This is a genomic window from Acrocarpospora corrugata, from assembly GCF_009687845.1.
In the GTDB taxonomy this organism is placed as follows: domain Bacteria; phylum Actinomycetota; class Actinomycetes; order Streptosporangiales; family Streptosporangiaceae; genus Acrocarpospora; species Acrocarpospora corrugata.
Genome location: NZ_BLAD01000035.1, coordinates 57,672 through 100,094, shown reverse-complemented (window position 1 = coordinate 100,094; position 42,423 = coordinate 57,672). Strand labels below are relative to the sequence as shown.

Here is a 42,423-nt window from a genome sequence, read left to right as displayed (position 1 = left end):
GGAAACCCGGGGGCGCCGACACGCCGGGCGAGGGCTGCGCGAGCCCGCCGGGCGGCAGGACCAGTTCCGCGTTCTCGGTCGGCCGGTCGCTGCCGGTCAGCGCGAGCCCGCCGGTCGGGCCGCTCCAGAAGCCGAGATGCTCGACCTGCGCGTAGCTCATCTTGAGCTCGCCGCCGACCGCGCGGATGTAGCTGCGCCCGTCGGCGACCTTGCTGTCGGCCGTCCTGGTGTGGGGGTCCCAGCTGGTCAGCCGGACCGGGTTCTGCGCGGAGCCGTTGATCCGGATGCTCGCGCCGAAACCGACGATCGACACGAAGGTGCCGGGCTCGCTGCGCATCCGGATCACCAGCGGGCCGGTCGCGTTCTGCAGGACCAGCTTGGCCCCCGGCCCGAGGAACACGTTGATGCCGAGCAGGTAGGAGTCGTCGTCCTGCTTCTGGAACTGATCAAGCCCCAGCTTCTCCAGGTCCGCCACCCGGTACGGCTCCCGCCGCTGCGGCAGCACCAGCGTCTGCCCGTTGGCCGAACTGGAGATGTGCGGCACCCGGGCCGCCGCCGCCAGCGGCCCGCCCCGGGCCACCGCCGAGGACAGGGTCGCCCGGGTCTGCATGATCCGCAGATCCTCCTGGTCGGCCAGGGTCGATTGCTGCTGCGCGTCCGCCGCGGACACCTCGTTGACCGCCGGCGCCGGCGCCGGCGCGTCGATCCAGGACAGGTAGAACCAGCTGCCGGCCGCGGACATCAGCACCACCAGGACGATCAGAATCCGGCGGCTCATCCCCGGCCCCCCGCCGTGGGCGTGGTTCCGGCGTGCATCGGCACCGACGACTGCCGATGCCACTGGCCGTTCCCGTTGTGGGCCGGGCGGCCGTTCTGCTGCGCCCCGGCGTGCCGGAGCAGCATGAGCGGCTTCTCCACCAGCGCCTGCTGGTGCTCGTACGGGTTCCCGAGCGTGCCGCGCTTACGCTGCCGCTCCATCACCCCGCGGGACCGGATCGCCGACACGATGACCAGCAGGAAGACACCGGCCCAGATCACGTTCATCGGCTTGACGTAGCGTTTGGCCTGGACCCAGAAGGACGAGGTGTCCACCCACTTGTCCTCGTCGTTGTTGTGCTTGTTGACCTTGCCGGCGGCGCGGGCCACGCTGATCGCGCTGGTTCCCGAGCCGACGATGGTGTTGCGGGTGATCTCGGAGGCCCGCGCGTCGCCGATCACGGTGATCCCGTGGGCCTTCGGCTCGGTCCTGGTCGTGATCTTGTTGCCGACCACGGTGGCGTCGGAGTCGCGCATGTAGATGCCGGTGGGCGTGCCCTTGATGGTGTTGCCGGCCACGTGCGCGCCGGTGGTCCCGTCCCGCAGCGCGATCGCCTGGCGGCGCTGGTTGGACAGCTGGTTGCCGGAGATCTGCACCCCGCTGGCGCCCTCGCGGACCACGATGCCCATGTCGCCGCCGATGATCTGGCTGGTCTGCACGGCCAGGCGGCTGCCGCCGAGCACCTCGATGCCGTACCGGCCGTTGTCGCGGGCGACGCTGTTGTTGACCGAGCTGTCGCCGTAGACGGCCAGCGACTCGCCGCTCGCGGACGGGCCGACGGCGAGCGCCCGGCCGTTGAGGGTGAAGCCGTTGCGGCCGTTGCCCTGGGCGATGCAGTCGGTGACGCGCACCTTCTCGGTGGCCCGGGACAGCACGAAACCGTCGCCGCCGCTGCCCCGCACCCGGGTCGACTCGATCGTGGCGTTCTTCGCGAACCGGTGCATGAACACGCCGTGCACCAGGCTGTCGACGATCTCGTTGTCGATGATCTGCGTCTGGTTGGAGCCGGAGACGAACAGCCCGTACGCGTCGCCGGTGATCACGCTGTGCTTGATCGAGCCGGACACCAGCTCGTCCCCGAGCAGGTGGGAGGCGGTGCCGGGGCCGACCGGGATGGTCTCCACGTCGCCGAAGTTGCCGCCGCTCTTCTCTCCGCCGGGGTTCGCGAGCCGCTCCGCCTTGTCCTGGTGGCGCTGATCCTTGGTCCTGTGCCGGTACGCGCTGGCCGGCCGCTCGGTGCCGGTGAGCGCGATGCCGCCGGTGCGCCCGCTCCAGAAGCCCAGGTTGGAGACCTGCGCGTACTCCATCTCGAACTGGCCGCCGACCGCGCGGATGTAGGCGCGGCCATCGGCCGTGGAACGGTCCGGCCGCCCGGTTCTGACGTCCCAGCTGCTGATCTTGACCAGCTTCCCCGGGCTGCCCTTGATCTCGATGCCGCCGCCGAACGCGATGATCGAGCTGAACGAGCCCGGCAGGCTGCCCATCCGCAGCGTCAGCGGCCCGCGCAGCTGCAGCCGCGCCCCGTCGGCCACGAAGACGTGGATGCCGAGCAGGTAGGAGCCGTCCTTCAGCTGGCGTACGTACCGGCCTTTCTCGATCGCCGCCAGATCCTTGAGCGTGTACGGCGCATTGGTGTCGCGCCCGGGCAGCACCAGGGTCCGGCCGTGCGCCGACACGAAGACTTGGGGCTGCTTGCGCTGGGCCGCCTCGACGCCGCCGGTCTGGAGCAGGGCGGTGAGCGCGGCGCGGGTCTGGACCAGCCGCTGGTCCTCCATGTCCACCAGGGTCGACTGAGCCTCGGCCTCCGCGGCGGACACCGGAGCCGGGCCAGGTTCTTCCCAGGAGGTGGGTGGGGAGGCTGCCGCGGGAGCCACGCCCAGCCCGAACGCCAGCGTCAGCGACGCGGCAGCCAATGGGACGAACCTTGCCATCTCAGGCCATCCCCTTGAGCGTGGAGGCGCTCTGGCCAGCCCCGCCGACCTGGTCGGAGGTACGGGTCAGCCAGCCCTGCTTGTTCATGGTCACGAACGCCCACAGCTTGATCGGCAGGGCGATCATGATGACCACCAGGCAGAGCAGCGGCAGCAGCAGGATCTCCGCCGGGTGGCGGCGCAGGTGCGACCAGCCGCGGATGCCCCGGCCGAGCAGCAGCCAGCCGACGACCAGGCTGATGCCGAGGGTCGTGAGCTCCAGCCTGCTGAAGAACATGTACGCGAGCGTGACGCCCATGGTCACCGGGGTGAGCAGAATCTGCAGCACGGTCACCTTGGTGACCAGCGGCGTCTTCCACAGCCACCCCTTCCACAGCGCGGTCAGGTAACACCGGTAGGAGTTGCGGCTCCACCGGACGCGCTGCTTGACGAAGGCGCGGAAGGAGTCGGGGAACATCGAGATGGCCCGGGCCGAGGACTGGTGCACGGTTTTGTAGCCGGAGGCCAGCACCAGCCAGGTGAGCCTGCCGTCGTCGCCGGCGATGCACCGGCGGCCCAGGAAGAACTCGTTCTCCAGGTTGTGCACCACCGGGATGATGGCCGCGCGCCGGTAGGCGGCGGTCCGCCCCGACAGGCATGCCACCCCGCCCCGGCTGCCCATGGCCGGCACGTAGTCGTAGTAGCGCAGGTTGACCAGCCAGTCCGCGATCCGGCGCCAGATACTGCTGGTCCGCTGGTACACGTTCTGCTGGGTGCCCACCCCGCCGACCGAGGGGTCCTCGAACGGCATCTGGACAGCGGCCAGCAGGCCCGGCTGCCACCAGGTGTCGGAGTCGGCGAAGACCACGACCTCGCCGCGGGCCGCCCGGATGCCGACGCCGAGCGCGGAACGCTTGCCGGAGTGCTCGTAGACCAGGACCTTGAGCCTGGGGTCGACGACCTCGTGCAGCTTGGCGTGGCACTCGGTGTCGCCCACGTCGACCACGATGATCACTTCGTACGGGTCCTGCGCCAGCCAGCTGGCCAGGCAGCGGACCAGGATCTCGGCGTCCTCCCGGTAGGAGGGGACGACGACGGAGACGGTCGTGCGGTAGCTGTTGACGACCGGTTTGGCGAGCCGGGACAGCACGACGCGGTAGAGCCACAGGCCCCAGACGAGCAGGCCCGCCAGACCCAGCGGGATCAGGTCCCGCCAGGTCCCGTTGGCACTGGCGGCAACGACCCATTCATAGGCAGCATCAAGCCAATTCGAATCTGACGCCACGGATCCTCCTGGGCGGTTTGCCCCCATATGCCCAGATACGACTGGGCAAGCTAGCCCTTCACAGACAGAGAGAATTTACGGGGCATCGCGCCACAAAACGGCCGGAACGTGGCAATTGTTATAAGGCTGAAGAAGTTTGCACGCGGGGCAGGCGGGACTGATGAGGCGTCACAGAGATCATCGCGGCAGGGGTGGGGTCCGTTACATGACTTTTACGGAAATATTAGCCCACAGGTCTAATAAGAAACCTTTTTTATGACAAAACGAACTAAGTTCTGTTAAGCGCGTTGTGAAGGGTTCGCTGGCGCTTCTCTACGACGTAGCGTGAAATTTTACGACTCTAAGTATCCCCACCACCCACCCCAAGCGCCAGCGTTAAATGATCTCAACACTCGACCAGTGCCACAATGATCGAAATGCCAACCACCCCGCGATCCCACGCGACCACCGCCCTGCACGGCCTCGCCCTGGGCGACGCGCTCGGCTCCCAGTTCTTCGTCCCCGCCAACCGCCGCGCCCTCACCGAGCGCCTGCTGCCGCCCGGCCCCTGGCAGTGGACCGACGACACCGAGATGGCCTGCTCCGTGCACCGCGTCCTCACCTCGCACGGCGCCATCGACCAGGACGGACTCGCCACGAGCTTCGCCGTGCGCCACGACTTCGACCGGGGCTACGGCCCCGCCACCAACCGCATGCTGCGCCTGGTCCGCGAAGGCGGCGACTGGCGGGCCCTGGCCGCCGGGCTGTTCGACGGCAACGGCTCCTGGGGCAACGGCGCCGCGATGCGGGTCGCGCCGCTGGGCGCGTGGTTCGCCGACGATCCGGCGCTGGCCGTACCCCAGGCGAGGGCGTCCGCCGAGGTCACCCACACCCATCCGGAAGCCGTGGCGGGCGCGATCGCGGTTGCCGTGGCCGCCGCCGTCGCCGCCGGGCAGCCCGGTCTGCGGCCTGGGCACTTCCTCGACCAGGTCATCGCGCTCACCCCGGCCGGCCTGGTCCACGCCGGGCTCGTCCAGGCCCGGCGGCTGCTGACCATCTCCGATCCGGTTCTGGCCGCCCGGGCGCTCGGCAATGGGCGCGCCGTCTCCGCCCAGGACACCGTGCCCTTCGCCCTGTGGGCCGCCGCCCGGCATCTCGACGACTACGAGCAGGCCTTCTGGGCCACCGCGACCGCGGGTGGCGACATCGACACCACCTGCGCCATCGTCGGCGGCGTCATCGCCACCCGGGCCGCCCCGCCGCCCAGCTGGGTAGAGCGCTGCGAGCCGCTCCCCGCCTGGGCGGACGTGCCGCCGGAGGCTCTTCTACGATCAAGGTCATGACGAACGTCGCTATTCGCCACAGCGCCCGGGTCCTGCTGGTGGACGCCGCCGAGCGGCTGCTGCTGTTCCGGTTTCCGGCGCCGGTCAGCTGGAGGATTCCGTACTTCTGGGTGACGCCCGGAGGGGGTGTGGACGAGGGGGAGAGCCTGGCGGTGGCGGCGATTCGGGAGCTTCGTGAGGAGATCGGGCTGGAGTTGGAGCCGGACCGGCTCGGGCCGCTGGTCGCTGTCACGTCCGGGCCGGCCGAGCTGGGCGAGCGGCTGGTGGAGGCGACGGATTCGTTCTTCTTCGTGCAGGTCGACGGGCATGTGATCGACACGTCCGGCCAGGAGGAGATGGAGCGCGGCCAGATCTCGGCCTACCACTGGTGGAGTCTTCCCGAGCTCGCCGCGACGAGCGAGCTGATCACGCCGCTGGGCCTTCCCGGGCTGCTTCCGCGCCTGATCGCGGGCGAGGTCCTGGCCGAGCCCGTACGGCTGCCGTGGCGGCGCCCGCCATGCTGATCGTCCAGCGGATCGTGACGCGCTGGACCAAACAGGCGCGTGGCGGGCCGCAGGCGACGCTGCGGAGCGCGGTCCCCGCCGCGTTCGCTCTGCCTCCGCTGCCGGATGCGCCGCTGGCCTGCCATGACGTCCTCGCCGAGGAGCGGACCGGCTACGAACCGGCGGTCGCCGTGGACGGGTTGTCGCTGCCGGCGCAGCTGAACGGCTTGCGTTACGAAGTGGCTGGATCGGATGTCCGGGTGACGCGCACTCCGGTGTGGGCGGCCTACCCGAATGCCCGCCATCCCGGGCAGGTTTTCCTGCTCCAGCCGGGCGTACGGGCGCGTTACCGGGCCAATTTCCGCTTCAGCGGATACGGCATCGAGTGGTACTACGAACAGTGGACGGTCAATATCGCCAACGCGCCGTGGGAGCGTGATCTCTTCGTCGCCGGGACCTTCGAACTCACCGTGGACGAGCGGGTTTCTCTTTACGGCGGGCATTGACAAATCAAGGTTCTCCGCCGGCCCGATCCAGCGGGGGCGACGGCGATTTCCAGGAAGAAACGCCAGTGGAAATCAACGCGTCAACTCCACCTCGCCCGAGGTCGTCCAGCCCTGATCTGCTTGCTCAGCAGGTGAAGCTGTCATCACCCTGCCGGATGACAGCATGTCATCCCCGCGGCGGATGACGCAATCCCGTAGCGGAGGGTGACGAACCGACCACGAAACTATGTCACATACTAGTACTGACAGAGTGTCAATTGATCTACCAAAACACCGCTATATAACGTGACATAGTATGAACCGCCCCCTCAGGTTACTCGTCGCAGCCGCGGCGCTGGTGCCGCTCTCGTTACTCCCCGTGAGCCCCGTTTCCGCCGAGCCCGCCGCCGACCCCGAACTCCCCTGGCGCTACGACCACTGGCCGCAGACCCAGCCGTGGCAGCAGGACCAGCCCTCCCAGGCCGCGCAGCTCCGCACGCTGGGCGGCCAGCAGGGTCACCCCACCCCGATCGACCCGCAGACCTGGAAGAACCCGGACCACATGACGTGGGCCGACTACAAGAAGGTGCCGGGCACGAACTGGGCGGACCCCTCCGTCCCCGGCTCGGTACGGACCTTCAAGGGCGCCCTCGTCCTGCTGGACTACCCCAACCAGCCCTTCGTCGTCACCCAGCCCAAGGGCTCGACCGCCTTCAAGAACCCCACGGCCGAGGCGCACGACGTCCCCCGCGACCAGGTCGCCAAGTTCTACCAGGACTTCCTCAACACCCCGAACGACCTCAACCGGGGTCACACCATCCACGAATACTGGATGGAGGACTCCCAGGGCCGCTACGGCGTGGACCTCACCGGTTTCGGCCCTTACACAATGCCGGGCAAGGACCACGAGTACGCCCTGGAGTACCAGCGCAACTCCTGCCCGGCCGGTGATGTCTGCAACAAGGACCTGCGCCGCGACGGCAACGCCGCCTGGCTGACCGCCGTCGGCCCGGAGACAGCGGCCCAGTACGACTTCATCTTCTACGTCAGCGCCGGCCAGGACGAGTCGTCCACCTGGCAGGAGTTCGGCATGATGAAGTTCCCCACCAAGGAAGACGTCACCGACGAGTGGGGCCCCGACGACCCGGCCCTGCCGAACTGGTCGCCCACCCGCTACGTGGAGTGGACCTCCTGGCAGGCCGGCTCCACCTTCTGGCCCAACGCCCGCTTCGGCGTCGACTCCGTCCAGGCGGAGAGCTCCGGCATGGGCGTGTACGCGCACGAGCTCAGCCACATCATGGGCATCGCCGACAACTACAACAACCCGTACGCGAACCCGGTCCGCCGCGCGTACACCGGCATCTGGGAGATGCTCAGCCGGGGCAGCTTCAACGGCCCCGGCGGCCCGCACAGCCGCTGGCTGATCCCGCCGACCTCCGGCGGCTCGATGGGCGCCCAGCACATGCTCCGCAACAAGATCAAGCTGAACATGGTGGACGAGGCCAACGTGCTGCGCCTGGACCGGGACGCGCTGGACGAGTCCGGCCTGGTGGTGGCCGAGGTCACCGCCCGCGCCGTGCAGCCGGGGGCGACCGGCCTGACCGGGGTCAACATCGCCATGGGCGCGGACCTGAGCCCGGCCTGCACCTTCCAGACCGACCCGCTGTGTGACGGCGGGCGCTACAACAACTACACGGTCGAGGTCGTGGACCGGATGGGCGCCGACTCGTTCACGCCCGACTCCGGTGTGCTGCTGGCCAAGACCAAGAACGCCGACCAGGCCCCGTTCGAGTGGGTCATCGACGCCAACCCGCAGGACATCGGCATGACCGACTACGTCCTGCCGGACGGCACCCAGGTCCCGATCACCATCGGCGACTACCGCCAGCTCTCGGACGCGCTGTTCCACGCGGGCGCGGACTCGGGCAGCGAGTACGAGTTCACGGACGAGGCCAACCGGCTGCACTTCTACGTCCTGGACGTGAAGCGCTCCGGCAAGGGCGTGCTGTCGTACAAGGTCGCGGTCCGCTCGCTGGACGGCTCAGGCCCGCAGAAGCGCGGCGTCCAGGTGCTGCCCGCGCTCGGCATCACCGCCGGCGACAGCGTCGCCACCTGCAAGTTCCCGGTGCTCAACACCGGCAAGAAGGCGGCCCCCGCGGGCACCCACCCCGAGGACGTGTCCGCCTACCTCAACAACGACGTCTACCGGCTGACCACCACGGTGGAAGGCCGCGGCTGGACCGTCTCCATGCCCAACCACCTCACCACCGCCGAGTTCGGCAAGCAGGTCACCGTCCCGGTCCACGTCCTGCGGGCCAAGGGCGGCGCACTGCTCGCCAAGGTCAAGCTGACCGCCACCTCGGAGAGCGACCCCACCAAGAAGTCCACGTCGACCTGCCTCGCCGTAGGCCGCTAACCCAATAGAGGGGTACGGCACCCGCCGTGCCCCTCTTTCGGCCTGCACCCCATCCGGCCCACTCCGCGCCCCTAACACAAGCCCATTTCGCGCGCCCTGGCCCTTGGCTCTCTTGGCGTGCCCCTCAACCCCGGCTCGTTCGGCGGATGACACGCCGGATTTGCCGGTTTGCAGGTCGTGGAGGGCTTCGCCGCGCCGGTTGGGGAGGCCGATGGTCATGAAGCGGTCGACGGCGAGGCCCATGGGGGCCCATTCGGGAAGGTCGCGTTCCTGGGAGCCGTCACGGAGGCGGGAGAAGTAGCTGCTGTCGGGGCGGACGCCGACGCAGATGGTGACGCCGCAGCGGACCATGGTTTCGCCGGGGTTGATCACCGCTTTGCTGATGGCGCCAGTTTCGGTGTTGAGGATCTCCTCGAAGCTGGTCTCGTTGTTGGGGGTGTATTCGCCGGGAAAGCCGACATAGGGCCAGCGCAGGAGGTGGTGCCGGTCGGCGCCGGGGACGGCGGTCACGGTTCCGCCCCCGAGGGGAACCGAGAAGACGCCGCCTTCACTGACAGAGAAGATCAGCTGGTCGCCGGCCACGGTCAGCTCGTCGCCGCGCCCCGGGGCGGGTCGGTCGGTGCGGATCTCGGCGGGTTCTCCGCCGGAGATCGGTACGGACCAGAACCTGCTGGCCATCCTGCCGTCGACGTCCTCGATGGTCTGCCAGACGATCGAGCCGGCGCCCACGGCGTACCCGGACGCGTACACCCCCTTCGGGGTGGCGATGTCCGTGATCTCGCGTGACTGCCGGGCGGTCAGGTCGTAGGCGTAGAGGGCGTTGGCCTTCTCGAAGCTCGACCAGGTCTCCAGCAGGAGGGTGCGGTCGTCGATGAACAGCTTCGGGCGGAGGGTGCCGCCGCCCGCACGTTTGGCGGGGATCTTCCACACTGCGTCGGGCCACACCTTTTCGACGGGCGGGGGAACGGCCGACAGCTTGGCGGTCGCAGTGGGCGTGGCGGTCGCGGGCACGCCGCCGCCGCGAGCGCGTCACGATGAGAGCGGGCAGGCCGCCCGGCGCGAGGGGGGCGCGGCCGGAGGCGCGGCCGAGGGCGCGGCGGAGGTCGGCTTCCAGGTCGTGGTTCATCGGGCGCTCCCGTTCGCCGCCGTACGGCCGGCGATGGTGGTACGGAGTTTGCTCAGGCCGAGCGAGGCGTGGCTGCGGACGGTGCCCCGGGAGATCCGGAGCACGCCGGAGATCTCGGCGTCGGACAGCTGTTCGTAGTACCGCAGCACGAGCACGGCCCGCTGCTTGCGCGGCAGGTCGTAGAGGGCCTGCCAGAGCCCTTCTTCGAGGTCGGACGGCAGCGCGTCCAGATGCGCGCCCTCCGGCGGATCCCAGGCGAGATACTCCCGCCGCCGCAGCCGCCAGGCGCTGATGTGCAGTCTGGCCATGATGACCCGGGTGTAGCGCTCCGGGTCCTGTTTGCGGCGGACCCGGTCCCACGCCCGATGCAGCCTGATCAACGCCTCTTGGGTCAGGTCCGCCGCGTCGTGCGGGTTGCCGCTGAGCACGTAGCCGTAGCGCAGCAGCGCGTCGGCCCGGTCGGCGACGAAGTCCGCGAACCGGGAGTCGTCCTTCAAGTGTTTCAACCATTCACAGTCCGCCACCTCTCAGACGGCGTCGACGGCGAAAGTGTTGAATCCCCGTGAAAGCGGATCGGCGGATCGGGCGATATAGGGTGTCCGCTGCTCGCTGCCGAAGGAACACGCATGACGGGAAGACCATCGTGACCACGGTGTCCTGGGCCGCTCATCGGGCCGGGGACGCCGAGGCGGTGCGGCACTCGCTGGCCGACGCCGAGCGGTTCAGCGTGATCTTCGACACGTATTTCGGGGAGATCCACCGGTATGTCGCCCAGCGGCTGGGCACCGACAGCGCCGAGGACGTGGTCGCGGAGACGTTCCTCACCGCGTTCCGGAAGCGGGCGCGGTATGACCCGGCGCGCGCCAGCGTCCGGGTCTGGCTGTACGGCATCGCCACCAACCTCATCCGCCGCCACCACCGCACGGAGGTGCGCGCGTTGCGCGCGCTCGGCCGCCACGGCCCCGATCCCGATTTTCCAGGACATGAGGACGAGGTGTCCGTGCAGGTCAGCGCGGAGAGCCTGCGCCCGCACATCGCCGCCGCCGTCGCGGAGCTGCACCAGCGGGATCGCGATGTCCTGCTGCTCGTGGCGCTGGCCGAGCTCAGCCACGAGGAGATCGCCACCGCGCTGGGCATCCCGTACGGGACGGTGGGGTCGCGGCTGAATCGCGCCCGCCGGAAGCTGCGGGCGGCGCTGGGCGACACCAACCCGATGCGCGACCCGAGGGAGAACGGCCATGGATGACCTGACCCGGGTCCGCGACCTGTACGGCGAGCCGGGCCCCGATCCCGCCCTGAAGGCCCGGGTTGGGGCGCTGATCGAAGCCGAGGCGCGGCGGCGGCTGCGGGTGATGCCGTGGACGGCCGCGCTGGTGGCGGCTGCCGTCGCGGCGGGGGTGGTCGTGGCGCTGCCGGGCGGGAACCTCGCTTCCGGCTCGGAGGGGCGGTCGATTCTGCTGGCCGCCGCGGTGCGGGCCGAGTCGGGGGACGCGCGGGCGGGGGCGTACTGGCGGGTCAGGAAGCTGGTGCGGGAGCGGCATCCGGAGATGCTGGGCGGGGGCGCGAACCGGTACTGGATGATCGAGCCGCGGGTTTCCGAGCAGTGGGTGTCGCGGGGGGGGAGGGTCTGGTCCGGGACGGTCACGCTGGGGGCGGAACCCGCCACCCGGACCGACGAGGCGGCCTGGCGTCGGGACGGCTCCCCCGGCGAGTGGCCCGGATTGTCCACGGCGCCCGGCCGGAGCACGCTCACGGATGTCCCCGGCGGGGTCGCGTTCAGCATGGCGGGGCAGACGATGACGTTCGCGCAGATCAGGGCTCTCCCGGCCGACCCTGTCGCTCTCCGCGAGAACGTCGCGAAGGCGGTGCGGGCGGCCTCGGGTCCCGATCAGGGCGTCGTGGCGGACGCGCTGAGCGGGCTGCTCTGGAGCAAGCCTTCCCCGCCCGAGGTGCGGGCGGCGGCCTACCGGGCCCTCGCCGACCTGCCGGAAGTCGAATATCTCGGCCGGCGGACGGACGAATCCGGCCGGACGGGGGCGGCGTTCTCGTTCGAACTGGGCGTCCCGGCCGCCCGGCGGACGCTGATCATCGACACGGGCAGTTCCCAGGTGCTCTCCTCCACCACCGACGCGCCGGGCGTGCAGCACGACCAGGTCGAACTGGTGCTGGAAGCCGGTTGGACGGACGAGAGGCCAACGGCCCCGGAGGCGGCCTTGCCCACGGGAACTCCGTGACGGCCCGGCCTACCGCCCTCCCATAACCCAGTGCCTGTCCCGGTCGCCGGGACCGCACTTACCCTCGTTTGGAGCAATCGCTTGTTTCGGCATGCCCGGATGGCCTTGAACAGAATGGTGGAGTCACGTCTTTCGCTGGTCATCGACGGACCGGTCGTCGGTGGGACAGGAGGATCGGTCCCGATCGATGTGAGTGAGGTCATGGCCGGACGTGCGGGTTTCGTCGGGCTTCCTCCCGTTGAGCTGGGGCGGGACATCGATTGGCGGATGGATCCGCATCGGAATCGGTCGTGGGCGATGAATCTGCACGCGTTGCGGTGGATGGGCGGGCTTGTCGTCGCGTACGAGAAATCGGGGGATCGGGCCCTGCTGGAGCGGGCGGCCGAGATCGCCGAGGACTGGGTGCGGAAGAATCCCGGGCGGGGTGCCGGGGTCAGCCCGTGGGCGTGGGCCGAGCATCCGGTCGCGTTGCGCGCTCCCGCGCTGGTGCGGCTGAGCGCGCACGTCCAGGCCGGCTGGCTGTCGGCGAGCCTGGTCCAGCACGCCCGGCTTCTGTCCGATCCTTCGCGTTACCGGCATGGGCACAATCACGGCCTGGATCAGGACATCGCGCTGCTGACGATCGGCTGCCGGTTCCGCCGCGGACGCTGGACGGAGCTGGCCGTCAACCGGATGGGCGCGTCCGCGGCGGCGGCGATCGACGATCAGGGCGCGCTGCACGAGCAGGCCCCCAAATACGGCATCTACGTGCATCGGAGGCTGGGCATCGCCCTGGACGCGATCCGCAAGGGCGGCGCCGCCGTTCCCGAGGGCCTGGCGGAACGCCGCCGATCCCTGGAGGCGTACGTGAGCCACGCCACCCAGCCGGATGGCCGTCTGGTGCCGATCGGCGACAGCCCGGCCGACACGCGCCCGGCGGGCTACCGGAACCAGGAGGAGACGGTCAAAGTATTCGATCGTGGTTACGTGTTCGGCCGTACCCGATGGAATGACCGCGAGTCCGCGTACTACTCGATCAGGTTCGGGCCGGGGCGTAGGCATCACGGCCATGAGGATCATCTGGGCGTGACGTATCACGCCCATGGCCGGGACATCCTGGTTGAGGCGGGTTTTCACTCGTACGAGAAGACCGCCTACCGGGAGTGGACGACCTCGCCGGAGGCGCACAACATCCCCATCGTGGTCGGCGCGAAGTTCCGCGAGGGCACGGCGACGCGGCTGGAGCACGTCGGTGTCGAACCTGCCCGGCAGACGTTCCGGCTGGCCGACGACGCGTACGGCGTGGTGCGGACCCGGTCGGTTCTGGTCAATCACGGTCCCGATCTGATGGCGGTGCTGGACGAGGTGCCCGCAGGGGCGGAGGTGCGCAGTCTGTGGCATTTGGCGCCGTCGCTGCGGGTGGTGTCGAACCGCGACGGGCGGGTGGTGCTGGCGGACGGGAACTGGCGGGCGACCATGATCCAGCTGCCCGCGCGCGAACCGGAGGTGCGCCCGGGGACGGTCTCCCCGGGCTACCTGCGGAAAGCCGACACGACGACAGTGCTGTCCGCGCCGGCCAGAGCGGTGCTGACCGTGATCGTGCCGGGCACGGACGACCCGGAGGTCTCAGTCTCCGACGGGCTGATCACGGTCGGCGGGGTGCGCTTTCACGCGTGGCGGCTGACGACGGCGTAACCGACATACGTGAAGAACTCCAGGAACTCCGCCAAGGGCAGGACGAACGACCCGGTGTCCGCCTCAGCGGGGAGCGTTCCGTCCAGGTTGGGGGAATTCTTGTGGTGCGGGTTGATCAGGGCGATGGTCGACATGTGGGTGTCGAGCGTGGTCAGCGCCTTGACCAGGGCCGCGCTGTTCACCGGCGGGCGGCCGAGCGCGGGGTCGGTCAGGTAGTCGGGAGCGGGCAGGGGCTCGCTGAACACGAGGTGGACTGCGCCGACGGCGTACTCGTGCCGGGCGTAGACGTACGGACGGGGTCGCTGGGTGGTCAGCGGCGGAGCCAGGGAGGTGACGAGTTTGACGACCTTGCCGGCCCAGGGGTCCTTTGGCCGGAGCGGTAGCAGTGTCTTCGTGATCTGCGTGCACGCGTCCTGGAACTCCTGATGGAGGTCCAGGGTCGCGAAGGTGTCTTCTTGCCGGTCGAGAATGGGCTGAAGGAGCTGGCCGATGAGGGTGAAGTGCGGAGAAAGAGGGCCGGTGTGCTGCTTGCCGAGACCGAGCAGTTTCGTGCCGACCGCGCGCCAGCCGACCGACGCGGTGGGGAGCGCCAGGCAGGGTGACAGTCCGGCCGCCTGGTCGTGGACCATGAGCAGCAGGTTGAGCAGTTCGGCGCTGGGCGGGTCGAGTTCTCTGGGCGGTTTGGCGATCGCCTCGCACAGGTAGCTCACCCGGACCGAGCGGTTGCGGCGGTAGCGGTGGCCGTACAGGCAGGAGAAGATCATCTCGCCGGACTGGCTGCCGTCGCGGATCTTGGCGTAGCCGTCGTCCGGCTGGGCGTCGCCGGCGGGGACGGTGTTCGCGTACTGGCCGAACCGGCCGACCAGGGCGGCGAACGCGCGCTCGACGACCGGCACCCAGAGAGCGGTCTCCAGTTCGAAGGCCCGCTCCAGGTAGGCGTCGCCGCCGAGCGTCCTGCGCCGCCGGACGACGGGATCGCCGCAGCGTACGCGGGGGCGCGCGCCCAGCAGGACGTTCTGGTCGTTGTGCGGGAAGATCTCGGTCAGCTCGACCGGCTGCGGGACGCGGAAGTCGCGGTTCCGGTGGCTGATCGTGCGGGTGAAGGTGACCACGTATTTGCCGTCCGCCCATTTGACCAGCCGCTTGATCTGGGCGGGATCGTGGCAGGCGATGGCGGCGAGCAGGGCCAGGAAGAAACAGTCGCCCAGTTCGCCCTGGCAGACGTCGTCGGCGCTCGGGCCGTTCGCCAGCCACAGCCGGTTCCTGGCGGTGACCATCACCACGGTCGGCAGCTTCTCGTCGGGAACGTCGACCGGCTGGTCGAGCATGATGTCCGATGAGTGGACGACCAGGTGCCTGGGTATCTGGAGCTCCGGTAACTGGGCCATGAGACCTTTTACGGTCGCGAAGATATTCGGCGTCCCGAGCACGATCGGTTTGCAGACCGCCTTCGTCCCGGCGTTCAGGCCGGAGCCCACGATCAGCGTGAAGGACTCGATGGCGTACCGGTAGTTGAAGGAGAGCTCGGTGTGGTCCGGGTCCCGGTCCTCCGCGTCTGGTACGAATCCGTCCACATACGTCTGGACCAGGTCGGTGAAGACGGACTTGATCGGGGCGGGAAGCTCGGCGAACGCGATCTTCCTTGCCGCTTTCGGGCGTTCGGCCCACAGTCGCAGAAGCGTCGGCCAATGGCCCGAACTACTCTCCGAGGCGAAGTACAGCACGGCGGCCTCGGCCACCCTGTAGGTGGCGCCGACCGACCACAGGCAGGTCTTCAGCTGGTCGCGGTGAGCCTGGATGCCCTGGATGAGGTGCTCTTTTCCGGCGTAGTCGTCGGTGACGTGGGTGAGGGCCAGGGTGGCCGTTTCGTACTGACCGGCGAACGCCGCCAGGCTCGTGACGTTCTGGATCTCCGCCGTGGAGCCGGCGGCGACCAGGCCGGCCACTTTGGCCACGTCCTCGTCGGCGACCACATCCGCCGCGTTCACCGTGCCTGTCGTGTTCCCGATCCTGATTCGGACCGTTCCATTCTTGACGTTGGGTACGCCGTCGGCGAAGGTGAATGAGGTACCAGCGGGGATCCTTCGTGGGGTTTTGTCCCCATCGGGGTGGAATTCGGCTTCGTTGATGAACTTTCCGTCCACAAGCCACTCCAGCGAGTATCCAACCGGGTCGCCAAAGTCTTTCATTCCTCCAATGAATGGTCAATGCCATATATCCCAATATTTCCCGATGGTTGAGATTAATTCGGGCGCAACAAATAAGCCAAAATGACCCAGGCGGACAATTCGCAATTGTATTACATTTATCCGATTTCACCCGGAAACGCGGAATAGGTGAGGCGGATGCATGTGGGGCGGCTGGGGTCTTGAAGTCGGCCACGTCCCCGGATGAGGCTCACTCGATGATCGGGTGGCAGTGGAATCACCCGGCGTCGCATTGATGGAAGCCGTTCGATCGTGGCGGCCCTATGGTGAAGGGAGAGGATTCCGGTAGGGGGTTATGGCATGAGCCATGTTCACGATGCGTCCTGCGCCGTGGCGCACGGAGAGGCCGCTCCCAGCGAGCAGCCCCGAACACTCGTCGCGGTCTTCGCCTCCCCCATGGCCGGATTTCTCCTGAAATACGCAACCGACTTGGGCTACCGCACGATCTTGCTTGAGCCCGGCCCAAACCGCCTGCCCGACCTCCCCGACACAAAACGCGTCACCGAACCAACCGCCGACTTCGACGACTCCACCGACGTCGTGATCACCGACCACCACCGCGACGGCATCGGCCCCATCCTGCGCGACATCCTCGCCCACCCCGTCCGCTGGATCGGCATCATCGGCAGCCCCCGCCACCAGGGCCCCCACATCCAGGCCCTCACCGACCTCTCCGTACCCCCAGCAGAAATCGCCCGAGTACACCGCCCCATCGGCCTCGACATCGGCTCCCGCACCCCACCCGAAATCGCCATCGCCACCTTGGCCGGCCTGATCGCCGACCGCAACAACCGCCCAGGCGGATTCACCTTCGCCAGATGATCTCCAGTGGGAGACAGCCGCCGCATTGATTCCGGCCCGGTCGGCGATGCTGTCGACGTCGACCAGATACTCCGTGATCCCCACCATTTCCAGGGGCGCACTTGAGTTGGTGGGATATCCGTTCGCGTCCGGACGACGAGGACGACAGACTGGCGAGGATGGAGATCGGGGAGCCATGGCCGCGGACGGCCGCCGAGGCGGAAGCTGTCCAGGAACGGCTGCGTTCGCTGGTCGAGCTGACCGAAACCGGGCCGGTCGGCGTGAAGTTCACGGCGGGGCTGGATGTGGGGTACGCCCCGGACAGTGATGAAGTGACCGGTGCCATCGTCGTTCTCGATTCCGCTCTGCGAATCGTTGACCAAGCGATATCCCGAGAAAAGGCGAAATTTCCGTATATTCCGGGGTTGTTTGCGTTCCGGGAGTTGCCGTCTCTGCTTGCGGCGTTGGATCGGCTGACGGTCGCTCCCGATCTTCTGATCTGTGATGGGTATGGCCTGGCTCATCCGCGTCGTTTTGGTCTCGCCTGCCATCTGGGCGTGCTGACGGGGCTGCCCACGATCGGGGTGGCCAAGACCGCTTTCGTCGGTAGCCACGAGGAGCCCGACGCTGGCCGGGGCAGTTGGGCTCCGATCATCCTCGACCATGAGGTGGTCGGTCGGGCCCTTCGTACCCGTGACAACGTTAAGCCGGTCTTCGTTTCCCAGGGGCACCGCGTCAGCCTCGACAACGCCTGCGCTCACGTCCTCCGCACGACGCCGTCCTTTCGGCTGCCTGAACCGATTCGTCTGGCCGACCGTCTGTCCCGCAGTGATTAGAGAGTGGCTCAGCTGAGGCTGGAGGCGGTGATCTTGGGTTTTCCGGCGCCGCGGTAGAAGATGCCGGGGTATCCCTGCGTTTCGAAGCCCGCGCTCGGGTTGTTGCGCAGGCGGGACTTGTCGATGCGGAGGGTGCCGGTCAGGTCGTTGCTGACGAAGAAGACGGCTCCGCCGCCTTCGCGGGCGGTGTTGTTCTGGATGATCGAGCCGGAGAGCTGGACCGTGAAGCGGTTCCCGTCGGTGTAGATCGCGCCGCCGCTTCCGCCGCCGGGCGTGCCGCCGCGGGAGGGATTCGCGCCCCGGCCGATCGCCTTGTTGTACGACATGACGCTGTTGAGGATCACCCAGGAGACCCCGATGCTGCTAACGGCTCCCCCGTTGGAGCACACCCCGCCCTGACCCTTAGCCCCGCCGAAGGTGCTGCGCACCACGTAAACCGGCAGGTTCCGGTACTGGCTCAGCACCCGGAGGGCGGCTCCGCCCAGGTCAGGGCCGGTCGAGTCACACCGGTTCCGGACGAATGTGGAGTTGACCACCTTTACCCGGCCGCCGCGGACGAACACCGCACCACCGCCGCCACCCTCCAGGCGCTCCCCCGTCGAGTTGCCGTCGGCGAACGTCAGGTTCTGGAGCACGAGTTGCGGCTGGGCCTGGTCGTCGCAGTGCGACGTCGTCCACACCAGCGATTTGTCGCAGGTGTTCATAAAGAGGATCCGCCGCTTCCCCATCCCGCTCAGCGTCACCTTGCCGCCGCCGTCGAGGACGACCCGGGCGCTGGTGTTGCGCACCTTGGCGGTCGCGGTCATCCGGATCACCACCCGCCCCGGCCCGCAGTTGAACGTGATCACCCCGCCCTTGGCCACCGCCGCCACCACGGCCCTGGACGTGCAGCTGGCAGGCGTCCCGTTCCCGACCACCCGATCCGGCCGCGAGGTGTTCACCGCCCGCGCCTCCGCCGGCACGTACGCCCGTCCCCCGGGGTTTCCGGGCGCGGCCGCAGCCGGACCGCTCGGGACGAGCACGGCACCGAGAATGCCAGCGACAACAAGGACAACCATCCGCATTTGACGCACCGCCGGATGCTATCGCGGGCGGAATGTCTGGATTGGAGCTTTCCCGGAATCCGCCGGACGGCTTCGCCTACGTGACGGAGCCGCCGCTGCGCCAGTAGACGCTGTTCTCGCGGGTGAGGAATTCGCCTTCCACCAGGTAGCGGCGGAGGGCGGCGAAGTCGTCGTGGAAGCGGAGCAGGATCTCGTTCACCTCGGTTTCCGGGTAGCGGACGCCTGGTTCGAAGGAGCCCGCGATGTGGTCGAGGATGACGCGGCGTTTGGATTGTTTGGCGGGGATGGTGAGGAGCCGCCCGTGGGTGAGGAAACGGTGGAGAACGTTGGAAGGGGATTCCTTGGTGGTCATCCAGGCAGCCTAGTGAGGCGGGACCGGTGGGCTCATCTGGATTTCCGGCAGTGGGAATCAGGCGGTTGACATTGGGTTTAGGGCCGTCACGATGGGGGTTCGACACATCGGACGGAGGGCCATGGGCTCCTTGCGCGCGTTGGTTTCCGGGGTTGTGGCAGGTGTCGTCGTCGCGGGCATGGCGATCAGTCCGGCCGAGGCGCGGGCGGTGCCCACGCTGGTGGCGATTCGGGCGGCGCATCATCCGGGGCTCGATCGGCTCGTGTTCGAGTTCAGGGGCGGGCTGCCGGCGCAGCGGAGCGCGGAATACGTGACGCGGCTGGTGGCCGACGGGTCGGGGCTGCCGGTGCCGGTGGTGGGGAACGCGCGGCTGCTGGTGCGGTTCGGCGGGGCGACGGGGCATGGGAGCGCGGGGGGCATCACGTACGGGCCGGCGCGGCGGGCTTTCGCGCTGCCGGGGCTGATCCAGGTCGTCAACACCGGGGATTTCGAGGCGGTGCTGTCGTTCGGAGTGGGGGTGAGCAGGAAGGCGCCGATCCGGTTGTACACGTTGAAGAATCCGAGCCGGGTGGTGGTGGAGATCGGCACGCCGTACCGGACGGTGAATGTGAAGACGTATTTCATGAACAACGCGAACTTCAATGTGGGGCGGCAGCCGTACACGAAGGGAGTGGTGCGGCCGGTGCCGGTGTCGGGGTCGGCGGCGGGGGCGTTGCAGCGGCTGTTCGCGGGGCCGACGCCGGGCGAGGCGGCGAAGTGGCTGCATTTCGAGGCGTCACACGCGACCGGGTTCAGCAAGGTGACCATCAAGAACGGGATCGCGCGGGTCTATCTGACCGGTGCGTGCAGCAGCGGCGGCTCCACGTTCACCATCGCGGACGAGATCATCCCCACGCTCAAGCAGTTCTCGTCGGTCAAATGGGTGAAGATCTACGATCCGTCCGGGTGGACGCAGCAGCCGGCGGGGGCTTCGGACTCGTTGCCTGATTGTCTCGAACCTTAGGGTGCCGCTTCCGAAATGGGCGGCGGGATTCGGGCGTTCTACCGGTGGGGAGGTGTGTCCGGATGAGCTGTCCGCATGTGGAGCACGCCGGGGCCGTCGAGTTCGTGTACGTGGTCCGGCACGGGCAGAGCACGTCGAATGTCGCCTTCCTCGCGGCCGAGACGGAGTCCGGCACGGTGATTCCCGACGATGACCTGGTGATCGGGCTGACCGAGCTGGGGTGGCGGCAGGCGGAGTCGGTCGGGAAGTGGCTGGCGGGGCTGGACGCCGGTGACGTGCCCGACATGGTGTGGTGTTCGCCGTATCTGCGGGCCGAGCAGACCTGGGCGGGGGTGGAGCGGGAACTCGTCGCCGCCGGGCGGGAGCGGCCCTGCCATCAGGTGGACGTACGGCTTCGCGATCGGGATCGGGGGAGGTTCCGGCATATTCCGTCGCGCTGGGTGCGGGAGCGGTTTCCGGCGGAGGCCGAGGCGGAGGATCGCGATCAGCTCGGGTATCGGCCGCCGGACGGGGAGTCGTTCCGGGATGTGGCCGACCGGTTACGGGAGGTCGTGGCGGAGATCGAAGCCGACGGCCATCGGCGGGTGCTGATCGTGGCGCATGACGCGGTGGTGCTGTTCCTCCGGCAGATCCTGGAGGGGCTGGGTGACGACGAGGTGCTCGCCATCGCGGCGGGCGGGCTCGCGGACAACGGGTCGATCACCAGCTGGCGGGGAGTGCAGGACGGATATCGGCTGATGGCGTACAACGTGTCGTTTGGGGGTGGCGCGGATGAGCAAGGCGCATCGTATTCGTGATCGGTTCTGGTGGGAGGTCTCACCGACCATGGAGCGGCCGGAGACGGCGCTCAACCTGCGGATCGCACTGGCGATCTTCGGGCTGGTGGTGAGCGCGGCGCTCGGGGTGCTGTCGTGGCTGGCGGGGTGGTTCGTGCCGGCGGTGGCGCTGTGGGCGATCGCGGTGATCGCGGTGGTGAATCTGATCGTGCTCGCGCAGAAGCGGGTCAAGCGGGGAGACGGGCACTCGCTGTTCAGTTGAGCTGGCGCTACAACCTGCTCGTACGCCGCGAATGAACCCTTGACATCCGTTTCGGGCGGCTTCACGCTTGTTGCGCATAGCGCATGATGTTCCGTTTCGCGAAACAGGGGTGCAGTGGTGAGCAGCGTGATTCCCACACTTCCCGGCCGCTACTACACCGATCCGGATGTCTTCGCGGCCGAGCAGCGGGGGATCTTCGAGGCGATGTGGTTCTGCGCCGCGCGGTCCTCCGACGTCGGTACGGCTGGGGCGTTCCGGACGGTGCAGGTCGGCGGCGAGAGCATCCTGATCACGCGGAGCCGGGCGGGGGTGCGGGCGTTCTACAACGTGTGCCGCCATCGTGGGGCGACCCTGTGCGTCGAGGAGTACGGGCAGGTCAAGCGGGCGTTCTCATGTGCGTACCACGCGTGGAGTTACGACCTGGACGGGAAGCTGATCGCGGCGCCGAACATGTCCGCGATGCCGGATCTGGATCGGGTTGAGTATGGGCTGGCGAAGGTGCACGTGCGGGAGTGGCTCGGGTACGTCTGGGTGTGCCTGGCCGACGAGCCGCCGTCGTTCGAGGAGACCGTGCTCGGGGCGGTCACCGAACGGCTGGGCGCGCTGGAACTGATCGACAACTATTCGGCTGACGCGCTGGAGCTGGGGCGCAGGATCGTCTACGACGTGAAAGCCAACTGGAAGCTGATCGTCGAGAACTTCATGGAGTGCTACCACTGCGCGACGATCCACCCCGAACTGGTCGAGGTGCTGCCCGAATTCGCGGACGGCTACGCGGCGCAGTACTACGTGGGCCATGGCGCGCTGTTCGGCGAGAATATCCAGGGCTTCACCGTCGACGGCTCCCCCGGCCTGGACCGCATCCCGTCCCTGGCCGAGGACCAGGACCGCCGGTACTACGCGATCACCATCAAACCCCAGGTCTTCATCAACCTCGTCCCCGACCACATCATCCTGCACCGCATGTATCCCCTGGCCGCCGACCGCACCATCGTCGAATGCGACTGGCTCTACACCGCCGACGTCGTCACCACCGGCAAGGACCTCGACAAGTCCGTCGAACTCTTCCACCGGGTCAACGAACAGGACTTCGAAGCCTGCGAACGCTGCCAGCCCCGAATGAGCTCCCGTCTGTACGCCAAGGGCGGCGTCCTGGTACCGAGCGAACACCACATCGGCGCTTTTCACGACTGGGTGCTTGAGAAGCTCAGCTGACTTGAGCGTGGCCGAGGCGGGTGCTGATCTCCCTGGCGCCCTCGATCAGAGCCGGAGCCATCTCGTGTACGCGCTGTTCCGTGAGGCGGTACGCGGGGCCGGAGACGCTGACAGCGGCCACGACCTCGCCGTGGAAGGACCGGACGGGGGCGGCGACCGCGTTCAGGCCCTCTTCCAGTTCTTCGAGGGTGGTGGCGTAGCCGCGGGATTGGGCGGTCGTGAGGTCTTTCTCCAGGTCGGGGAGAGACGTGATCGTTCGTGTGGTGAAGCGTTCGAGGGTGATCTGGGTGAGGAGGGCGGGGTCCGCGTGGGCGAGGAGGATCTTGCCGCTGGAGGTGGCGTGCAGTGGGGTCAGCTGGCCGACCCAGTTGTGCGCGGTGACCGCGGAAGGGCCCCGGACCTGGTCCAGGTTGACGGCGTAGACCGAGCGGAGGACCGCGATGTTGACCGTTTCGCCGAGTTCTTCGGCCAGGCGGTGACAGGTGGGGCGGGCGCGCTGGGCGATGTCGAGCTGGGTGTCGACGCCGGCGGCCAACCGGATGAGGCCGAAGCCGAGGCGGTACTTGCCGCGGTCTTCGGCCTGTTCGACCAGGCCGCGGGCTTCGAGGGCGCCGAGCAGGCGGAACGCGGTGGATTTGTGGACGTCGATCTCGGCGGCGATCTCGCTGACGCCGGCTTCGCCTTTGCGGGCGAGGATCTCCATTACCGAGATGGCGCGGTCCACGGACTGGACGCCCCCGCTTTCGTTGCCCATGGCGCAACTGTAGCCGCCGTACAAGAACGATTAAATCTCTGTTGCTACTAGTGAAACGTGGTGCGCATGACGCTACGATTCGGCAAAAGTGGAGGGGTCATGACATATGACTTCATCATCGTCGGCGGTGGCTCGGCCGGCTGTGCGCTCGCGAACCGGCTGTCGGCCGATCCGGGGACGCGCGTGCTCGTGCTGGAGGCGGGGCGGCCTGACTATCCGTGGGACGTGTTCATTCACATGCCCGCCGCGCTGACGTTCCCGATCGGGAGCCGGTTCTACGACTGGAAGTACGAGTCGGAGCCGGAGCCGTACATGCGGGATCGGCGGATTTATCACGCGCGGGGGAAGGTCCTCGGCGGGTCCAGCAGCATCAACGGGATGATTTTCCAGCGCGGGAATCCGCTCGACTACGAGCGGTGGGGCGCGGATCCGGGGATGGCGAACTGGGATTACGCGCACTGTCTGCCCTATTTCCGGAAGATGGAGAGTTGTCTCGGCGATCCGGGGACCGAGTTCCGGGGGCATCACGGGCCGCTGGTGCTGGAGCGCGGGCCAGTGTCGAGCACGCTGTTCCCGGCGTTCTTCGAGGCCGTGCAGGAGGCCGGATATCCGCTGACGGATGATGTGAACGGGTTCCGGCAGGAGGGGTTCGCGTCGTTCGACCGGAACATCCGGAAAGGGCGGCGGTGGTCGGCCCGGCGGGCGTACCTGGATCCGGCGCGGAAGCGGAAGAATCTGACGGTCAGGACGCGGGCGTTCGTCTCGAAGGTGCTGTTCGAGGGGACCCGCGCGGTCAGCGTGGAATGCAATGGTGAGCGCATCCACGGCAAGGAGATCATCCTGTCCGGCGGGGCGATCAACTCGCCGCAGTTGCTCCAGCTTTCCGGAGTGGGCAACGCGGCGGAGCTGCGCGCCGTCGGCGTGACACCCGTGCATGATCTGCCCGGCGTGGGCGAGAATCTGCAGGATCATCTTGAGGTCTACATCCAGCACGGATGCGGGCAGCCCGTGTCGATGCAGCCGTACCTGAAATATCGGCATCGGCCGTGGATCGGGGCGCAGTGGCTGTTCCTGCGGAGCGGGCCCGGCGCGACCAACCACTTCGAGGCGGGCGGGTTCGTCCGGAGCAACGAGGAAGTTCGCTATCCCAACCTGATGTTCCACTTTCTGCCGCTGGCCGTGCGGTACGACGGGTCGGCTCCGGCGGGCGGGCACGGATATCAGGTGCACGTCGGGCCGATGTACTCCGACTCCCGCGGGTCGGTGAAAATCACGACGAGCGACCCCAGGAAACATCCGGCGCTGCGCTTCAACTACCTGTCGACCGAGCAGGACCGCCGCGAATGGGTGGAAGCCGTCAGGGTCGCGCGATCGATCCTGGAGCAGCCGGCGCTCAAGCCGTTCAGCACGGGCGAGCTCTCCCCCGGCCCCGGGGTCCGGACGGATGACGAGATTCTGGACTGGGTGGCCAGGGACGGGGAGACCGCGCTGCACCCGTCGTGCACGAATCGCATGGGAACGGATGAGATGTCCGTACTCGACCCGGAGACCATGCGGGTGCACGGCCTGGACGGGATTCGCGTGGTCGACGCGAGCGCGATGCCGTACGTCACCAACGGCAACATCTACGCCCCGGTCATGATGCTGGCCGAGAAGGCGGCCGACCTCATTCTTGGCAACACCCCGTTACCCCCACAACGCACCCCCTTCTACCGCAAACCCTAGGTGCCCATGAAAGATCAGCCCGTCCTCGACGTACGCGGCCTGTGGAAGGTCTTCGGGCCCAAGCCGGAGCGCGCGGTCGGCAGCACGCTGTCGCGGCAGGAGTTGAAGGAGCGGACGGGCTGCGTGGCCGCCGTCCGGGATGTCTCCTTCGCGGTACGGCCCGGCGAGGTCTTCGTCGTCATGGGCCTGTCGGGGTCGGGCAAGTCGACGCTGGTCAGATGCCTGACCCGGCTGATCGAGCCGACCGCGGGCGAGATCCTCTTCGACGGCGCCGACATCCGCAAGGCCGACGAGAGGCACCTGCGGGAGCTACGCCGGCATCGGCTGGCGATGGTGTTCCAGCATTTCGGGCTGCTGCCGCACCGCTGCGTGCTGGACAACGTCGCGTACGGACTGGAGATCCGCGGCAGCGGGCGGGCGGAGCGGTACAAGCGCGCCCGCGAGGTGCTGGAACTGGTCGGGCTGACCGGGTTCGAGAACTCGTATCCGGATCAGCTGTCGGGCGGCATGCAGCAGCGGGTCGGCCTGGCGCGGGCCCTCGCGGTCGACCCCGACCTGCTGCTGTTCGACGAGCCGTTCTCGGCGCTGGACCCGCTGATCAGGCGCGAGATGCAGAACGAGGTCATCCGGCTGCACCGCGAGGTCGGCAAGACCATGGTGTTCATCACGCACGATCTCAGCGAGGCGCTCAAGCTGGGCGACCGGATTCTGATCATGCGGGATGGCGCGCTGGTGCAGATGGGCACGCCGGACGAGGTGGTCGGCGCGCCCGCCGACGACTATGTGCGGGATTTCGTGAGCGATGTCCCCCGGTCGCATGTGCTGACGTTGCGGTGGGTCATGCGGGACGCGCTCCCGGAGGAGCCGCTGGACGGGCCGGAGCTGGATCCGGATCTGGTGATCCGGGACGCCGTGCGGGTCGTGCTGTCCGCCGACCGGCCGGTGCGGGTGGTGCGCGACGGTGAGCTGCTCGGGGTCGTCACCAGCGCCGAGATTCTCGAAATGATCGCGCGATGACCACGCTCAGCCTGACCGCGCGGGTACCGGCCCGGCGTTATCTGCTGGGCGCGATCCTGGCGGCGTGGGTGCTCGGGCACGCGCTGCTGGCCGGGCGAGACACCCTGGCGCTGGGCGGGGCCGAGCTGACGCCGCTGCACGAGGGCGCCAACCAGGCGTGGGACACCGTCGACGACAACCGCAACAGCAATCCGTTCTTCCTGTACTTCTTCAACTACGTCCGGCTCATCCTGGACGAGTCGGTGCGGTTCGTGCAGGCGCTGATCAGCCAGCCGTCGTTCGGGCGGCCGGTGCCGGTGCTCGGCTGGCTGGGCGTGGTGGCGCTCGCGGCAGCCGTGACGTACATATTCGGAAATATCCGGGTGGCTTTGCTGACGGTGGCCGGGTTCGTGTCGTTCGGGCTGCTCGGGCTCTGGGCGGAGAGCATGGACACGCTGGCGCTGACGCTGACGGCGGTGGCGTACTCGCTGGCGGTGGGGATTCCGCTGGGGATCTGGGCGGGGCTGAGCGGGCGGTTCAACCGGTTCGTCACGCCGGTGCTGGACTTCATGCAGACCATGCCTACGTTCGTGTATCTCGCGCCGTTGACCCTGTTCTTCCTGATCGGCCCGGCCAGCGCGACGATCGCCACGATGATCTACGCGATCCCGCCGGCCATCCGGATCACCGCGCACGCGATCCGCGAGGTGTCCCCGGTGACGCTGGAGGCCAGCGCGTCGCTGGGCGCGACGGCCGCGCAGTCACTGCGGCAGGTACGGCTCCCGCTGGCCAGGCGCACGATCGTGGTGGGCGTCAATCAGACGATCATGGCGGCGCTGTCGATGGCGACGATCGCGGCGCTGATCGACGCGCCGGGGCTGGGCAAGACCGTGCTGAAGGCGCTGCAGACGCTGGACATCGGGGCGGCTTTCAACGCCGGTCTGGCTATCGTGATCATGGCGGTGGTGCTCGATCGGGCGACGACGGCCGCCAGTCGCCGGGTGGAGACGCGACGCCGTACAGGACGCGAAATATCAGCGTTTTTCCGGCGGGTGGAGGTCGGGGGCGCGCTGGGGATCGCGGCGGTGCTGGGGTATCTGTCCTATACCTATGTGTGGGCGGCGGAGTTCCCGGCCGGGGCGGACCTCGGGTCGTATGTCCGGCGGGCGGCGGACGCGGCGAGCCTCTGGGTCCAGGACAGCCTGTCCGGGTTCACCGACGCGCTCAAGAACGTGATCACCTACGGCCTGCTCAACCCGTTCGAGTCGCTGCTGGCGGGGTCGCCGTGGTGGCTGGTGTTCGCGGTCGGAGTGAGCATCGCCGCGCTGGTCGGCGGGCTCCGGGCGGCGATCACGGCGGCGGTCGGCCTGGCGGCGCTGATCGGGCTCGGGCTCTGGCAGGACAGCATGGTCACGCTGGCCTCCACGCTGGTCGCCACCATCCTGGTGCTGGCCCTGGGCGTGGCCACCGGCGTGTGGATCGGGCGGAGCGACCGCGCCGACGCGGTGCTGCGGCCGGTCCTGGACGCGGGGCAGACCATGCCGGCCTTCGTCTACCTCGTCCCGATCCTGGGCCTGTTCGGGCCGACCAGGTTCACCGCGATCATCGCGGCGGTCGTCTTCGCCGCCCCGGTCGCGATCAAGCTGGTCGCCGAGGGCATCCGGGGGGTGCCGCCGGCCACGGTCGAGGCGGCCCGCTCGGCCGGGTCGAGCTCCTGGCAGCTCATCGGCAAGGTGCGGCTCCCGATGGCGCGCGCCTCGGTGGCGCTGGCCGCCAACCAGGGCCTGATCTACGTGCTGTCGATGGTGGTGGTCGGCGGCCTGGTCGGCGCGGGCGCGCTCGGCTACGACGTGGTCGCCGGGTTCTCCCAGCACCAACTGCGCGGCAAGGGCCTGGCGGCGGGGCTGGCCATCGTCGTGCTGGGAATCGTCCTGGACCGTGTCACACGGGCGGCCCAGGTCAGGACAGTCCGACTCGGGGTGATCAAGGAGGATTAATGGCAATTCGACGAATATCCGTGGTGGCCGGGGCCGTGCTGTTGCTGGCCGGATGCGGCGGGGCCAAGGTCGGCGAGGCGCCCAGCGCCGCGCCGGGCACCGGCGCCGCCGGATCGGCCGCGGCCTGCGGAACCCTCAACCTGGCGATCAACCCCTGGGTCGGGTACGAGGCCAACGCGGCGGTCATCGCGCACGTGGCCGAGAAGAATTTCGGCTGCACCGTCGTCAAGAAGGACCTGAAGGAGGAGGTGGCCTGGCAGGGCTTCGGCACCGGCGAAGTCGACGCGGTGGTGGAGAACTGGGGCCACGACGACCTGAAGAAGAAGTACGTCGAGGAGCAGAAGACCGCCGTCGAACTGGGCCCGACCGGGAACCAGGGCGTGATCGGCTGGTACGTCGCGCCGTGGATGGCGGCGAAATATCCGGACATCACCAACTGGGAGAACCTGAACAAGTACGCCGACCTCTTCAAGACCTCCGAGTCGGGCGACAAGGGGCAGCTGCTGGACGGCGACCCATCGTTCGTGACCAATGACGAGGCGCTGGTGAAGAACCTCAAGCTCGACTACAAGGTGGTGTTCGCGGGCAGCGAGGCGGCGCTGATCACCGCGTTCCGCGAGTCGGAGAAGGAGCAGAAGCCCATCATCGGCTACTTCTACGACCCGCAGTGGTTCCTGGCCGAACTGAAACTGGTGAAGATCAACCTGCCCGCCTACACGACGGGCTGCGACGCGGACCCCGCCAAGGTGGCGTGCGACTACCCGCTGTACGAACTGGACAAGATCGTGAGCAAGAAGTTCGCGGATTCCGGCAGCCCCGCGTTCACGCTGATCAAGAACTTCAGCTGGACGAACGACGACCAGAATCTGGTGGCGAAGTACATCTCCGAGGACAAGATGACCCCGGCCGACGCCGCCGCGAAGTGGGCCGCCGACAACGAGGCCAAGATCAAGGCCTGGTTGCCGACGAGCTGAGTTCCGGACCGTCCCGTGCTGCTTGACACCCCGTGAGCAGCACGGGACGCTTGTTGCGGCAAACGCGGTTAGTTGCGCATATTGCAACAGCGGAGGTGGCTATGGCGGGCCCGAGCGTTGTCGTCATCGGCGCGGGAGTGGTGGGCGCGGCGCTCGCCGACGAGCTCTCCCTGCGCGGGTGGACCGAGGTGACCGTGGTCGACCAGGGTGACGTGCCGGCCACCGGCGGGTCGTCGTCGCACGCTCCCGGGCTGGTCTTCCAGACCAACGGGTCGAAGGCGATGGCGGAGCTGGCCAGGTACACGGTCGAGAAGTTCGTGGAGCTCGGGGCGTTCCTGCAGGTCGGCGGGCTGGAGGTGGCGACCTCGCCCGAGCGGCTGCGTGAACTTCATCGGCGGTACGGGTGGGCTGCCTCGTGGGGGCTCGAAGCTGAGCTGCTGAGCCCGGAGGAGTGCGTCGCGCGGCATCCGCTGCTGGACGGCGGGCGGATTCTCGGCGGGCTGTTCGTCGCGACCGACGGGCTGGCACTGGCCGTGCCCGCGGTGGCGGCGCAGCTGGACCGGGCGCGGGCGCGGGGAGTGCGCGTGCTCCCGCGTCATGAGGTCCTCGACGTCGTTGCCGTGGACGGCAGGGTGACGGGAGTCGTCACCGATAAAGGGGAAATTTCGGCCGATGTCGTGGTGTGTTGTGCGGGGATCTGGGGGCCCCGGGTGGCGCGGATGGCGGGGATGTCGCTGCCGTTGACGCCGCTGGCCCATCAGCTGGCGTGGACGGGACGACTGCCCGAACTGCCGGAGGAGCCGGTGGCGAGCCTGCCGATCCTGCGGCATCAGGACGCCGACCTTTACTACCGGGACCGGCACGGCACGCTGGGCGTCGGATATTACGGACATAGGCCGATGCCTGTCTCTGCGGACGACATCCTGTCCGTGGACGCGGCCGAGGTGATGCCCTCGCTGATGGCCTTCACCCCGGACGACTTCACCGACGCGTGGACCGAGACCCAGTCCCTGCTGCCCGCCACCCGCGCCGCGAAAGTGGAGGAAGGCGTCAACGGGCTCTTCTCCTTCACCACCGACAACATGCCGCTGATGGGCGAATCCCGGGACGTGCGCGGCTTCTGGGTGGCCGAGGCGGTGTGGGTGACCCATTCCGCGGGCGTCGGTCGGGCCATGGCCGAATGGCTGGTCGACGGACACTCCACCGTGGACCTGCACGAATGCGACGTCAACCGCTTCGAACAACACCAGCTCGCGCCCGACTACGTGGTGGCCCGCGGCTGCCAGAACTACGTCGAGGTCTACGACATCATCCACCCTCTCCAGCCGATGGAGGACCCCCGCCCACTCCGAACCAGCCCCTTTCATGTACGGCAACGCGAACTCGGCGCGGTCTTCCTGGAAGCTTCCGGGTGGGAACGCCCGCATTGGTACGGCGGCAACGACGGGTTACCCGCGCCCGCTTTCACCCCGAACGACTGGGCTGCCCGCTACTGGTCGCCGATCGTCGGCGCGGAGGCGAAAGCGACCAGGGAAGGCGTCGCCGTCTACGACATGACAGCGCTGAAGCGGCTGGAAGTGAGCGGGCCGGGCGCCACGGCGTTCCTGCAGCGGATGACGACCGGGGATGTCGACAAAGCCATCGGCTCTGTGACGTACTGCCTGCTGCTCGACGCGGATGGCGGGATTCGCAGCGACGTCACCGTGGCCAGACTGGGCGCCGGGCACTACCAGGTCGGCGCGAACGGCGAGCTGGATCTCGACTGGCTGGATAGGCATCGCCCGCCTGACGTGTTCGTACGGGATGTCACGGCGGGCACCTGCTGCCTGGGCGTGTGGGGGCCCCGGGCGCGGGAGCTCGTGCAACCGCTGACGGAGGTCGACCTGACCGCGCTCCGGTATTTCCGTGGCGCTCGGGGATATATCGGAAATGTGCCGGTGACCCTGTTGCGGCTGTCGTATGTCGGCGAGCTCGGGTGGGAGATCTACACCACGGCCGACATGGGGCTCAAGCTCTGGGACACCCTCCTGCGGGAGGGGGCGATCCCCGCGGGCCGGGGCGCGTTCGCGAGCCTGCGGCTGGAGAAGGGGTATCGGTCGTTCGGGACGGACATGACCTTCGAGCACGATCCGTACGAGGCGGGGCTGGGGTTCGCCGTCAAGCTCGGCAAAGGCGACTTCATCGGGCGGGACGCGCTGATCGAGCGCAAGGAGTCGGTGCGGCGCAAGCTCACCTGCCTGCTGCTGGACGACGTCGTCATGGGCAAGGAGCCCGTCTACCACGGCGGCCGTCCGGCCGGATATGTCACCAGCGCCGCGTACGGCTACACGATCGGCCGGGGCATCGCGTACGCGTGGTTGCCCGCGGAGCTCTCCGTCCCGGGGACGGTGGTGGAGATCGGCTACTTCGATCGGCGGCTGGAGGCGGTCGTCGCGGCGGAACCGCTTTTCGACCCGGCGATGGAACGCCTGCGCGGTTAGGGAGAACGATGCACCCGGATCGAATGTGGCGGTCGGCGGAGCCCCGCAAGTCCTACGACGTGATCGTCGTGGGGGCGGGCGGGCATGGGCTGGCCACGGCCTACTATTTGGCGAAAAATCATGGCATCACCGATGTGGCGGTGCTGGATCGTGGGTGGCTGGCCGGGGGAAATATGGCCAGAAACACCACGATTATTCGATCCAATTATCTGTGGGATGAGAGCGCGGGGATCTACGAGCACGCGCTCAAACTGTGGGAGGGCCTGGAGGAGGATCTCGGCTATCCGCTGCTGTTCAGCCAGCGCGGCGTGCTGAACCTGGCCCACAGCCTCCAGGACGTCCGCGACGGAGTCCGCCGCGTCGAAGCCAACCGGGTGAACGGCGTGGACGCGGAATGGCTCGCCCCGGAGCAGGTCAAAGAGGTCTGCCCGATCGTCGACGTCAGCCCCGGCGTGCGCTATCCCGTGCTCGGAGCGACCTACCAGCCCCGCGCCGGCATCGCCAAACACGACAACGTCGCCTGGGCCCTGGCCAGAGCCGCGTCCGACCTCGGCGTGGACCTGATCGAACACTGCCAGGTCACCGGCGTCGAGGTCACCGACGGCCGCGCCACCGCCGTGACCACCACCCGCGGCCGGATCACCGCCAACAAGATCGCACTCTCCGCCGCCGGGCACACCTCCGTCGTCGCCAAGACCGCCGGACTGGACCTCCCCCTGCAGACCCACCCCCTCCAGGCCCTGGTCTCCGAGCTCCTCGAACCCATCCATCCCACGGTCGTCATGTCCAACGCCGTCCACGTCTACGTGAGCCAAGCCCACAAAGGCGAACTCGTCATGGGCGCCGGAATAGACGCCGCCAATTCCTACCGCCGCCGCGGCGCCTTCCACATCATCGAAAGCCAGATGGCCGCGGCCCTCGAACTCTTCCCCGTCTTCGCCCGCGCCCACGTCCTCAGAACCTGGGCCGGAATCGTCGACGTCTCCCCCGACGCCTCCCCCATCATCGGCCTCACCCCAGTCGAAAACCTCTACCTCAACTGCGGCTGGGGCACCGGCGGCTTCAAAGCCACCCCCGGCATCGGCTGGTGCTACGCCCACACCATCGCCCACGACACCCCCCACCCCCTGACCGCCCCTTTCACCCTCACCCGCTTCACCACCGGCGCCCTCGTAGACGAACACGGCGCCGCCGCCGTCGCCCACTGACGATTCTTTCGTGGAGACCCCGTGCTACTGATTTCCTGTCCCTGGTGTGGGCAGCGTGACGAAGTCGAGTTTCATTACGGTGGGCAGGCTCATGTGGCCTACCCGGAGGATCCGGCGGGGCTTTCGGATGAGGAGTGGGGGCAGTATTTGTTCTTCCGGGATAATCCGGAGGGGGAGTTCGCGGAGCGGTGGAGCCATTCGGCGGGGTGCCGGCGGTGGTTCAACGTGGTGCGGGATACGCGGAGTAATCGGATCAGGGCGGTCTATCTGCCTGCGCAGACGCGGCCGGTGATCGGGTGATGCGGCATCCGGAGTTGGGGGCGGTCGACCGGGGGCGGGTGCTTCGGTTCGTTTTCGATGGGCGGGAGTTCAGCGGGCATCCGGGGGATACGCTCGCGTCGGCATTGCTGGCCAATGGAGTTCGGCGGGTTGGGACGAGTGCGCTTCTGGGACGGCCCCGGGGGATTTTCTCGGCTGGGGTCGAGGAACCCAATGCGGTCGTGCAGATTGAGGAGCCGTTTCCCGAGCCGATGGTTCTGGCGACGGTGGTCGAGCTTTATGACGGACTGGTGGCGCGCAGCCTGTCCGGGCGCGGGCGACTTGCCGATCAGGCAGATCCGGCGCGATATGACGCGATTTATGCGCATTGCGATGTGCTGGTGGTGGGGGCCGGCCGGGCCGGAGTGGCTGCCGCTTTGGAAGCCGAGCGTTCCGAGGCTCGGGTGATCATCGCCGACTCGGGCGCGATAGGAGCCGATTGGCCTGGCCTCGGCTTCGTGGGCGGTCCCGAATCCGTGGGCGGTCTCGGGCTCGCGGGCGGTCCCGGATCCGTGAGTGTCGATGCGCTGGTGGGGCCGGAGACTCGGGTGCTCGCGCGGACGAGCGTGGTTGGGTATTACGACGACAACTATCTGGTGGCGGTTGAGCGTAGGACCGCGCATTTGGGGTTGGGTGCGCCGCCGGAGGTGGCCAGGGAACGGGTGTGGCGGATCCGGGCGAAGCGGGTGGTTCTTGCGACGGGGGCGCATGAGCGGCCGGTTGCTTTCGCTGGGAATGATCTGCCGGGGGTCATGCTGGCTGGGGCGGCCAGGGAGTATCTCGTTCGGTATGGGGTGGTGCCTGGTCGGCGGGCGGTCGTGTTCACGACGAATGACAGTGCTTATGCGGCCGCGCTGGATCTCGTAGCGGGTGGGGTATCGATCGCGGCGATTGTGGATTCGCGGCGCGCTCCCGGGGATGTGTGGGCGAATCGGGCGAGGGCTGCGGGCATTGAGGTTCTTGCCGGATATTTCGTGACTGAGGCGCTGGGTGATGGCGGGGTGTCCTCCGTGCTTGTCAGCCCGCGGGACTCTGTTTTCAGCAGCCGGGAGATCTCGGCTGACCTTTTGCTGGTGTCGGGTGGCTGGAATCCGGTTGTTCACCTGTTCAGCCAGTCCGGCGGAACGCTGCGATACGACGATTCCTTGGGCGCGCTCGTTCCGGGTGAATCACCGCAGGCGGTCGAGGTCGTGGGCTCCGCCCGGGGAGACATCGATCACGGCGGCGAATCACTCTGGTTCGTCCCCGCCGACGACTACTCACGCCATTTCGTGGACCTCCAGCGAGACGTGACCGTGGCCGACGTGTGGCGTGCCACGAGCGCCGGGCTCACTTCGGTCGAGCACGTGAAGCGCTACACGACCGCGGGAACCGCGCACGACCAGGGAAAGACGTCCGGCGCGCTGACGGCGGCTCTGGTCGCCCACGCGATCGGCGCGGAACCGGGCGATGTCGGGAACACCACGTTCCGTGCGCCCTATCTGCCGGTCTCCTTCGCGGCGCTCGCCGGGCGCGATCGTGGAGCCCTCCACGATCCGGTACGGATCACCGCACTCCACCAATGGCACGTCGACCACGGCGCCCTCTTCGAGAACGTCGGCCAGTGGAAACGCCCCTGGTACTACCCCCGCGACGGCGAGGACATGGACACCGCCGTCCTCCGGGAGTGCAGAGCCGCCCGGCAGAACGTCGCCGCCATGGACGCCTCCACCCTCGGCAAAATCGACGTCATCGGCCCCGACGCCGCCGAGTTCCTCGACCGCCTCTACACGAACCTGATCAGCTCACTACCCGTCGGTTCGATCAGATACGGCATGATGTGCCGCCCCGACGGCATGGTCTTCGACGACGGGACCGCGATCCGCCTCGCCGAGGACCACTTCCTGATCACCACCACCACCGGCAACGCGGCCGCCGTACTCGACTGGATGGAGGAGTGGCTGCAGACCGAATGGCCCGACCTGGCCGTCACCTGCACCTCCATCACCGAACAGTGGGCGACCGTGGCCCTCGTCGGCCCCGGCTCCCGCGCCGTCCTCCGCGACCTGGCCCCCACCCTCGCCGTCGACCAGGCGAGTTTCCCCTTCATGACCTGGCGCGACACCGAAGTCGCCGGCATCCCCGCCCGCGTCTGCCGAATCAGCTTCTCCGGCGAACTCGCCTACGAGATCAACGTCTCATCCTGGTACGGCCTCGCCCTCTGGCAAACCCTCATGTCCCGAAATATCACCCCATACGGCACCGAAACCATGCACGTCCTCCGCGCCGAAAAGGGCTACCCCATCATCGGCCAGGACACCGACGGCACCACCACCCCCCAAGACCTCGCCATGACCTGGATCATCTCCAAGAAGAAACCCGACTTCCTCGGCAAACGCTCCTTCACCCGCCAGGACACCGCCCGCCCCGACCGCCGCCACCTGGTCGGCCTCCTCCCCCAAAACCCCACCACCCTCCTCCCCGAAGGCACAGCCCTCCTCGCCGACGGCCAAATGGTCGGCCACGTCACCTCCAGCTACACCAGCCCAGCCCTGAACCGCACCTTCGCCTTGGCCCTCGTAGCCGGCCCCCACCCCACCCTCACCACCCTGACCGGCACCAAAGCCGACGTAACCTCCCCCGTCCTCTACGACCCCGACCACACCCGCCGCGACGGCAACCCCGAAGAACCGCACAACGACACCGACACCGTCGATCAAGTAAAGGACGCATCGGCGAAGAGGGCCGCTGCCGCGAGATCCACCCCCCACGACACCGACACCGCCGCGCGGGCGGGCGGGCTAGCGGATGGAGTGCCGGCAGGCGAGGTGGTTGCGCCGGCGGCCGCCTATGGTCGTTTCGCGGTCGAGGCCGGGTCACCGGGACCCGAGCGGCGTAGTCCGCTGGGCGGTTTCTCCGTCGAGTTCGATGGCCTGCGGATGAACGAAATTCCGTTTTTGACGCAGGTCAATGTCAGGAGTGCGGAAGCGCTCACGCCGCCCAATGCCACTGTGACGGCCGGGGAGACGGTCACAGCCTGGCTGGGGCCTGATGAATGGCTGGTCATCGGGGCTGCGGGGGCCCGTGGGGTGGATGTGTCGGCGCAGCGGACGGCGATCAGGGTCACGGGGGCGCGGGCGCGGGAGTTGCTGGCGCATGGGTGTGCCCTTGACCTGCATCCTTCGGCTTTTCCCGACGGGCGGTGCGCGCAGACGCTGCTGGCGCGGACGCAGGTCGTGCTGATCGCCGAGAGTGACGGGTTCCTGATTCTGGTGCGGGCGTCGTTCGCCGCGTACCTGGCCGCCTGGCTGGTGGACGCGGCCGCCGAGTTCTGACCACCGATGTACGCGGCTTGTGCCCCGTACGCAGCAAGTTCGGCACCGAACGGAGACCTTCTTGACCGATATTGACGACTATCAAGCCAGATCGATCCGGAGGACGGTGGGATGAGGTCAGCGGTTTCCAGATGGTCCGCCCCCGTTCACTCCCGCGTCACTGACCCAAGAGACGCCATCCCTAGTTTGTTCGGAGAAGTCCTACATCGTTCCACCTGGAGATCTGCTGTGACCTCTGCACGACTGCCAATCGCCGGACTTTCGGCCCTTCTCATTTTCGGCGCCGCCGCCTGTGGAGCGGCTCCCAGCACCACCACGGGAGCGTCCGGGTCGGCGTCCAGCGGCGGGGTTGACGCCAGGACCGCCACTTCGGCCGCCGACTTCGGCGGTCTGGACAAGCTGGTTGAGGCCGCCAACGCCGAGGGCCAGCTCCACGTCATCGCGCTGCCGCCCAGCTGGGCCAACTACGGTGAGATCCTGACCGCCTTCAAGGCCAAGTACCCCAAGATCCAGATTGAGGAGGAGACCCCGGACGCCTCCTCCGCCGACGAGATCAACGCGGTGAAGACCCGCAAGGGCCAGGACCGCGCCCCGGACGTGCTCGACGTCGGCCAGGCGTTCGCGGTGAGCGGCGCCGCCGAAGGGCTGTTCGCGCCGTACAAGGTGCAGACCTGGGACAAGATCCCCGATGGGCAGAAGGAGCCGACTGGGCTCTGGTTCAACGACTACGGCGGCTACGTCTCCATCGGCTGTGACGCCAAGAAGGTCGACCCCTGCCCGACCACCTTCGCCGACCTGCTCAAGCCCGAGTACAAGGGCAAGGTCGCGATGAACGGCAACCCGACCAAGGCGGGCTCCGCGTTCGCCGGCGTGTTCGCGGCGGCGCTGGCCAACGGCGGCTCGTTCGACGACATCACCCCGGGCATCGAGTTCTTCAAGAAGCTCAAGGACGCCGGCAACTTCAACCCGGTGGAGACCACCCCGGCCACGATCGAGAAGGGCGAGACCCAGATCAGCATCGACTGGGACTACAACAACGCCGCCTACGCGCCGATCATGGCCCCCAAGGGCCTGGACTGGAAGACCGTCATCCCCACCGACGGCAAGTACTTCCAGCTGTACGCGCAGGCGATCAACAAGGACGCCCCGCACCCGGCGGCGGCCCGCCTCTGGCAGGAGTTCCTGTACAGCCCCGAGGGCCAGAACCTGTTCCTGAAGGGCTTCGCCCGCCCGGTGCTGCTGCCCGCGATGATCGCTGACGGAACCGTGGACCAGGCCGCTTCCGCCGCGCTGCCGGCCGTGGACGGCACGCCCACGTTCCCGACCGACGAGCAGGCCAAGAAGGCTCAGGAGGCGCTGGCGGCCGGCTGGGGCGCCGCGGTCGCCGGATGACCGAGCGGAAAGCACGCCGCACCTGGGGGAAGGGGTGGGGCCCCGCCGTGCCCCTTCTCCTGGTGGTGGCGATCGCCTTCGGCATCCCGGCGGTGATGCTGGCCGCCGGCGCGTTCACCGAGAAGGGCGCGCCAGGCGAGCCCTCCTCGTACGGCTTCGCGAACCTGGCCGCCAGCCTGCGCGAGCCGTACCTGGGGACGCTGCTGAGCAGTGTGCAGCTGTCCGCGGTGGTCGCCGTGGGCGGCGCGCTGACCGGGACGTTCCTGGCGCACGCCGTGCTCACCTCCAAGAGCGCGATGCTGCGCGAGGCGGTGCTGAGCGTGTCGGGGGTGCTGGCCAACTTCGGCGGCGTGCCGCTGGCCTTCATCTGGATCGCCACCCTGGGCAACTCGGGCGTGGTCACCGTCGGCTTGGGGCTCGGCTCGGGGTTGCTCTACAACTTCTGGGGCCTGGCCATGGTCTACCTGTACTTCTCGATCCCGCTGATGGTGCTGGTGATCGCGCCGGCGCTGGAGGGGCTGCGCCCGCAGTGGCGGGAGGCGGCGCTGAACAGCGGCGCGACGACCTGGCAGTTCTGGCGGCTGGTCGGCATTCCGGTGCTGGCCCCGGCGCTGCTCGGCGGCGTGGTCCTGCTGTTCGGCGGCGCGTTCGCGGCGTACGCGACGGCCGCCGCCATGGTGGGCGCGTCGGTGCCGCTGGTGACGCTGCAGATCGCGGACGCGCTGACCGGCAACGTGCTGGTCGGCTTCGAGAACGTGGCGCTGGCGCTGAGCCTGGACATGATCGTCATCGCCCTGCTGGTGATGGCCGTCTACCTGCCGCTGCAACGAAGGAGTTCACGATGGCTGCGGTGACGCCGACCGCCGTGCCGGTGACGGCGGCGCCGCTGCCGGTCGCGGGCGGCGGCTGGGGGCGGCGGGTGGTCCTGCTGGTGGCCGCCGTCTACTTCCTGGTGCCGATGGTGATCGCGGCGACGTTCACCGTGTACAACGAGGCGCAGGGGTTCTCCCTCGGCGCCTACGGCCGGATCCTGTCCGCGCCCGGGTTCGTGTCGAGCTTCCTGCTGTCGCTGGCGCTGGCGGCGGCCACGATCGTCATCGTGCTGGTGCTGCTGCTGCCGGCCATGCTGGCCGTGCGGCTGGGCGCGCCGGGGCTGCGGCCGGTGCTGGAGACGATCACCACGCTGCCGCTGATCGTGCCCCCGATCACCTACGTGGTGGGCATCAGCACCTCGCTGCGGGAGGGCGCGGACGCGCTGGCGGCCACGCCGTTCTGGCAGACGCTCATCTCGCTGCAGGACGAGAACTTCCCGTTCGTGCTGGTGCTGGCGTACGTGGTGCTGGCGCTGCCGTTCGCCTACCGGTCGCTGGACGCGGGCCTGCGGGCGATCGACGTGGTCACCCTGGTCGAGGCGGCCAGGAACCTGGGCGCGTCCTGGCCGCAGGTGATGCTGCGCGTGATCATGCCCAACCTGCGTTCCTCGCTGGCCGGGGCCGCGTTCCTGACGCTGGCGCTGGTGCTCGGCGAATACACCGTCGCCGCGCTGCTCGGCTACCAGACGTTCCCGGTCTGGATCGTGACGATCTCCGGCAGCGACGGGCAGCTGTCGGTGGCGCTGTCCATTCTCAGCTTGTTGCTCGCCTGGCTGCTGCTGCTCACGCTGTCCCGGGCCGGAAGGAAGAAATCATGACCGTGGAGTTCCGCGGGCTGCGCCGGACGTACGGGCCGACGGTGGCGCTGGACGGGCTGGACCTGACCGTGGCGCAGGGCGAGCTGATCGCGCTGCTGGGCCCGTCGGGGTGCGGCAAGACGACCGCGCTGCGCTGCGTGGCGGGGTTCGAGAGGCCGGACTCCGGGATGGTGCTGATCGACGGCAACGACGTGACCCGGGTGCCGGCCAACCGCCGGGACGCCGGGATGGTGTTCCAGTCGTACTCGCTGTTCCCTAACCTGAACGCCCGCGACAACGTGGCGTTCGGGATGCGGGTGCGGCGCCGCCCGGTGGCCGAGCGGCACTCCCGCGCGGACGAGCTGCTGGAGCTGGTCGGCCTGGCCGGGCGCGGCGACCGCTACCCGCACCAGCTGTCCGGCGGGCAGCAGCAGCGGGTGGCGCTGGCCCGCGCGCTGGCGCTGGCCCCGAAGGTGCTGCTGCTGGACGAGCCGCTGTCCGCGCTGGACGCCAAGGTCCGGGTGTCGCTGCGGGAGGAGATCCGCCGGCTCCAGCTGGAGCTGGGCATCACCACCGTGTTCGTCACGCACGACCAGGAGGAGGCGCTGTCGGTCGCCGACCGGGTGGCGGTGCTGAAGGACGGGCGTCTTGAGCAGGTGGGCGCGCCCGCCGAGATCTACGACCGCCCGGCCACCCCTTTCGTGGCCGAGTTCGTCGGCACCATGAACCACATCCCCGGCCGGGTCACCGGCGACCGGGTGGAGGTCCTGGGCCAGCTGCTGCCGATCGACGGCACCGCGCCGGGCGAGCTCGTCGACGTGCTCGTCCGGCCGGAGGCCGTGCGGGTCACCCCGGCCGAGGCCGGTCCCGCGCTCATCATGGCCTCCTCGTTCCGCGGCTCGACCGCCCGCCTGCGGGTGCAGCTCGCCGACGACAGCCAGCTCCTCGCCGACGTCCCCGGCCATGACGCGGTACGGCTCGCGCCGGGACTGCGGGTGGACGTCAGCGTGGTCGAGCGGCCGGTGCTGGTCACCGCCCGCGCGGCGACGTCCGACGACGAGTCGGTCGTCTCCGCCTGAAAGGGTGCCGGTCGCCGCGAAGTCCGGCGACCGGCGCCCTTTTCGCCGTCAGTCCTCTTCGGCGAGTGCCTCGGTGGCTTCGCGGCCCGCGACATTGGTGCGGCGCAGGAATTCGGCGAGCAGTTCCAATTCCTTGTCGTCGTATCCGGTGCAGATCTGGTCCAGTGCGGTGTTCATCCCCGAGTAGAGGTGGAACAGTTCCGCGCCCCGGTCACGGAGGGCGCGAACGGCGACCGCGCGGCGGTCGGAGGCCTCGGGGGTGCGTTCGCGGACCACCCAGCCGTCGCGTTGCAGCCGGTCGATGATCCCGGTCACCGTGGCCGGGTGCAGACCGGCCCGGCGGGCCAGCGCGCTCGGGCTGATCGGGCCGTGCCGGGAGATCAGTTCGAGGCAGTCCAGATCCACGTCCTTGAGCCCGGCGTGCATGCCGACGTGGTGGTTGAGCAGCGCCAACTGGTTGCCGAGCGCACGCAGCGACTCCCTGATCTCCACGGCCAGCCGCCGCCGGTGGGGAGCCGCGAACTCAGATGATACTGAATCCATATGTTATGACCCTCGTGTCGTATGACATACAGAGAAAAGGGTATCGCTCAGCGGAGGCCGGAGCTACGCCGCTCACGATCTTCGTGGCGGATCCCGGGGCACTGATTCACCCGGTTGAACAGGGCCACTTTGCGATGTTATTTACATTCTTAGTGGACTTTGACCTCGCGGAGAGACCACGGCCAAGGTATTAGCGTTACCCGCCACGCGCCTTTCCGGCGCCTCGTTGTGCGTGTTCAGGCTGCCTCCATTGATCACTGATGGCGCCGCACACAATGGCGGATATTTACGCGATGAGAGGTATTCCGTGAATCCGCAAAACCCGCAGTATCCGCAAAACCCGCAGTATCAGCAGAATCCGCAGTATCAGCAGAATCCGCAGTACCCGCAGGGCCCGCAATATCCCCAGCAGCCGGGTTACCCGCCGCAGCAGGGCTACCCGCAGCAGCCCGGCCACGCCGCGGTGGCGCAGCCTCCGCTGGCGGCCCCCACGACGCTCACGATCACTCTGATCAGCGCCATCGTCATCGCGGTGGCCAACCTGGTCAACGGCGTCGTCTACCTGATGGCCGGCGAGGACCTGCTGATCGAGCAGGCGAAGGCGCTGGGCGTGAGCGAGGAACTGGCCGAGCTGGCGCTGGCCTCGGCCGACACCTCCATCGTGACCACCCGCGGCCTGATGTTCATCATCAACGGCCTGGTCATCGGCCTGCTGGTGGTGGCCCTCCGGTCCGCCAAGACCTGGGCGCGGGTGGTCCTGACGCTCTTCAGCCTCGGCGCGATCCTCGGTGCCCTGATCGCGCTGGCCGACGGCCTCAGCCCGCTGATCATGATCCTCGGCCTGGCGGCGGGCCTGGGCGGCCTGGTCGCCCTGATCACCGTCTGGCTCCCGCCGACCAACCGCTATGCCGCCTGGCGCAAGCAGTCGGGCAGCTGAGCCGGCGTTGCCCCGGGCCGCGACCTGGCCGGCGAACTCCGGACGCCGCGGCATGCCCGTCATGCCGCGGTGAAACATTCATAGAAGATCACGCGACGGCCGGGCCTTCCGGCCCGGACACGGCCGCGACCTGCGGATTGAGGCCCTGACCGCCTCCCGGGCCGGTCCGCTGCCACCGATGTCTTTCCGACGGTCGCCAGTTCCCCTAGCCTGCGCGGGAGCGCTCCCACATCCCTCCCACGCGATCCTGGAAGGACCGTCGTGACCCGATCGCCTGGCCGGCGCCTGCACGCGTTCGTCGCGGGCTGCGCCGCCGCCGTACTCACCCTCACCGGCCTGACGGCCTCCTCGGCGCACGCCGAGGTCATCGAACACCTCCACAACGGCACGTTCGACAGCGCCACCACTCCGTGGTGGTCCACCGGGAACACCCCGATCTCGGTCGTGGACGGCGAACTGTGCGCGGCGGTGCCCGCGGGCACCGCGAACCCCTGGGACGCCAGTCTCGGCCACAACGACATCGCGCTGGCCGACGGCGATCCGTACACGCTGACCTTCACGGCCTCGGCCAGCGCGGCCGCGACGGTCCGGGCGAACGTGCAGCTGAACGAGGCGCCGTTCACCACGGCGGTCTCCCGCGAGGTGGCCCTCACCACCACGCCGCAGACCTTCACCTACGAGTTCGACGGCAACCTGGACTCGGCCAACGGGACCTTCACCTTCCAGCTGGGCGGCGCCGCCACGGCGTTCACGTTCTGCCTGGACGACGT

The 42,423-nt window shown here is 68.5% G+C and carries 37 protein-coding genes (1 of these 37 cut by a window edge); 28 read left to right on the top strand and 9 right to left on the bottom strand.

Annotated features, from left to right (window positions below):
* The 3 genes from Acor_RS41935 to Acor_RS00590 form a co-directional block, all read right to left on the bottom strand.
* The coding region (locus Acor_RS41935; RefSeq protein ID WP_218034048.1) for a hypothetical protein at positions 1-778 on the bottom strand (778 nt) is incomplete at its 3' end.
* Positions 775-2,748 carry a right-handed parallel beta-helix repeat-containing protein gene (locus tag Acor_RS00595; RefSeq protein ID WP_155334490.1) on the bottom strand — a complete coding sequence of 658 codons (1,974 nt, stop codon included), beginning with the start codon at positions 2,746-2,748 and terminating at the stop codon, positions 775-777. The genes Acor_RS00595 and Acor_RS41935, both read right to left, overlap by 4 nt.
* Position 2,749: 1 nt before the next feature.
* On the bottom strand, positions 2,750-4,012 hold the full coding sequence (locus tag Acor_RS00590) for a glycosyltransferase family 2 protein (RefSeq protein ID WP_218034047.1): 1,263 nt from the start codon (positions 4,010-4,012) through the stop codon (positions 2,750-2,752).
* A 416-nt stretch (positions 4,013-4,428) separates the two neighbouring features.
* Here Acor_RS00590 and Acor_RS00585 point away from each other — a divergent pair, with 416 nt between their 5' ends.
* The 5 genes from Acor_RS00585 to Acor_RS00565 all read left to right on the top strand — a co-directional run bounded on the left by Acor_RS00585 (position 4,429) and on the right by Acor_RS00565 (position 9,525).
* Entirely contained in the window at positions 4,429-5,334 is a 906-nt protein-coding gene (locus Acor_RS00585) for an ADP-ribosylglycohydrolase family protein (protein ID WP_174876088.1), read from the top strand.
* Positions 5,331-5,837: an NUDIX hydrolase gene (locus Acor_RS00580; protein WP_155334487.1), complete on the top strand. Its 507-nt coding sequence runs from the start codon at positions 5,331-5,333 to the stop codon at positions 5,835-5,837. Before Acor_RS00585 ends, Acor_RS00580 begins: the two co-directional genes overlap by 4 nt.
* Positions 5,831-6,322, top strand: coding sequence for a hypothetical protein (locus Acor_RS00575; RefSeq protein WP_155334486.1), 492 nt, complete (start codon positions 5,831-5,833; stop codon positions 6,320-6,322). The genes Acor_RS00580 and Acor_RS00575 overlap by 7 nt, the downstream gene beginning before the upstream one ends.
* 295 nt (positions 6,323-6,617) lie before the next feature.
* The gene (locus Acor_RS00570; RefSeq protein ID WP_155334485.1) at positions 6,618-8,717 is read left to right on the top strand and encodes a M6 family metalloprotease domain-containing protein; all 2,100 of its coding nucleotides are present in this window, start codon (positions 6,618-6,620) and stop codon (positions 8,715-8,717) included.
* Positions 8,718-9,336: 619 nt separating this feature from the next.
* The gene (locus Acor_RS00565; RefSeq protein WP_155334484.1) at positions 9,337-9,525 is read left to right on the top strand and encodes a hypothetical protein; all 189 of its coding nucleotides are present in this window, start codon (positions 9,337-9,339) and stop codon (positions 9,523-9,525) included.
* A gap of 314 nt (positions 9,526-9,839) precedes the next feature.
* Here the strand turns inward: Acor_RS00565 and Acor_RS00560 are convergent, their stop codons facing one another.
* Entirely contained in the window at positions 9,840-10,349 is a 510-nt protein-coding gene (locus Acor_RS00560) for a SigE family RNA polymerase sigma factor (protein WP_246238326.1), read from the bottom strand.
* A gap of 137 nt (positions 10,350-10,486) precedes the next feature.
* On the opposite strand from Acor_RS00560, the gene Acor_RS00555 reads away from it, so the two are divergent.
* From Acor_RS00555 to Acor_RS00545, 3 genes are all read left to right on the top strand, one after another.
* Positions 10,487-11,089 carry an RNA polymerase sigma factor gene (locus Acor_RS00555; RefSeq protein ID WP_308805612.1) on the top strand — a complete coding sequence of 201 codons (603 nt, stop codon included), beginning with the start codon at positions 10,487-10,489 and terminating at the stop codon, positions 11,087-11,089.
* On the top strand, positions 11,082-12,077 hold the full coding sequence (locus tag Acor_RS00550) for a CU044_5270 family protein (RefSeq protein WP_155334483.1): 996 nt from the start codon (positions 11,082-11,084) through the stop codon (positions 12,075-12,077). Before Acor_RS00555 ends, Acor_RS00550 begins: the two co-directional genes overlap by 8 nt.
* A 189-nt stretch (positions 12,078-12,266) precedes the next feature.
* A complete protein-coding gene (locus Acor_RS00545) occupies positions 12,267-13,751 on the top strand; it encodes a heparinase II/III domain-containing protein (protein ID WP_246238325.1) in 1,485 nt (494 codons plus the stop codon).
* Here Acor_RS00545 and Acor_RS00540 read toward each other — a convergent pair.
* A complete protein-coding gene (locus Acor_RS00540; RefSeq protein WP_218034046.1) occupies positions 13,724-15,895 on the bottom strand; it encodes a C2 family cysteine protease in 2,172 nt (723 codons plus the stop codon). The two genes, Acor_RS00545 and Acor_RS00540, sit on opposite strands and share 28 nt — an antisense overlap.
* A gap of 363 nt (positions 15,896-16,258) precedes the next feature.
* On the opposite strand from Acor_RS00540, the gene Acor_RS00535 reads away from it, so the two are divergent.
* Both Acor_RS00535 and nfi read left to right on the top strand, forming a co-directional pair.
* The gene (locus Acor_RS00535) at positions 16,259-16,780 is read left to right on the top strand and encodes an XdhC family protein (protein ID WP_155334480.1); all 522 of its coding nucleotides are present in this window, start codon (positions 16,259-16,261) and stop codon (positions 16,778-16,780) included.
* Positions 16,781-16,938: 158 nt separating this feature from the next.
* Positions 16,939-17,595, top strand: a complete 657-nt coding sequence (gene nfi / locus Acor_RS00530; protein WP_155334479.1) for a deoxyribonuclease V — start codon at positions 16,939-16,941, stop codon at positions 17,593-17,595.
* An 8-nt stretch (positions 17,596-17,603) separates the two neighbouring features.
* On the opposite strand, the gene Acor_RS00525 is transcribed toward nfi, so the two are convergent.
* Positions 17,604-18,617, bottom strand: coding sequence for a hypothetical protein (locus Acor_RS00525; protein WP_155334478.1), 1,014 nt, complete (start codon positions 18,615-18,617; stop codon positions 17,604-17,606).
* 118 nt (positions 18,618-18,735) lie between these two features.
* Positions 18,736-19,011, bottom strand: coding sequence for a DUF2087 domain-containing protein (locus tag Acor_RS00520; RefSeq protein ID WP_155334477.1), 276 nt, complete (start codon positions 19,009-19,011; stop codon positions 18,736-18,738).
* Positions 19,012-19,132: 121 nt separating this feature from the next.
* Between Acor_RS00520 and Acor_RS00515 the strand changes: the two genes are divergently transcribed.
* The 4 genes from Acor_RS00515 to Acor_RS00500 all read left to right on the top strand — a co-directional run bounded on the left by Acor_RS00515 (position 19,133) and on the right by Acor_RS00500 (position 22,267).
* Positions 19,133-20,014: an AMIN-like domain-containing (lipo)protein gene (locus Acor_RS00515; protein WP_170316739.1), complete on the top strand. Its 882-nt coding sequence runs from the start codon at positions 19,133-19,135 to the stop codon at positions 20,012-20,014.
* Positions 20,015-20,076: 62 nt separating this feature from the next.
* Positions 20,077-20,811 (top strand): histidine phosphatase family protein, encoded by a 735-nt coding sequence (locus tag Acor_RS00510; RefSeq protein WP_155334475.1) that lies wholly within the window; start codon positions 20,077-20,079, stop codon positions 20,809-20,811.
* Positions 20,786-21,052, top strand: coding sequence for a hypothetical protein (locus Acor_RS00505; RefSeq protein ID WP_218034045.1), 267 nt, complete (start codon positions 20,786-20,788; stop codon positions 21,050-21,052). Before Acor_RS00510 ends, Acor_RS00505 begins: the two co-directional genes overlap by 26 nt.
* A 117-nt stretch (positions 21,053-21,169) precedes the next feature.
* Positions 21,170-22,267: an aromatic ring-hydroxylating oxygenase subunit alpha gene (locus tag Acor_RS00500; RefSeq protein WP_246238324.1), complete on the top strand. Its 1,098-nt coding sequence runs from the start codon at positions 21,170-21,172 to the stop codon at positions 22,265-22,267.
* Here the strand turns inward: Acor_RS00500 and Acor_RS00495 are convergent.
* The gene (locus tag Acor_RS00495) at positions 22,260-23,021 is read right to left on the bottom strand and encodes an IclR family transcriptional regulator (protein WP_155334474.1); all 762 of its coding nucleotides are present in this window, start codon (positions 23,019-23,021) and stop codon (positions 22,260-22,262) included. The two genes, Acor_RS00500 and Acor_RS00495, sit on opposite strands and share 8 nt — an antisense overlap.
* A 99-nt stretch (positions 23,022-23,120) precedes the next feature.
* Between Acor_RS00495 and betA the strand changes: the two genes are divergently transcribed.
* The 12 genes from betA (at position 23,121) to Acor_RS00435 (ending at position 40,173) form a co-directional block, all read left to right on the top strand.
* Positions 23,121-24,746: a choline dehydrogenase gene (gene betA, locus Acor_RS00490; RefSeq protein ID WP_155334473.1), complete on the top strand. Its 1,626-nt coding sequence runs from the start codon at positions 23,121-23,123 to the stop codon at positions 24,744-24,746.
* A 6-nt stretch (positions 24,747-24,752) separates the two neighbouring features.
* Positions 24,753-25,763, top strand: coding sequence for a quaternary amine ABC transporter ATP-binding protein (locus tag Acor_RS00485; protein WP_155334472.1), 1,011 nt, complete (start codon positions 24,753-24,755; stop codon positions 25,761-25,763).
* Positions 25,760-27,739 carry an ABC transporter permease gene (locus Acor_RS00480; RefSeq protein WP_155334471.1) on the top strand — a complete coding sequence of 660 codons (1,980 nt, stop codon included), beginning with the start codon at positions 25,760-25,762 and terminating at the stop codon, positions 27,737-27,739. The genes Acor_RS00485 and Acor_RS00480 overlap by 4 nt, the downstream gene beginning before the upstream one ends.
* Complete coding sequence (locus Acor_RS00475) at positions 27,739-28,713, top strand: ABC transporter substrate-binding protein (protein WP_155334470.1); 975 nt, start codon at positions 27,739-27,741, stop codon at positions 28,711-28,713. The genes Acor_RS00480 and Acor_RS00475 overlap by 1 nt, the downstream gene beginning before the upstream one ends.
* Before the next feature lie 101 nt (positions 28,714-28,814).
* A complete protein-coding gene (locus tag Acor_RS00470; protein ID WP_155334469.1) occupies positions 28,815-31,193 on the top strand; it encodes a GcvT family protein in 2,379 nt (792 codons plus the stop codon).
* An 8-nt stretch (positions 31,194-31,201) separates the two neighbouring features.
* On the top strand, positions 31,202-32,401 hold the full coding sequence (locus Acor_RS00465; RefSeq protein ID WP_155334468.1) for a sarcosine oxidase subunit beta family protein: 1,200 nt from the start codon (positions 31,202-31,204) through the stop codon (positions 32,399-32,401).
* A 21-nt stretch (positions 32,402-32,422) separates the two neighbouring features.
* Positions 32,423-32,701, top strand: coding sequence for a sarcosine oxidase subunit delta (locus Acor_RS00460; RefSeq protein ID WP_155334467.1), 279 nt, complete (start codon positions 32,423-32,425; stop codon positions 32,699-32,701).
* The gene (locus Acor_RS00455) at positions 32,701-36,033 is read left to right on the top strand and encodes a 2Fe-2S iron-sulfur cluster-binding protein (protein WP_281353130.1); all 3,333 of its coding nucleotides are present in this window, start codon (positions 32,701-32,703) and stop codon (positions 36,031-36,033) included. Before Acor_RS00460 ends, Acor_RS00455 begins: the two co-directional genes overlap by 1 nt.
* 228 nt (positions 36,034-36,261) lie before the next feature.
* Positions 36,262-37,425, top strand: coding sequence for an ABC transporter substrate-binding protein (locus Acor_RS00450; protein ID WP_218034044.1), 1,164 nt, complete (start codon positions 36,262-36,264; stop codon positions 37,423-37,425).
* Complete coding sequence (locus Acor_RS00445; protein ID WP_155334464.1) at positions 37,422-38,279, top strand: ABC transporter permease; 858 nt, start codon at positions 37,422-37,424, stop codon at positions 38,277-38,279. Before Acor_RS00450 ends, Acor_RS00445 begins: the two co-directional genes overlap by 4 nt.
* Positions 38,267-39,115, top strand: a complete 849-nt coding sequence (locus Acor_RS00440) for an ABC transporter permease (RefSeq protein ID WP_155334463.1) — start codon at positions 38,267-38,269, stop codon at positions 39,113-39,115. Before Acor_RS00445 ends, Acor_RS00440 begins: the two co-directional genes overlap by 13 nt.
* On the top strand, positions 39,112-40,173 hold the full coding sequence (locus tag Acor_RS00435; protein ID WP_155334462.1) for an ABC transporter ATP-binding protein: 1,062 nt from the start codon (positions 39,112-39,114) through the stop codon (positions 40,171-40,173). The genes Acor_RS00440 and Acor_RS00435 overlap by 4 nt, the downstream gene beginning before the upstream one ends.
* A 48-nt stretch (positions 40,174-40,221) precedes the next feature.
* On the opposite strand, the gene Acor_RS00430 is transcribed toward Acor_RS00435, so the two are convergent.
* Positions 40,222-40,716 (bottom strand): MarR family transcriptional regulator, encoded by a 495-nt coding sequence (locus Acor_RS00430; RefSeq protein WP_155334461.1) that lies wholly within the window; start codon positions 40,714-40,716, stop codon positions 40,222-40,224.
* 307 nt (positions 40,717-41,023) lie between these two features.
* On the opposite strand from Acor_RS00430, the gene Acor_RS42740 reads away from it, so the two are divergent.
* Positions 41,024-41,653 (top strand): hypothetical protein, encoded by a 630-nt coding sequence (locus tag Acor_RS42740; RefSeq protein ID WP_174876087.1) that lies wholly within the window; start codon positions 41,024-41,026, stop codon positions 41,651-41,653.
* A 261-nt stretch (positions 41,654-41,914) separates the two neighbouring features.
* Positions 41,915-42,423, top strand: the beginning of a protein-coding gene (locus Acor_RS00420; protein WP_218034043.1) for a glycoside hydrolase family 9 protein. 2,539 nt of this gene lie beyond the right edge of the window; only the first 509 of its 3,048 coding nucleotides appear in the window; the start codon lies at positions 41,915-41,917; its stop codon lies off the right edge, out of view.

What these genes read in the sequence shown, in the direction of transcription:
- Acor_RS00585 (WP_174876088.1), top strand. Translation starts at nt 4,429, where the DNA reads ATGCCAACCACCCCGCGATCCCACGCGACCACCGCCCTGCACGGCCTC.
- Acor_RS00470 (WP_155334469.1), top strand. Translation starts at nt 28,815, where the DNA reads ATGGCGGGCCCGAGCGTTGTCGTCATCGGCGCGGGAGTGGTGGGCGCG.
- Acor_RS00475 (WP_155334470.1), top strand. Translation starts at nt 27,739, where the DNA reads ATGGCAATTCGACGAATATCCGTGGTGGCCGGGGCCGTGCTGTTGCTG.
- nfi (WP_155334479.1), top strand. Translation starts at nt 16,939, where the DNA reads ATGGAGATCGGGGAGCCATGGCCGCGGACGGCCGCCGAGGCGGAAGCT.
- Acor_RS00570 (WP_155334485.1), top strand. Translation starts at nt 6,618, where the DNA reads ATGAACCGCCCCCTCAGGTTACTCGTCGCAGCCGCGGCGCTGGTGCCG.
- Acor_RS00535 (WP_155334480.1), top strand. Translation starts at nt 16,259, where the DNA reads ATGAGCCATGTTCACGATGCGTCCTGCGCCGTGGCGCACGGAGAGGCC.
- Acor_RS00455 (WP_281353130.1), top strand. Translation starts at nt 32,701, where the DNA reads ATGCGGCATCCGGAGTTGGGGGCGGTCGACCGGGGGCGGGTGCTTCGG.
- Acor_RS00495 (WP_155334474.1), bottom strand. Translation starts at nt 23,021, where the DNA reads ATGGGCAACGAAAGCGGGGGCGTCCAGTCCGTGGACCGCGCCATCTCG.
- Acor_RS00430 (WP_155334461.1), bottom strand. Translation starts at nt 40,716, where the DNA reads ATGGATTCAGTATCATCTGAGTTCGCGGCTCCCCACCGGCGGCGGCTG.
- betA (WP_155334473.1), top strand. Translation starts at nt 23,121, where the DNA reads ATGACATATGACTTCATCATCGTCGGCGGTGGCTCGGCCGGCTGTGCG.
- Acor_RS00520 (WP_155334477.1), bottom strand. Translation starts at nt 19,011, where the DNA reads ATGACCACCAAGGAATCCCCTTCCAACGTTCTCCACCGTTTCCTCACC.
- Acor_RS00510 (WP_155334475.1), top strand. Translation starts at nt 20,077, where the DNA reads ATGAGCTGTCCGCATGTGGAGCACGCCGGGGCCGTCGAGTTCGTGTAC.
- Acor_RS00595 (WP_155334490.1), bottom strand. Translation starts at nt 2,748, where the DNA reads ATGGCAAGGTTCGTCCCATTGGCTGCCGCGTCGCTGACGCTGGCGTTC.
- Acor_RS00515 (WP_170316739.1), top strand. Translation starts at nt 19,133, where the DNA reads ATGGGCTCCTTGCGCGCGTTGGTTTCCGGGGTTGTGGCAGGTGTCGTC.
- Acor_RS00505 (WP_218034045.1), top strand. Translation starts at nt 20,786, where the DNA reads ATGAGCAAGGCGCATCGTATTCGTGATCGGTTCTGGTGGGAGGTCTCA.
- Acor_RS00440 (WP_155334463.1), top strand. Translation starts at nt 38,267, where the DNA reads ATGGCTGCGGTGACGCCGACCGCCGTGCCGGTGACGGCGGCGCCGCTG.
- Acor_RS00550 (WP_155334483.1), top strand. Translation starts at nt 11,082, where the DNA reads ATGGATGACCTGACCCGGGTCCGCGACCTGTACGGCGAGCCGGGCCCC.
- Acor_RS00485 (WP_155334472.1), top strand. Translation starts at nt 24,753, where the DNA reads ATGAAAGATCAGCCCGTCCTCGACGTACGCGGCCTGTGGAAGGTCTTC.
- Acor_RS00480 (WP_155334471.1), top strand. Translation starts at nt 25,760, where the DNA reads ATGACCACGCTCAGCCTGACCGCGCGGGTACCGGCCCGGCGTTATCTG.
- Acor_RS00580 (WP_155334487.1), top strand. Translation starts at nt 5,331, where the DNA reads ATGACGAACGTCGCTATTCGCCACAGCGCCCGGGTCCTGCTGGTGGAC.
- Acor_RS00575 (WP_155334486.1), top strand. Translation starts at nt 5,831, where the DNA reads ATGCTGATCGTCCAGCGGATCGTGACGCGCTGGACCAAACAGGCGCGT.
- Acor_RS00435 (WP_155334462.1), top strand. Translation starts at nt 39,112, where the DNA reads ATGACCGTGGAGTTCCGCGGGCTGCGCCGGACGTACGGGCCGACGGTG.
- Acor_RS00445 (WP_155334464.1), top strand. Translation starts at nt 37,422, where the DNA reads ATGACCGAGCGGAAAGCACGCCGCACCTGGGGGAAGGGGTGGGGCCCC.
- Acor_RS00465 (WP_155334468.1), top strand. Translation starts at nt 31,202, where the DNA reads ATGCACCCGGATCGAATGTGGCGGTCGGCGGAGCCCCGCAAGTCCTAC.